This is a genomic window from Actinomadura sp. NPDC048021 (assembly GCF_040653135.1).
Taxonomy (GTDB): domain Bacteria; phylum Actinomycetota; class Actinomycetes; order Streptosporangiales; family Streptosporangiaceae; genus Spirillospora; species Spirillospora verrucosospora.
Genome location: NZ_JBEZJQ010000008.1, coordinates 56,024 through 111,531 on the forward strand (window position 1 = coordinate 56,024; position 55,508 = coordinate 111,531).

The 55,508-nt window shown below is 70.7% G+C and carries 55 protein-coding genes and 1 riboswitch (2 of these 56 running past the window's edge); of the genes, 31 read left to right on the forward strand and 24 right to left on the reverse strand.

Annotated elements, in window-relative coordinates; genetic code table 11:
• Positions 1-333, forward strand: the final stretch of a protein-coding gene (locus tag AB0C87_RS15130) for an MFS transporter (protein WP_360577947.1). The gene continues 1,104 nt to the left of window position 1, outside the view; 333 of the gene's 1,437 nt are visible here — the last part of the coding sequence; the start codon falls outside the window, past its left edge; it ends in the stop codon at positions 331-333.
• Positions 334-503: 170 nt separating this feature from the next.
• Here AB0C87_RS15130 and AB0C87_RS15135 read toward each other — a convergent pair whose 3' ends face one another.
• Positions 504-1,268: an MBL fold metallo-hydrolase gene (locus AB0C87_RS15135; RefSeq protein WP_345173870.1), complete on the reverse strand. Its 765-nt coding sequence runs from the start codon at positions 1,266-1,268 to the stop codon at positions 504-506.
• A gap of 85 nt (positions 1,269-1,353) precedes the next feature.
• Here AB0C87_RS15135 and AB0C87_RS15140 point away from each other — a divergent pair, with 85 nt between their 5' ends.
• The 7 genes from AB0C87_RS15140 to AB0C87_RS15170 all read left to right on the forward strand — a co-directional run bounded on the left by AB0C87_RS15140 (position 1,354) and on the right by AB0C87_RS15170 (position 8,025).
• Positions 1,354-1,959, forward strand: coding sequence for an ABATE domain-containing protein (locus AB0C87_RS15140; protein WP_345173868.1), 606 nt, complete (start codon positions 1,354-1,356; stop codon positions 1,957-1,959).
• A 664-nt stretch (positions 1,960-2,623) separates the two neighbouring features.
• Entirely contained in the window at positions 2,624-4,153 is a 1,530-nt protein-coding gene (locus tag AB0C87_RS15145; RefSeq protein WP_360577950.1) for a pyridoxal-dependent decarboxylase, read from the forward strand.
• Between the two features lie 30 nt (positions 4,154-4,183).
• Positions 4,184-5,740, forward strand: coding sequence for a hypothetical protein (locus tag AB0C87_RS15150; RefSeq protein ID WP_345173864.1), 1,557 nt, complete (start codon positions 4,184-4,186; stop codon positions 5,738-5,740).
• Positions 5,741-5,771: 31 nt separating this feature from the next.
• On the forward strand, positions 5,772-6,206 hold the full coding sequence (locus AB0C87_RS15155) for a hypothetical protein (protein WP_345173862.1): 435 nt from the start codon (positions 5,772-5,774) through the stop codon (positions 6,204-6,206).
• A gap of 28 nt (positions 6,207-6,234) precedes the next feature.
• Positions 6,235-7,014, forward strand: coding sequence for a hypothetical protein (locus tag AB0C87_RS15160; protein ID WP_345173859.1), 780 nt, complete (start codon positions 6,235-6,237; stop codon positions 7,012-7,014).
• Between the two features lie 40 nt (positions 7,015-7,054).
• Positions 7,055-7,501, forward strand: coding sequence for a hypothetical protein (locus AB0C87_RS15165; RefSeq protein ID WP_345173857.1), 447 nt, complete (start codon positions 7,055-7,057; stop codon positions 7,499-7,501).
• The gene (locus AB0C87_RS15170) at positions 7,498-8,025 is read left to right on the forward strand and encodes a hypothetical protein (RefSeq protein WP_345173854.1); all 528 of its coding nucleotides are present in this window, start codon (positions 7,498-7,500) and stop codon (positions 8,023-8,025) included. The genes AB0C87_RS15165 and AB0C87_RS15170 overlap by 4 nt, the downstream gene beginning before the upstream one ends.
• Before the next feature lie 102 nt (positions 8,026-8,127).
• Here the strand turns inward: AB0C87_RS15170 and AB0C87_RS15175 are convergent, their stop codons facing one another.
• Together AB0C87_RS15175 and AB0C87_RS15180 are read right to left on the reverse strand one after the other, a co-directional pair.
• Positions 8,128-9,411: a cation:proton antiporter gene (locus AB0C87_RS15175; RefSeq protein WP_360577952.1), complete on the reverse strand. Its 1,284-nt coding sequence runs from the start codon at positions 9,409-9,411 to the stop codon at positions 8,128-8,130.
• Positions 9,412-9,986: 575 nt separating this feature from the next.
• Positions 9,987-10,394, reverse strand: coding sequence for a nuclear transport factor 2 family protein (locus tag AB0C87_RS15180; RefSeq protein ID WP_345173847.1), 408 nt, complete (start codon positions 10,392-10,394; stop codon positions 9,987-9,989).
• A 270-nt stretch (positions 10,395-10,664) separates the two neighbouring features.
• On the opposite strand from AB0C87_RS15180, the gene AB0C87_RS15185 reads away from it, so the two are divergent.
• Positions 10,665-11,036, forward strand: a complete 372-nt coding sequence (locus AB0C87_RS15185; RefSeq protein ID WP_360577954.1) for a DUF6086 family protein — start codon at positions 10,665-10,667, stop codon at positions 11,034-11,036.
• Between the two features lie 214 nt (positions 11,037-11,250).
• Here AB0C87_RS15185 and AB0C87_RS15190 read toward each other — a convergent pair whose 3' ends face one another.
• The 4 genes from AB0C87_RS15190 to AB0C87_RS15205 all read right to left on the reverse strand — a co-directional run bounded on the left by AB0C87_RS15190 (position 11,251) and on the right by AB0C87_RS15205 (position 16,156).
• Positions 11,251-12,273, reverse strand: a complete 1,023-nt coding sequence (locus AB0C87_RS15190; RefSeq protein ID WP_345174185.1) for an LLM class flavin-dependent oxidoreductase — start codon at positions 12,271-12,273, stop codon at positions 11,251-11,253.
• A gap of 250 nt (positions 12,274-12,523) precedes the next feature.
• Positions 12,524-13,090, reverse strand: a complete 567-nt coding sequence (locus AB0C87_RS15195; protein WP_345173841.1) for a peroxidase-related enzyme — start codon at positions 13,088-13,090, stop codon at positions 12,524-12,526.
• A gap of 726 nt (positions 13,091-13,816) precedes the next feature.
• Positions 13,817-15,223: a tetratricopeptide repeat protein gene (locus AB0C87_RS15200; RefSeq protein WP_353831146.1), complete on the reverse strand. Its 1,407-nt coding sequence runs from the start codon at positions 15,221-15,223 to the stop codon at positions 13,817-13,819.
• 285 nt (positions 15,224-15,508) lie between these two features.
• Entirely contained in the window at positions 15,509-16,156 is a 648-nt protein-coding gene (locus AB0C87_RS15205) for a TetR/AcrR family transcriptional regulator (RefSeq protein WP_360577956.1), read from the reverse strand.
• Positions 16,157-16,201: 45 nt separating this feature from the next.
• On the opposite strand from AB0C87_RS15205, the gene AB0C87_RS15210 reads away from it, so the two are divergent.
• The 5 genes from AB0C87_RS15210 to AB0C87_RS15230 all read left to right on the forward strand — a co-directional run bounded on the left by AB0C87_RS15210 (position 16,202) and on the right by AB0C87_RS15230 (position 21,701).
• Positions 16,202-16,714, forward strand: coding sequence for an HXXEE domain-containing protein (locus AB0C87_RS15210; RefSeq protein ID WP_345173833.1), 513 nt, complete (start codon positions 16,202-16,204; stop codon positions 16,712-16,714).
• A gap of 256 nt (positions 16,715-16,970) precedes the next feature.
• A complete protein-coding gene (locus AB0C87_RS15215; RefSeq protein ID WP_360577958.1) occupies positions 16,971-18,185 on the forward strand; it encodes a sensor histidine kinase in 1,215 nt (404 codons plus the stop codon).
• Positions 18,182-18,856 carry a response regulator transcription factor gene (locus AB0C87_RS15220; RefSeq protein WP_360577960.1) on the forward strand — a complete coding sequence of 225 codons (675 nt, stop codon included), beginning with the start codon at positions 18,182-18,184 and terminating at the stop codon, positions 18,854-18,856. The genes AB0C87_RS15215 and AB0C87_RS15220 overlap by 4 nt, the downstream gene beginning before the upstream one ends.
• Before the next feature lie 233 nt (positions 18,857-19,089).
• On the forward strand, positions 19,090-20,493 hold the full coding sequence (locus AB0C87_RS15225) for an MFS transporter (RefSeq protein WP_360577962.1): 1,404 nt from the start codon (positions 19,090-19,092) through the stop codon (positions 20,491-20,493).
• Positions 20,490-21,701, forward strand: coding sequence for an FAD-dependent monooxygenase (locus tag AB0C87_RS15230; RefSeq protein ID WP_360577964.1), 1,212 nt, complete (start codon positions 20,490-20,492; stop codon positions 21,699-21,701). Before AB0C87_RS15225 ends, AB0C87_RS15230 begins: the two co-directional genes overlap by 4 nt.
• A 119-nt stretch (positions 21,702-21,820) precedes the next feature.
• On the opposite strand, the gene AB0C87_RS15235 is transcribed toward AB0C87_RS15230, so the two are convergent.
• On the reverse strand, positions 21,821-22,762 hold the full coding sequence (locus AB0C87_RS15235) for a LysR family transcriptional regulator (protein ID WP_360577966.1): 942 nt from the start codon (positions 22,760-22,762) through the stop codon (positions 21,821-21,823).
• Between the two features lie 110 nt (positions 22,763-22,872).
• Here AB0C87_RS15235 and AB0C87_RS15240 point away from each other — a divergent pair, with 110 nt between their 5' ends.
• Complete coding sequence (locus AB0C87_RS15240; protein ID WP_360577968.1) at positions 22,873-23,496, forward strand: LysE family translocator; 624 nt, start codon at positions 22,873-22,875, stop codon at positions 23,494-23,496.
• 95 nt (positions 23,497-23,591) lie between these two features.
• Here AB0C87_RS15240 and AB0C87_RS15245 read toward each other — a convergent pair whose 3' ends face one another.
• On the reverse strand, positions 23,592-24,191 hold the full coding sequence (locus AB0C87_RS15245; protein WP_345173827.1) for a TetR/AcrR family transcriptional regulator: 600 nt from the start codon (positions 24,189-24,191) through the stop codon (positions 23,592-23,594).
• 113 nt (positions 24,192-24,304) lie between these two features.
• Between AB0C87_RS15245 and AB0C87_RS15250 the strand changes: the two genes are divergently transcribed.
• From AB0C87_RS15250 to AB0C87_RS15265, 4 genes are all read left to right on the forward strand, one after another.
• Entirely contained in the window at positions 24,305-24,931 is a 627-nt protein-coding gene (locus AB0C87_RS15250; RefSeq protein ID WP_360577969.1) for a DsbA family protein, read from the forward strand.
• A 333-nt stretch (positions 24,932-25,264) separates the two neighbouring features.
• A riboswitch (cyclic di-AMP (ydaO/yuaA leader) is annotated at positions 25,265-25,415 on the forward strand.
• 14 nt (positions 25,416-25,429) lie between these two features.
• Positions 25,430-26,107 (forward strand): CHAP domain-containing protein, encoded by a 678-nt coding sequence (locus AB0C87_RS15255; protein ID WP_345173822.1) that lies wholly within the window; start codon positions 25,430-25,432, stop codon positions 26,105-26,107.
• Positions 26,108-26,299: 192 nt separating this feature from the next.
• Entirely contained in the window at positions 26,300-27,022 is a 723-nt protein-coding gene (locus tag AB0C87_RS15260; RefSeq protein ID WP_360577971.1) for a hypothetical protein, read from the forward strand.
• A gap of 136 nt (positions 27,023-27,158) precedes the next feature.
• On the forward strand, positions 27,159-27,893 hold the full coding sequence (locus tag AB0C87_RS15265) for a haloacid dehalogenase type II (protein WP_360577972.1): 735 nt from the start codon (positions 27,159-27,161) through the stop codon (positions 27,891-27,893).
• Here AB0C87_RS15265 and AB0C87_RS15270 read toward each other — a convergent pair.
• Complete coding sequence (locus tag AB0C87_RS15270; RefSeq protein ID WP_360577974.1) at positions 27,890-28,378, reverse strand: MarR family winged helix-turn-helix transcriptional regulator; 489 nt, start codon at positions 28,376-28,378, stop codon at positions 27,890-27,892. The two genes, AB0C87_RS15265 and AB0C87_RS15270, sit on opposite strands and share 4 nt — an antisense overlap.
• Before the next feature lie 30 nt (positions 28,379-28,408).
• Here AB0C87_RS15270 and AB0C87_RS15275 point away from each other — a divergent pair, with 30 nt between their 5' ends.
• Entirely contained in the window at positions 28,409-29,482 is a 1,074-nt protein-coding gene (locus tag AB0C87_RS15275) for a bifunctional NAD(P)H-dependent oxidoreductase/GNAT family N-acetyltransferase (RefSeq protein ID WP_360577976.1), read from the forward strand.
• 47 nt (positions 29,483-29,529) lie between these two features.
• On the opposite strand, the gene AB0C87_RS15280 is transcribed toward AB0C87_RS15275, so the two are convergent.
• Complete coding sequence (locus tag AB0C87_RS15280; RefSeq protein ID WP_360577978.1) at positions 29,530-30,042, reverse strand: Lrp/AsnC family transcriptional regulator; 513 nt, start codon at positions 30,040-30,042, stop codon at positions 29,530-29,532.
• Between the two features lie 100 nt (positions 30,043-30,142).
• Here AB0C87_RS15280 and AB0C87_RS15285 point away from each other — a divergent pair, with 100 nt between their 5' ends.
• Complete coding sequence (locus tag AB0C87_RS15285; RefSeq protein WP_360577980.1) at positions 30,143-31,141, forward strand: pyridoxal-phosphate dependent enzyme; 999 nt, start codon at positions 30,143-30,145, stop codon at positions 31,139-31,141.
• Positions 31,142-31,346: 205 nt separating this feature from the next.
• On the forward strand, positions 31,347-31,937 hold the full coding sequence (locus AB0C87_RS15290; RefSeq protein ID WP_360577982.1) for a pyrroline-5-carboxylate reductase: 591 nt from the start codon (positions 31,347-31,349) through the stop codon (positions 31,935-31,937).
• A gap of 85 nt (positions 31,938-32,022) precedes the next feature.
• Here AB0C87_RS15290 and AB0C87_RS15295 read toward each other — a convergent pair whose 3' ends face one another.
• Genes AB0C87_RS15295 through AB0C87_RS15305 form a run of 3 tightly spaced genes read right to left on the reverse strand, consistent with a single transcriptional unit; the run spans position 32,023 to position 34,561 of the window.
• Complete coding sequence (locus tag AB0C87_RS15295) at positions 32,023-32,670, reverse strand: 3-oxoacid CoA-transferase subunit B (RefSeq protein ID WP_360577984.1); 648 nt, start codon at positions 32,668-32,670, stop codon at positions 32,023-32,025.
• Between the two features lie 2 nt (positions 32,671-32,672).
• Entirely contained in the window at positions 32,673-33,368 is a 696-nt protein-coding gene (locus AB0C87_RS15300; protein WP_360353402.1) for a 3-oxoacid CoA-transferase subunit A, read from the reverse strand.
• Positions 33,365-34,561, reverse strand: a complete 1,197-nt coding sequence (locus AB0C87_RS15305) for an acetyl-CoA C-acyltransferase (RefSeq protein WP_353831132.1) — start codon at positions 34,559-34,561, stop codon at positions 33,365-33,367. Before AB0C87_RS15305 ends, AB0C87_RS15300 begins: the two co-directional genes overlap by 4 nt.
• Positions 34,562-34,633: 72 nt before the next feature.
• On the opposite strand from AB0C87_RS15305, the gene AB0C87_RS15310 reads away from it, so the two are divergent.
• Positions 34,634-35,515, forward strand: coding sequence for a LysR substrate-binding domain-containing protein (locus AB0C87_RS15310; RefSeq protein WP_360577986.1), 882 nt, complete (start codon positions 34,634-34,636; stop codon positions 35,513-35,515).
• Between the two features lie 105 nt (positions 35,516-35,620).
• Here the strand turns inward: AB0C87_RS15310 and AB0C87_RS15315 are convergent, their stop codons facing one another.
• On the reverse strand, positions 35,621-36,757 hold the full coding sequence (locus AB0C87_RS15315; RefSeq protein WP_360577988.1) for a serine hydrolase domain-containing protein: 1,137 nt from the start codon (positions 36,755-36,757) through the stop codon (positions 35,621-35,623).
• Between the two features lie 159 nt (positions 36,758-36,916).
• On the opposite strand from AB0C87_RS15315, the gene AB0C87_RS15320 reads away from it, so the two are divergent.
• On the forward strand, positions 36,917-37,360 hold the full coding sequence (locus AB0C87_RS15320) for a hypothetical protein (protein ID WP_360577990.1): 444 nt from the start codon (positions 36,917-36,919) through the stop codon (positions 37,358-37,360).
• Between the two features lie 87 nt (positions 37,361-37,447).
• Here AB0C87_RS15320 and AB0C87_RS15325 read toward each other — a convergent pair whose 3' ends face one another.
• The 3 genes from AB0C87_RS15325 to AB0C87_RS15335 form a co-directional block, all read right to left on the reverse strand.
• Entirely contained in the window at positions 37,448-38,416 is a 969-nt protein-coding gene (locus AB0C87_RS15325; protein ID WP_360577992.1) for a patatin-like phospholipase family protein, read from the reverse strand.
• Between the two features lie 114 nt (positions 38,417-38,530).
• On the reverse strand, positions 38,531-39,829 hold the full coding sequence (locus AB0C87_RS15330; protein WP_360577993.1) for an MFS transporter: 1,299 nt from the start codon (positions 39,827-39,829) through the stop codon (positions 38,531-38,533).
• A 230-nt stretch (positions 39,830-40,059) separates the two neighbouring features.
• Positions 40,060-40,578, reverse strand: coding sequence for a CGNR zinc finger domain-containing protein (locus tag AB0C87_RS15335; RefSeq protein WP_360577995.1), 519 nt, complete (start codon positions 40,576-40,578; stop codon positions 40,060-40,062).
• Between the two features lie 111 nt (positions 40,579-40,689).
• Here AB0C87_RS15335 and AB0C87_RS15340 point away from each other — a divergent pair, with 111 nt between their 5' ends.
• Together AB0C87_RS15340 and AB0C87_RS15345 are read left to right on the forward strand one after the other, a co-directional pair.
• Complete coding sequence (locus AB0C87_RS15340) at positions 40,690-41,835, forward strand: MFS transporter (protein WP_360577997.1); 1,146 nt, start codon at positions 40,690-40,692, stop codon at positions 41,833-41,835.
• Positions 41,836-41,858: 23 nt separating this feature from the next.
• Positions 41,859-42,722, forward strand: a complete 864-nt coding sequence (locus tag AB0C87_RS15345) for an alpha/beta hydrolase (protein ID WP_360577999.1) — start codon at positions 41,859-41,861, stop codon at positions 42,720-42,722.
• 104 nt (positions 42,723-42,826) lie between these two features.
• Here AB0C87_RS15345 and AB0C87_RS15350 read toward each other — a convergent pair whose 3' ends face one another.
• The gene (locus AB0C87_RS15350) at positions 42,827-46,381 is read right to left on the reverse strand and encodes a CHAP domain-containing protein (protein WP_360578001.1); all 3,555 of its coding nucleotides are present in this window, start codon (positions 46,379-46,381) and stop codon (positions 42,827-42,829) included.
• A 369-nt stretch (positions 46,382-46,750) separates the two neighbouring features.
• Positions 46,751-47,509, reverse strand: coding sequence for a phytanoyl-CoA dioxygenase family protein (locus AB0C87_RS15355; protein WP_360578002.1), 759 nt, complete (start codon positions 47,507-47,509; stop codon positions 46,751-46,753).
• Positions 47,510-47,694: 185 nt separating this feature from the next.
• Here AB0C87_RS15355 and AB0C87_RS15360 point away from each other — a divergent pair, with 185 nt between their 5' ends.
• From AB0C87_RS15360 to AB0C87_RS15375, 4 genes are all read left to right on the forward strand, one after another.
• Entirely contained in the window at positions 47,695-48,576 is an 882-nt protein-coding gene (locus AB0C87_RS15360; RefSeq protein ID WP_353831120.1) for a helix-turn-helix domain-containing protein, read from the forward strand.
• An 18-nt stretch (positions 48,577-48,594) separates the two neighbouring features.
• The gene (locus AB0C87_RS15365) at positions 48,595-49,404 is read left to right on the forward strand and encodes a TIGR03857 family LLM class F420-dependent oxidoreductase (RefSeq protein WP_360578004.1); all 810 of its coding nucleotides are present in this window, start codon (positions 48,595-48,597) and stop codon (positions 49,402-49,404) included.
• Between the two features lie 173 nt (positions 49,405-49,577).
• Positions 49,578-50,531, forward strand: coding sequence for a cyclase family protein (locus tag AB0C87_RS15370; protein ID WP_360578006.1), 954 nt, complete (start codon positions 49,578-49,580; stop codon positions 50,529-50,531).
• Positions 50,532-50,709: 178 nt separating this feature from the next.
• Positions 50,710-51,630, forward strand: coding sequence for an RIO1 family regulatory kinase/ATPase (locus tag AB0C87_RS15375; protein WP_360578008.1), 921 nt, complete (start codon positions 50,710-50,712; stop codon positions 51,628-51,630).
• A gap of 84 nt (positions 51,631-51,714) precedes the next feature.
• On the opposite strand, the gene AB0C87_RS15380 is transcribed toward AB0C87_RS15375, so the two are convergent.
• From AB0C87_RS15380 to AB0C87_RS15395, 4 genes are all read right to left on the reverse strand, one after another.
• Positions 51,715-52,509, reverse strand: coding sequence for a hypothetical protein (locus AB0C87_RS15380; RefSeq protein WP_345173766.1), 795 nt, complete (start codon positions 52,507-52,509; stop codon positions 51,715-51,717).
• Positions 52,510-52,859: 350 nt separating this feature from the next.
• A complete protein-coding gene (locus AB0C87_RS15385; protein WP_345173763.1) occupies positions 52,860-53,375 on the reverse strand; it encodes a flavin reductase family protein in 516 nt (171 codons plus the stop codon).
• 110 nt (positions 53,376-53,485) lie between these two features.
• Positions 53,486-54,124, reverse strand: a complete 639-nt coding sequence (locus AB0C87_RS15390; RefSeq protein ID WP_360578010.1) for a TetR/AcrR family transcriptional regulator — start codon at positions 54,122-54,124, stop codon at positions 53,486-53,488.
• Complete coding sequence (locus AB0C87_RS15395; RefSeq protein ID WP_345174184.1) at positions 54,121-54,756, reverse strand: helix-turn-helix domain-containing protein; 636 nt, start codon at positions 54,754-54,756, stop codon at positions 54,121-54,123. Before AB0C87_RS15395 ends, AB0C87_RS15390 begins: the two co-directional genes overlap by 4 nt.
• A 194-nt stretch (positions 54,757-54,950) precedes the next feature.
• Between AB0C87_RS15395 and AB0C87_RS15400 the strand changes: the two genes are divergently transcribed.
• A protein-coding gene (locus AB0C87_RS15400) for an ABC transporter substrate-binding protein (RefSeq protein WP_360578012.1) crosses the window boundary here: on the forward strand, positions 54,951-55,508 show its beginning. 762 nt of this gene lie beyond the right edge of the window; the window shows 558 of its 1,320 coding nt (coding positions 1-558); it begins with the start codon at positions 54,951-54,953; its stop codon lies beyond the right edge, outside the window.

Here is a 55,508-nt window from a genome sequence, read left to right on the forward strand (position 1 = left end):
GTCGGTATCGGGTTCGCCCTGACCATGTCCCCGCTGACCGGCGCCGCCATCCAGTCGGTCAGCCCGCAGGAGGGCGGTCTGGCGTCGGGCGTCAGCAGCACCACCCGGCAGATCGGCGCGGTCCTCGGCGTGGCGGTGCTCGGAGCCGTCGTCCGCACCCGGGAATCCGGTGGCGCCTCCTTCGAGGACGGACTCAACAGCGCCTTCGTGGTGGCCGGCGTCGTCACTTTGGCCACAGCCGTGTTCACGGGCCTTTGGCTGACCAGGAGCACGCAGCCGTCACGGCCGACGAGCCCGACCCCGCGCGTTGCTGAAGACACCATGAGCCGCTGACACAGCAGAAGCCGACCGTTGGTGATGTGGGCGCGGAGCGGACCGGCGAAGCGCCGCTCATGCGGCCTGGCGTGCGAATGTCGAGGCCCTTGCCGAGTTCCACGCTGTTGTCGGGCGTATTGGGAACACCGGAAAGCCCACATCTCGGAACGGAGGGCTGTGCCCCCTGCTCAGTCGAGGTAGAGGCGCTCGGCCAGGCCCGCGGCGGCGAATGCGGCCAGGATGTCGTCGGGGCCTTCGGTGAAGTGGGACCAGCTGTCGACGTGCGCTGGGACGATCCGCCGCGCACCGAGCATCGCGGCTGCGGTGGCTGCCTGCTCGCTGTTCAGTGTGAGCAGGGCTTGGTCGAGGAGAGGCGTGCGGACGGCGCCCGCGAAGATCACCGCGGTGTCCACGGGGCCCAGCCGGTCGGCGATCTCCTGGACGAGTTCCAGCGCGGCGTTGTCGCCGCTGACGTAGACGCTGGGAAGATCGGGTGCGGAGAGCACGAAGCCGATCACGTCGCCGGTGACGGGTTCGCAGCCCTCGGGCCCGTGGCGCGCCGGGACGCCGGTGACGGTGAGCCGGCCGCCGTCGGGGCGGGGGAGTTCGTGAGCGTCCCACGGCGCCAGGCCGAGCGCGTTGCCGCCGAGGCGCCGCGCGCCGCTCTCGGTGGTGTAGACCACGGGAACGTTCGGCAGCAGGGCCCGTCCGGCGTGATCGAGGTTGTCGGGGTGCTCGTCGTGCGAGAGCAGTACGGCGTCCAGGTGACCGATCTCGCTCGCCTGGACGGCGGCTGATGCCGTCTTGCTGAGGAACATGCCGGGGCCCACCTCGTAGTCGCCCGGCTCGTCGAACGTGGGATCGGTCAGGATGCGCAGCCCGCCGATCTCGATGAGAGCGGTGGGTCCGCCGAAGACCCGAACGCGGGCGGCGCCGGCGCGAGAATCTGACATGAACACTCCTCACGTTATTTGATGGATTTCTCCGTGAGGACGCTAGCATGACGTCACGGAAGAACCAAGCAGTTAACATGAGAAGATGAGTCCAACGGACGCTGCGGCCTCACGACACCTCCTGCCCCCTGCTCCGGGCGATGACGGACGTCCGGCGCTGGCACTGGCGAATACCTGGCTGGTCACCCCCGCCGGCACGACCGACATGATCGGTGATCGGGAGCTCGCGACGGCCTGGCTCGTCGAGCGTGATCTGATCGATTCCGGGCTGGCGCTCGGTGACCCCTGCACGGCGCGCCTGCGCACGTTGCGGCACAGCATCCGCGAGTTGCTCACTGCTCTGACGCAGAAGGAGCCCGCGCCTCAGCATGCATTGACCGTGGTCAACGACGCTTTGACCGCGGTGCCGCGCGCGCAACTGCTGGCCTGGAGTTCCGAACAGGGCTTGTATCGGCGCCGGCTCCATCCGCTGGACCAGGCCACCGACCACATTCTCGCCGAATTGGCCGCCGACGCCGCCGACCTCCTCACGGGTTCAGATGTGCCCAAACTTGCTGCGTGCGCTGCCGAACCCTGCTCTCGGTTCCTCGTGCGCACCCATGGAGCCCGTCTCTGGTGCTCAGTGCGCTGCGGAGATCGGGTCCGGGCGGCACGGGCCTACGCCCGACGGCGTCGGCCTTCATCTACCTAGCGGCCTGCCCGAAAAAGGTCTCGGAACGATGCCCGGCGTCACGCGAATGCACCTGCCGTCCCGGTGCCGTCGGTAGTGGCGAAGCGCAACTCCGGCAACACCCGCGCTGTCACCCCGGCGGCTCTGCACGCTCAGGCCCCCGCAGCTGATCCAACCCTCGACCACGTCATAGCGCCGCCCGGCCACGGGACTCGAGGGCGGGACGCCTTCGGCACCTTTGATCAGCTTCCTGGCTTGCGTTCTTGGGGCGGGCTCAGTGCTCGCGGCATCCGACAGCAATGCGTGCCTGACACTGTGCACGCGCTTCGTAATGCCTCCACCGATCTGCGGCGGGTCGGTGAACTCAGTGCCGGTCCAGCCCCTGAGAGGCGTGTTTGCGCGCATCCCGGTGGGGGCGACCGTGCAGGTCCGCGCACGTCGGCTGACCCGCCGGCGAGTGGCGCTTTTGTCGGGCCTGGGCGCGTATGCAGTTCGACGATAAGCCAAAAATGGCTTGATACTAGACAAAAGTCGTCAACTGGATTTAATTGTGTTTCTGAGTGGTCATAGCATGCGGTGTCCCGATGGTTAGCAGTGCATACCCTTGTTGGTTTTGTTGGATCCTGCCTAAACTCGCCCGGGTCGGGTGAGTTTTCGGGGCAGTCAGAGAAATGAAAGGCTAGGCGTGGCCGACGTGTCGGAAGAATGCTCGCCGTCTATCTCGCGACGGGCGGCGCCAGGGGACTCGTTATTCGCCGCATTTGATCCGGTCCTCTTTCGGAGAAATTCCGAAGCGGTCGCCGCGCGCCTGGAATCGCATCTGGCGGACCGGTCCGTCCGGGGCCTGGACCTCGCGGATCCGGACGTCCTGGCGCAGGCGGCGCGGGCGTTGATGACCGTCGAGCGCGAGGGCATCGCCGCCTTCGACGAGAAACGGCTGGCGGCGATCGTCGACCTCTATCTCCGCACCGGCATCCAGGTGCACTCGCCCGGATACATGGGACGGCAGTTCTCCGGCACCGTCCCGCTGGCCGGCGTCATCGACTTCGTCGGCTCGGTCGTCAACCAGCCCTCGTCCTACTACGAAGCGGGGCAGCTGCCGATCACGGCCGAACGGATCATGGCCGAGGAGCTCAACCGGTTCATCGGTTGGGACCCGGGCTCCTTCGCGATGGTCACGACGTCCGGGGGGTCGCTGGCCAATCTCACCGCGCTGCTGGCCGCCAGGAACCGCGCCTATCCCGGCATCTGGGCGTCCGGCGAGCATGGCGGTCGCGGCCTGCCCGCCATCGCGGTCAGCGAAGAGGTGCACTACAGCGTGACCCGCGCGGCCGGCGTCCTCGGCATCGGCGAGAAACGGATCGTCCGGCTGCCGGTGGACGCGCGAGGACGCATCGCCGTGCGCCGGGTGCCCGCGGTGCTCGCCGCCGCCGAGCGCCGTGGCCTGGAGGTCTTCTGCCTGGTGGCGTCCGCGGGCACCACCGCGCTCGGCGCCTTCGACCCGATCGACGAACTGGCCGGTATCGCCGCCGAAGGCCGTATCTGGCTGCATGTCGACGGGGCGCACGGCGCGAGCCTGCTCGTGTCGGACGTGCTGCGGCACAAACTGCGCGGTATCGAGAAGGCCGACTCGCTGACCTGGGACGCGCACAAGCTGATGTTCGTCCCCGCGCCCTGCACCATGCTGTTCTACCGCGACGCGGGGGACGCCCCCGAGGCGTTCGGCCGCCGCGCCGCCAGCTACGTCCTCGACGAGGAGCCCGACGCGCACTGCGCGTTCGACAGCGGCGACAAGAATCTCGAGTGCACGAAACGGCCGATGATCATGCCGTTGTGGGCGCTGTGGGCGGTGTACGGGCGCGCCCTCTTCGCCGAGAAGGTCGAGCAGTTGTGCCGGACGGCGTACGAGGCGCACCGCATCCTGCTCGACGAACCCGATTTCGAGGTGCTGCACGAGCCGGAAGCCAACATTCTCTGTTTCCGTTACCGGCCGGAAGGCGTCGCCGCCGACCGTGTCCACCGCCTGCAACTGCGAATCAGGAAACAGGTAAGGCTCGCCGGACGGTTCTTCATCTCCAAGGTGGACGTGCAGGGAACCGCGGCACTGCGCATCGTCTTCATGAACCACGAGATCAGCGCGGAGCATTTCCGAATGCTCCTCGCCGAGATCAGGAGCACCGGTGAGCGGCTGCTCCGTGGTGATCTCCCCGAATGACGAACCCCCCGTGACGAACAGGAGCGCGACATGACCTCGACGATTCTCACGCCGGTCGGCCGGTCGCCCGTGGACGGCCCGGAACTGGCCGCGCGGCTGATCCCCGAGGAGGAGATGCGGCCGTGGTCGGTGGACGCCGTCCCGGCGCTGCCCTCCTTCGCGAGCAAGTTGCGCGAGTGCGAGCGGCTCTGCGGCGTCCCCTACGCCGAGACTCCGCACGATGTCCAGGACGCTCTGGTCCTGCGCCGCCTCGGCCAGATGATCAATACGGCGCTGCTCAACCCGCTGTGGCGGGAGCGGCTGACGGCCTCCGGCATCACCGGTCCGCCCGCCACCTTCGAAGAATGGGAACGGGTGCCGCTGTCCGACAAAACCGTCCAACGCGACATGTTCACGGGCGCCCGCGCCGGAATGGTGGTGCCGCTCGCGCACGGCGGGTTCGAGGTGGTCGCCAGCGGCGGCACCAGTGACGGGCTGCCACTGGAGATCGTCTACTCGCTGCGGGAGCTGCACGACACCTACCGCATCGCCGGCGCCTTCATGGGCACCTACCAGCTCCGCGACCACCTGGCCGGCGGCGACCCCAAATGGCTGTTCACGAACCTCGCCGACTACCAGATGTGGAGCAGCGGGACCATGGTCGGCGGCGTCCTGCAGCAGGTCCCGGGCGTCAACTACATCGGCGCCGGTCCCGTCACGGGTCCCGTGCTGGAGCACATGTTCTCCTACCCCGGGCCCAAGGCCATGATGGGCATCTCGGCGGGCATCGCGATCCTCAGCGACCTCGGCGCCGGACTGAGCCCCCAGGCGCGGGAGAGCTTCCGCGTCGCGCTGTACGGCAGCGGCGTGCTGCCGCACCGCAAGCGCGCCGAGCTGCGCGCGGTCTTCCCGAATGTCGCGATCCTCAGCTACTTCGCCGCCACCCAGGCCGAGACCGTCGGTCTCCAGCTGAGCGACGACTCGCCCTGGCTGGCCGCGGTGCCCGGCCTGCACCTCGTGGAGGTCGTCGACGACCAGGGCCGCGCGGTCGCCGAGGGCGAGGAGGGCGAGCTCGTCGTCACCCGGCTGCACGCGCACGAGGCGCCGCTGCTGCGGCTCAAGCTCGGCGACCGGATGATCCGCCGCCCCGCCCTCGACGGGCCCGGCCTGAAGACCGGCCGGTTCGAGTTCGCCGGCCGCACCGCCGACGTGCTGCACATCAACGACAGCCAGTACTCGGCGGCGATCGCCTACGCCGCGCTCCGCGACCGGCTGCGCGAGACGACCGGCATGGACCTGGACGCCGCCGCGCACGAGATCCAGTTCGTGAACAACCGCGAGCACAGGACCATCACGCTGCTCGCCGCTGTCGACGACGCCGACGGCCACACCTGCGCGCTGTCGGCCGCGCTCGGCCCGGCCGGCGTCCACCAGGTCTTCGTCGGTGCGCTTCTCCGCTCCCTGTCGCTGTTCAACGACCGGGAGGCCACCCCGGAGGCGGTCGAGCGGACCGGCTACCGCTTCCAGCTCGCGTTCGTGCCCCGGTCCTCGCCCGAGATCGAACGGACGGCCGTCGGCAAGGTTCCCCTCGTGCGCGACCGGGGCTGAGGGACGGCGACCGACCAGAACAGGAGTGCCAGTGAAACCCCACGTCAACATCGTCGTGCTCGTGGACGCCGTCGGAGCCCTGTCGGACGGGACGCTGCACAACGGCAACCTCTCCCTGGTGGACGACGGAGACTTCGAAAGCCACGGCCAGGGCACCGTCGACCTGTGCACGATCGTCGTGCCCGGGCAGGTCGTCCAGTGGACCGCGATCGCGATCGACGTCCAGACGACCGCCGAGATCTCCGCCATCACCTTCCTGCCCCCCGGCGGAGCCGCCCCGGAGCGGGCACCGGTCTGGGAGGCGCCGTCCGGCGGCCACGAGAACCTCGACCTGAAGGTGTGGGAGGGCGTCGTCCCGGCCCACCTCACCCGCGGCGTCCCCTACCACTACCGGCTGGAAGTGCAGATGCACGAGGGCCGCCACAGCGTCCTGCATCTCGACTCGCCCGCGCTGATGTGCGCGTGACCCCACCAGCGACCCGAAAGGCGCATCCATGGCGCAGCAGCAAGGGATCATCGTTCTCGTCGACATCGCCAACGCGCTCCAGGCCGGAACGCTCACCGGCAACGTCTACCTCTTCGACAACATGGCCTTCCTCGGCTCGACCGGACAGGGCACACCGGACCTGGTGACCATCTGCCCCGGCACGTACTGGGCGGACGGGTCGCAGGCCACCGAGCAGGTGCTGAACTGGCTGCCCGCCAGTCTCGGCTCCATCCCTCCGACCGTCCCCCGCAGCTACCACGCCGACCGGGCGCAGGCCACCGACCAGGAGGCGCTGGAGGAGATCGCGGGTGTCGCCGACCGGGCCGGGGACCCGTCCGTCGACACGGCTGCCGAACTGGAGGGCCTGCGTCGCCGCGTGGGCGCCCGCGCCCGCAGGCCGCGCGGGGGCCGCGCCCCGGCCGTCGGCAAGGTCCTGGACGTCACCGGGAACGTCGTCACCGGCGAGGGGCAGGCCTACAACCACCCCAACCCCGTGATCACCGACATCACCGGCCAGGCCGTGGACGAGAAGGTCATGTATCCCGCCCAGTACGGCTCGCCGGACATGGTGTCGGACGGCTGGTACTGGGCGGCCTCGGTCGACACGGCCCGTCCCGGGACGTACCGCTACACGATGCACATCCAGTTGCACGAGCTGGTCTGGCGCAACGACGAGCCGTCCTGGGAGCCGGTCGACTTCACCTGCGACTCCGCCATCAAGGTCATCAGCGATCCCAAGCGCAACGCCTTCACCGGGGCGGGCCTCGGCGCGCTGCCGATGCCCTGAGCCCGCGTCCCCCCGAGTCCCGCACCGAACGGAGAAGCCGATGCCCAGCAAGGCCAGACCACCCGAGTCCCGGCCCGTGTCGATCACGGCGGTGATCGACCCGGTCGCGGCCCTCGCCTCCGGAACCCTGGAGGGGAACCTGTACCTGTACGACACCAACAAGGCCGAGGGGTCGACCGGCTTCGGCACGGTGGACCTGCGCACCCGGGTGCGCTCCGGCGACCGGATCATCTGGAACGTCGTCGTCCTGGAGTGCGAGACCTACGCCGCCCTCGACGGCATCGTGATCGACGAGAAGTTCTGCGCGCCCGAGCGGAAGGTCTACCCCAACACCGACATCACCTACTGGACCGCGACGGTGAAGCGGCATGTCGCCGAGCCCGTCTCGTACCGGCTGAAGTTCCGGCTCGGCACCGTCACGGAGCCGTACGCCATATCGACGCCGGCCCTGGTCGGCCAGAGTGCCACCGGAAGGGGGCACCGATGACCACCGAGGCCCGCGGTCAGCTCAACTCCGTCCAGCTCAACGTCGTCACCCTGGTGAACATGGAGCGCGCCGCCCGGACCGGCTCCCTCGACGACGCGCTCTACATGATGGACAACAGCGTCGGCGGGGTCGGGCAGGGCACCGACCACCTCGAGACGATCTGCAAGCAGGGGCAGGTGATCAACTGGATCATCCGCCCGATCGAGATGCACAAGCGCCCCGACGGCACATGGCCGCCGATGCCGAAGATCAACAACCTGGTGTTCCTGGACACCGAGCGGGGCGACGAGGAGGACGTCGCCGAACGTCGCGTCATGACCGAGCTGAAGATCTACGGGATGCCGGACCTGATGCGCTCGCCCTACACACCGATCTACTACTACTGGGCGGGGGCCGTCCTCAGCACCGCCCGGCCGGGGCTGTACCGCTACCGCCTGGTCCTCGAACTGGAGCAGGACGGCACGAAGGAGAAGCTCTACCTGAACACCAGGAACCACCCGTCGATCCGAGTCCTCAAGGTGTGACGGGCGGTCCCGGTGCCGCGCGGACCCGGTCAAGGAGGACCGGGCCCGCGCGGACGGGGCCCAGACCTCGGCGCGCCCGGGAGCGGACGGGCAGCCTCGCGGTCACTGCGGACGGTCCTCGGAACGATCTTCCGATCTCGACGGTGGCGAGGGTTCGTCCGCCTTGCCGGAGACTCCCGGACGCCTGATCCGGGTGCGGGTGCGCTCGAACCAGGCCGGTACTTCGCGTTCGTCGTCGAAGCCGCGGGCGACGACGATGTCGGTTGAGGAGTGCGCGAGGATCGACAGGGTGATGGTGACGCCGACCAGGTGGAAGATCTTCTCACCCGCCGGGATGCCGGACTCCAGGACCAGCAGCCCGTAGACGACCGAGGCGAACCCCTTCGGGCCGAACCACATCACCGCCGCCTGCTCCCGCGCGGTCAGCCCGGAGCGCAGGAACGACACCCAGATCGCCACCGGCCGGGCGACCACCAGGGCGAGGACGGCGAAGGCCCAGCCCGTCCAGCCGACGTCGCCGAGGAACGCGGGGGACAGCAGCGCACCGAACACCAGCAGCGCGGCGAGCTTGAGGAGTTCGGCGATCAGCTCGCCGAACTGCTCGAACGCCTCCCGGTGCCGGTGCCCGACGGTCGCGACGGTGACCCCGGCGGCGAAGGCCGCCAGGAAGAGGTTGCCGTGCGTGGCCTGCGCGGTCGCGAGCACCAGCAGCCCGATCGCGACGGCGTTCAGCGGCTCGTACTTGGGCGAGATCGCGAACCACCGGGTGCGCACCAGCATGATCGCCGCCCAGGGGATCGCCACGCCGATGGCCAGACCGCCGGCCAGTTCGGCGCCGAGTTCGCCCAGGTGCAGGTTCTCCTCGCCCTGGGCGATCGCCAGGAACAGCACCACGAACGGCAGGACGAGCCCGTCGTTGACGCCCGACTCGACGTTGAGCAGGTGCCGCAGCCGGGGCGGGACCTTGTCGTTGCCGACGAGCGCGGCGGCGAACACGGGGTCGGTCGGGGTGAGGACGGCCGCGATCAGCAGTGACTGCACCCATCCCAGGCCGACGACGTAGTGCGCGAGCACGGCGGTGACCAGCAGGGTCAGCGGCAGGCCCCAGCCCAGCGCGCGTCCGGGCAGTCGCCAGGCGCTGCGCAGGTCCTGCCAGCCCGCGTGCATGCCGTCGGTGAACAGGACCGCGAACAGCGCCAGCTCCGCCAGCTCGGACACCAGCGTGTCGCCGGGCCGCAGCGCGATCACCCCGGTGACGCCGTCACCGAGGAGGAACCCTCCGACCAGGAACAGCGCCGCCGTCGACAGCACAGTGCGGTGCGCGAGGCTGGACACCAGGACCGCCAGTAGCAGCAAGGCGGAGAAGGCGAGCAGAAGGTTGGGCATACCGGGGCTCTTTCGGGAATGGCGGACGCAATGCCGACCAGACTTCCCGGCTCACCGGCCACGACCCTAACGCGAATCCAAGCGCGCTTTCCACACGGCCTCCAGGCGAGCACCCTGGCACCCGCGCCGTCGACTACGTCGAGCCGACGAGGTGCGCCAAGGCCGCCGTGAAGAGCGCCGCCGACCGAGGAACCGAGACCTGACGCGCCCGGCCTTCCGCGGGGCGAGGGTCCGGTGGTTGAACCGCCAGGCTCCGGCGATGACGAGGACGGCCGTGGCCGCGCCCAGGACCGCGGTGCCAGCGAACTGGACGCCGTTCTTCAGCGCCACGGGGACGGCAACCACTCGCGGCTCGCCGGCTGCAAGAGCTACGTGACTTCGCGGGTTCCTGTTACGCGAGATGCCGGCCTTGATCGAACGTTGGCGCATCGGACGCGTCGGGGCTGTCGGTGGTGGTCAGGATGCGAAGTGCCTCGGCCGTGGTGAGGGGCGTGAGCCTCGCTGCGTATGCGTACTCGACCTGGTGGTGGGCGACCTGGACGACGGCGTCACGGCCGTACTCGTGATCGGGTGGATTACCGCTGATCGTCGAGTGGCCTGTTGATCTGATCGATCCGCTGGATCCGGCCGTCGGGCGCCAGCCGGCCGAACATGTAGACCTCTGCGGTGAAGGTCTTGCCCTTGCGCATTCTGGTGCGGAGGGTCCAGCGTGCGCTTATCTGGTCACCGCGGACCAGCGCCTGGTGGATCTCCACCCCGGTGTGTTCGTCGGCTGCCATGGCCGCCCTGTCGACATTCTTGCGGACGGGCCGGACGTGGTCGATCATCCGCTGCCGGTCGATCACCAGGCCCTCGTTGCAGTACTCGAAGTCCGGCACGAAGTAGCGGTCGAGGATCGCGCCGGGTTCCTCCTCTGACAGGGCCATGTCCCGGGTGTAGGTGACGAGGAAGTCGACGAGGTCGCGCTCGGTGCTGATGCCCATGATGCCCCTTGTAAGAGTAGGCAATACGCTTACGCTGGACTGTACCGCACCCCCGTAGGGTTTCCCGTTACGCGCGTTTCCCACCCCGGGCCTTCTGGCCGCCTACACCGGTCTGGCACCCCGAACAGCCCTACCGACCCGACCACAGATCCGCAGCCCAAGTCGCAGGACCCGCTGGATCCGGCGCCCGACAGGCCCTTCCTGGCACCCTAGGATCGATGATCACTGATACCTGATCACGCTGCTGCGATGACGGCGGCAAGGAGTGCGATGAGCCAGTTCTTCCAGATCGGCGAACGGGTCCTCTGGAATCCCGCAACAGGAGTCGCTCAGGTCTTCCTGCGAGCGGCAGAGTCGTTCGCCACGCTCACCGACCTCCCCACAGGCCTCGGCCCGATGGAGGCGGACGAGTGCGAGATCGACATCGACGTCTTCAGCGCGTTCGTCGACACCCTCATCGACCGCTACACACGCTCCAACCACGTGATCCTCCGATCCCTGATGCAGGGATTCACCGCGACCGCCATCGTCCTGGTCACCCGCGGCGGAGGTCATCTACCAGCGCTGCAATCCTCGGACAACCCGGACATCGCGTCGCTGAAAGAGCTCAGCCGGCACCACGGCCGCGCGATGGTCACCTGAGCCACCCGCCGACCCAACCCTTGACGAATCCCATAGGGACACCCCCTACGCGCGCGGCGAGATCCTGCGGCTCGCAGTGTCAGCGAGCCGCAGGATCTGGGCTTGTCTGTCGTGGGTTGGTTGATCGAAGACCGCCGCCGAAAGCGGCGGGTGCTCATCGGGGACGTCGACCGAGCGCGGCTCCAGGTCGAGACGGACGCGGCTTGCTGTGCTCTCAGCGCCAGCCGAGTTCGGGTGCCACGTGGGTCAGGATGTTCTCCAGGACGTGGGCGTTGTAGTCCACACCGAGCTGGTTGGGGACCGTGAGCAGGAGCGTGTCCGCGGCCTGGATGGCCTCGTCGTCGGCGAGCTGCTTGACCAGGACGTCCGGTTCGGCCGCGTACGAGCGTCCGAAGATGGCCCTGGTGTTCTCGTCGATCATCCCGATGTGGTCGCCCGAGTCGGCGTTCCGGCCGAAGTAGGCGCGGTCCATATCGGTGGTCAGCGCGAAGATGCTGCGGCTGACCGACACGCGCGGCTCGCGCTGGTGTCCGGCTTCCTTCCACGCCTGCCGGTAGGCCTCGATCTGCTTGCGCTGCTGGACGTGCAGCGGCTCACCGGTCTCGTCGTCCTTGAGCGTGGAGCTCTGCAGGTTCATGCCCAGCTGGGCCGCCCACACGCTGGTGGCGTTCGAGCCCGAGCCCCACCAGATGCGGTCGCGCAGCCCCTCGGAATGCGGCTCGATGCGCAGCAGCCCGGGCGGATTGGGGAACATCGGCCGCGGATTCGGCTCGGCGAACCCTCTACCCCGCAGCACCGTGAGCAGGACTTCGGTGTGCTTGCGTGCCATGTCGGCATCGGTGTCGCCCTCGGGCGGCTCGTATCCGAAGTACCGCCACCCGTCGATGACCTGTTCCGGCGATCCCCGGCTGATGCCGAGCTGCAGCCGTCCACCGGAGATCAGGTCGGCCGCGCCGGCGTCCTCGGCGAAGTACATCGGGTTCTCGTAGCGCATGTCGATCACGCCGGTGCCGATCTCGATGCGCGAGGTCTTCGCACCGATCGCGGACAGCAGCGGGAAGGGAGAGGACAGTTGCCTGGCGAAGTGGTGCACCCGGAAGTAGGCGCCGTCCGCGCCGAGTTCCTCCGCTGCCACCGCGAGATCGATCGACTGCAGCAGTGCGTCCGCAGCCGACCGGGTCCGCGAGCCCGCGCCGTCACTCCAGTGACCGAACGAAAGAAAACCGATCTTCTTCACACCTATACCAACCAGCTCAGCGCCCGCGAGATTCCAGCACGCTGGCACCACGACCACCCCACGGCCCTCGACCGTCACACATCAGGCCCGGCCGGAGCCCTCTGCGATCACCCGGTATCGGCCCGCATGCCCGCCAGGTCGTCCATGATCAGGCCACAGCCGGTGAACCCCGGTGCCCGTCTACCCAGGAGGGGTGACCCGGAGCGGGAGGGCGCGGGCGGCTACTTCCGGGCGGGTGCAACGGCGGACTTCACGTCTCGGCGTGTGCCTCTCGGCGGCCGAGTATGGCCAGGTATCCGCCGTTGACGATCGCGTCGGCGGACGCCGCGTACTCCGCGGGGTCGTCGGGCAGGGTCGTGCCCAGGCCGTCCACGTACCGGTTGAACATGCAGAACGCGGCGGCGATCAGCACCGTGTCGTGCACCTCGACGTCGGTCGCGCCCTCGGCGCGGGCGGCGGCCACGTCCTCGGGCCGCACGGCGCGCCCGCTCCGCTGGACCGCGCCGGCCACCCTCAGCAGGGCCTTCAGCTTCGCCGACACGGGTGCGCTCTCGAGGTCGGCCCGCACCTGGTCGACCAGCGCGATGCCCTCGGGGAGCTGGGCGGCGGCGAACGCCGCGTGCGAGGTGGTGCAGAACTCGCACTCGTTGAGGGCCGAGACGTAGGAGGCGATCAGTTCCCGCTCGCCGCGGCTCAGCGAGCTCGGGCCGCGCAGCAGCACCTCGGCCAGCTCGCTCATCGGGCGAGCGGTCTCGGGCCGGTAGGCGAACAGCGAGATGATTCCGGACGCGTCGTTCCCCAGGGCGATATGCGGCATCGGTTCTCCAAACGTTGTCCACGTCAGGGATTCGCTCTCCGTGCACAAGGAAGTGTCTCGCATCGGGCGGGCCCAGGGCAGGGGGCAAAAGGTGTCAGATCCGGCCATGCTGGCATTCGGCTTCCGCGAAGCGCATTAGGCAGGCGGGTCCCTCCTCACCGCCCATGCGGGGCGACCATGCGGGGCCTGTTCACCGCCACTCCTCTGCGCGGTCACCTCTCTCCGCGGGTGCTTCAGGGCTCGGCGTGCTGGCGCCCGGCCGCGAGGTACTCGTGGTTACCTGGCCCCTTTTCGGCCTGCCGCTCGTCGTGTACTGCTTCAGGTGCTGTACACGCCGTCCAGGGCTTCAAGCTGCGACGATACTTCCCAGTGTTCGGTGACCTCCAGGTCCCGAAGATGCCCCGTATGTTCGATCAGCGACCGAATGAACTCCCCGATGAGGCCGATTAGCTCGTCGGCGTCGGCGTTGGAGGGCGGTTTCCTCCGATGTCAACGAGTCCCCAATGGTGCGGACGCCGCGATATTAGGGAACTGATCGACCGAAATTCGCTCGATCGTCTCGTTTATTGCACCAAGTTGGTTTGGTGTGTTTTCTGGCAGGGCCAGTCGGCCCTTGGGGGACCAGTTGTGACCTGCGCGAGTACGTCTGCGAGCACCTCGGGGACGACTTGGGGGCTGATCGTGGGTCCGAGCCGGTGGCGGGGGAGGCCCGCGTCGGCCGGGAGCTCAGGGCCGGCGCAGCTTCGCCGCGTGCGATCGGGCGGTGGACGCCGTGGCCGCGTCGCCGAGGGCTTCGGCGACGTCGGCGTGCTTGAGCCAGTTGAACGGGCTGGCGGGTCGTATGCTGATCCGCTCGCTGACCAGGACGCGGGCCAGATCGAGGCGGCCGGAGCGGAGGGCGGCCTCCAGCAGGGTCTTCTGCACCGCGTCGCGCTGCGCGTGGCTGCCGCCGAATTCGTTGACCTGGTGCCGGATGGGAGCGAGGAGGTCGACGGCGGCGCTGTGGTCGCCGCGGCCGAAGGCCACCAGAGCGCGGCAGACCGGAAGGCCGACGCGTGCGGTCATCGCCTGGTTGGTGACGTCGGGCAGGGGAGCGGCCAGGTAGGCCTCGCGGTCGGCGATCAGCCGGTCGGCGTCGCCAAAGCGGCCGGCGCCGACGAAGGACATCACCGCGTGCATGTCGTTGAACGCGTAGAACGGCTCCTCGGCCTTGGACGCCCAGGCGTCGGCCAAGGCGTTCCACCTCGCGGTCTGGTCATCGCCTTCGAGAAGCAGGCGCCAGAGCAGTGCGGCGGCGTCCAGCAGCTCCATCGCGGTGCCTGTCGACTCCGGGCCGTGGAGCACGGCGTCGTAGATCTCCAAGGCACGGGCCGTGTCTCCGGCCTCCAGTGCGTAAAGCGCATAATGCCACCACGCGTGCACGTTGAAGAACGTGCCGGTCGACCAGTCGGTCGTCCGTTCGTCCATGTAGGCGATGCCTCGCCGGAACCGGCCCTGCATCTCGTAGGTGTGGACGACCGCGTGGATGCCCCACACGTCCTTCGGGTCGAGCCCGACCGCGCGCAGGCCGACCTCCTCCGATCGGTCGTAGTGCCCTGCCTCCTCCAACCCGAAGGCGTACATGCCGAGCAACTGGCCGAAATGCCGGTCGGACTCGCTCCATGCCGTCAGCGCACCACCGACCCGGTCGCGCAGTGCGCGGGCGTCCCCGGTGAAGTAGTCGACCTGGTGGCCGACGAACAGCGCGAGGACGTCCCGCGGGTACTCCTCGCTGATCTGGCCGAGCAGGCGGCCGCAGCCGAGGAAGTCGCCCTTCACCAGGCGTTCCAGCGCCGCGACGTGGGCCCGCTCGCGGGGAAGGAGCCCGGAGCCGTCCACGCGCGACCGGAAGAGCCGGAACCGCTCCGCCGCGGCCCGCGCGCCTTCGGGCTCGGTGGCCAGAAGCCCGAGGTACGCCGACAGGACGTTGCCCAGCGGGAAGTCGGGATCCGCTTCGAGCGCCCGCTTCGCTTCGGCGTCCACCTCCGGGCGGAAGTGCAGCAGCTCATGGACGGCGTTGTCGTAGTGCTCGACCGCGGTGCGGCTGCCCGCCCCGATGGCCAGCCCGTGCTCGTCCGTCTTCATGGCCGTCATGTCTCCGTCGGACGTTCGACGTGTGCGGTGCCGGGGGCCGGGTCGGCGCCGCGGACCTGCTCGATGCGGCCGTGCCAGGGGGCCGTCCCCCGTGCGTGATCAGTCACTGGTGTCCCTTTGTCGGCCGTTTCAACAGAGAGGGGACCCGGCGTGGCCCGGTTCCTCGTGCCGCGCGGCTTCGTGGTCGTCGCAGGCGGCGCAAGACGATTCAGCCTTGCATGCGTCCTTCCACCCGGGCAACCGCCGACCGGCCGTCCCCACGCCGCCGAGCGCTGTAGATGGTTCCTACGGACGGCCAGGCGTGTCGGTGGAGCCGCCGGCTCGATCTGGCGAGGGGAAGGTGCGGCTGACCGCGGCGCAGGCGGCGTCGGCGATGGTGTTCGCTGTGGCGGTCGAGAGGTGGCCGGTGACGAGCCAGTGGTAGATCAGGGGGCCGAAGACCAGGTCGCGGACCGTGTCGGGGGCGAGCGCGGGGTTGAGGCGGCCCTCGGCCAGGCCGCGTTCGATCAAGGCGCGGATGGTGGCGTTCCTGGGGTTCAGGTAGTGGTGTCGTAGCGCTTCGGCGAGGTCGGGCCGACGGCCCGCTTCAGCGTGCACGGCAAGGACGGTCCGACCGAGCGGGGAGCCGGCCAGCCGGAGCGCGAACCCGGCGGACAGTTCCTTCAGATCGCGCAGCACGTCGCCGGTGTCCGGAACGGCCAGCGGCGGCACCTGTTCGACCAGGGCGTGGACCGCCAGGTCGTCCTTGGTCGGCCAGCGCCGGTACACCGCCGGCCGGCCCACCCCCGCGCGCGCGGCGACCGCCTCGATCGTCAGCTTCGCGTATCCCTGTTCGGCCAGCAGTTCGATCGTCGCCGCGGTGACGGCGCGGTCGACGTCGGCGCTGCGCGGCCGGCCGCGGCGTCCTGGGGCCCCCTTGCGCTGCTCGCTCATTTCAGAAATATTACAGTACGACTCGTAACGTAAAGGGAGGCGGGGATGATCCGTAAGAGCGTGACCTGGGGGCTGCTGCTGGCTTGGGCGGCCAACGACGCCGAAGAGTGGTTCACCATGGCTCCCTGGTCGCGGAAGAACGCGGGCGGCGGCGCTCCGGGACCGGTGTGGCTGCGTCGCGAGGTCTCCACGGCGCACGCCCGCACGGCCATCGCTCTCATGGGTGCCTTCATGCTCGCCGCCACGGTGGACGGCGCGCGGACCGGCGGGAGGTCCCGGCTCTATCAGGCCGCATTGGCCGGGTTCGGCGTGCACGGGCTCGGACACCTGGCTTTGAGCGTCAGGCAACGCGGCTACACCCCGGGTGTCGCCACAGCACCCACGATCGTCGTGCCGTTCTCCCTGTGGGCTTGGCGCGCGCTCGGCCGCGCAGGCGTTCGCCGCGACCCGGCGCGGACACTCCGCGACGCTGCGATCCTGCTCCCCGCGACCCTGATGGCCGTCCACACCGGAGCCGACCTGCTGACCTCGACCCGCGAGAAGAAGCGCTCTGGCTGAGCGGCCCGACACCCCGCTCAGGTCCGCCGGGGAGGTCTTCCGAGCTCCTCCTTGCGGACGACACCGGCTACCGGGGTATCACTCCGACTCGGCTCCCCAGCGTGACGCACCCGCCCCGGCCGCCTTTCTACCCTCCTCCCCGGCCCGCACGGACGAGACTGAGGGAGAAGCACGGATGCGCTCTTGCAGGAGCCCCGATCAGCCACCGCGAGGCAGGCCCCTCCCAACACGCGCGGCCGATCATAGGCTGGCGCTCATGACGTCCGAGGAACCCCCGCGCGCGCTTCTCGCCGGGGCGTCGCGTCGGTCGGTACGGCTGCTCCCGTGGGGGGCGGCGTTGGTGTTGTGCGTCGCCTTGCTGCCCACCACGATCACCGTGCTCAGCGTCGACTACGGTCTGAACGGTGGCTTCGCGGGCGCGCTGGCCGTCGCCCAGGCGGCACCGCTGCTGCTCGCCGTCGTCCGCCCGCTGCGGGCCTGGTACGTGGTCTTCGCCGCGGACGTGGCCGGGGCGCTCGCACTGCTCACCGTCGACTTCGACGAGCGGCTCCTGTGGCCGTTCCCGCCCATGGAAATCGTCGGGTACATCGGTTTCTGCCTCGCCCTCGGCCTGCGGGAGTCGCGCCGGACGCTGCTGCTGGTGTGGCTGGCGACGGCGGGCGCGAGCGTCGGCCTGGGGTTCGTCGCGCCCCACGGCACCGGCGCCAGGGAGTCGCTGCTCACGATTCTCAGCGGCGTCGCGCTCGTGCTCGGCGGTGCGCTGCGCGAGCGGTACGAGGCGCAGCGCAGGCTGGCCGAGCAGGAGACGATCAGCGAGGCCGAGCGCGGCCGGCGAACGCTGCTGGAGGAACGCGCCCGCATCGCGCGCGAGCTGCACGACGTGGTGGCGCACCACATGTCCGTCATCACGGTGCAGGCGGACACGTCGGTGTACCGCCTCCAGGGGCTGCCGCCGGACGTGCAGGAGGAGTTCACCTCCATCGCGGCGACCGCGCGCGAGTCGCTCGGCGAGATGCGACGGCTCCTCGGCGTGCTGCGGAGCGAGGAGGCGCACGGCGAGCTCGCACCCCAGCCGAGCCTGAAGCGGATCGGGCCGATGGTGGAGGCGACGGCCAGGGCGGGCGTCCCGGTGGAGTTCGCCTCCTGCGACGCCGACGTGCCCGAGGCGGTGGGGCTCTCCGCGTACCGCATCGTCCAGGAGGCCCTCGCGAACGTCGTGCGGCACGCGCCGGGCGCCCCGACAAGGGTGTCGGTGGCGGAGGAAGGGGGCTGGCTCACCGTCCTCGTCGTCAACGGGCCCTCGCCCGAGCCGCCCGCCGCGCCGCTGGAGGAGCGCGGCACGGGACACGGACTCGTCGGCATGCACGAACGGGTGCGGCTCGGCGGCGGAACCATCGAGACGGGGCCGCTGCCGGACGGCGGCTTCCGCGTGGCCGCCCGGCTCCCCCTGACGGAAAGGGACCCAACGTGACGACGCGCGTCATCATCGTCGACGACCAGGCCATGGTGCGGGCCGGCTTCGCCGCACTGCTGGCCGCCCAGAGCGACATCGAGGTGGTGGGCGAGGCCGCCGACGGCGCGCAGGGCGTCGAGCTGGGCCGGCGCACCCGTCCCGACGTCGTGCTGATGGACGTCCGCATGCCCGAGATGGACGGTCTGGAGGGCGCGCGCCGCCTCCTCGCGCCGCCGCCGGGCGTGACGCACCGGCCGCGCGTGCTGATGCTCACCACGTTCGACGTCGACGACTACGTCTACGAGGCGCTGCGGGCGGGCGCGAGCGGCTTCCTGCTGAAGGACGCGCCACCGGCCGACCTCATCGCGGCGGTGCGGGTCGTCGCCTCGGGCGACGCGCTGCTCGCCCCCTCGGTCACGCGCCGCCTCATCGCGGACTTCGCCCGGCAGCGTCCCCCCGCCCGGGGCAAGCCCGCGCTGCGGCTCAAGGCCCTGACGGAACGGGAGACCGAGGTCCTCACCCTGGTGGCCCGCGGCATGTCCAACTCGGAGATCGCGGAGACGCTGGTGCTCGCCGAGCAGACGGTGAAGACGCACGTGAGCCGCGTTTTCACCAAGCTCGACCTGCGCGACCGCGCCCAGGCAGTGGTCTTCGCGTACGAATCGGGGCTGGTGACCCCGGGCGAGTAGGACGCCCCTCCTCCACCCCCCACCGCCGTAGCACCTCCACATCGGCTCCCGGGTATGACGCCCGGCCCGCAACCGCGCTCGCACACTCCACCCGTGGCACTGCTCGCGGTCACGCTCCCGGCGCGAGCGGCGCTGCGCCGCTGGCCGTAGCACACGCATGCGGGCGGGAGCCGCGTCACCCGGGTTCTCGCCCCGTACGTCCTTTCCCGACCACGAAGGAGGTATGGACATCCATGCCCGCAACACTGGCTCCCCCCGTTCCCCCGGTCCGTATCCGAAAGGCCCCCGTCTGGGCCCTCGGCATGCTGGCGGCCGCCACCGGCACCCTGGAATCGGTGGTGGCGCCGACGCTCCCGCTGCTCCAGCGCGAACTGTCGATGAGCCCTGCCCAAGGGGCCTTGCTCAGCATCGCGATGCTCATCACCGGCGCTCTCGTCGCGCCCGTCGCGGGCAGTCTCGGTGACCGGCACGGCGGGAAGCGCGTCATGATCCGGCTGATGGCGGTGGTCGCGGCCGGCGGCCTGGTGTCCTCGCTGGCGCCGAACCTGCCGGTGCTGCTGCTCGGGCAGGTACTCCAGGGCGCGATGGTCGGCGCGATGCCGCTCTCGTTCATCCTGGTGCGCAAGCACCTCCCGACGGGCGAGTCGCAGGTGGCCATCGGGGTGGTCAGCGGCCTGTTCGTGGGCGGCGGCATGCTCGGGACGCTGGTCGCCGGGCCCATCGCGGAAGGACTGTCCCGGCACTGGATGTTCGCGATACCGACGTTCGCGATCGTCGTGGCGACCCTGTTCGTCCACCTGCTGATGCCGGACGACCCGCCGGCCCGTCCGGGCGCACGGATCGACTGGCCCGGCCTGGTCCTCCTGAGCGGCGTCCTGCTGACGCTCATGCTCGGGCTCGCGCTGGCGCCCGACGTCGGCTCGCAACCGCTCGCGCTCGGCGCGCTCGTCCTGGTCCTGGCCGCCTTCATCGCCGGATGGACGGCCGTCGAGCGGCGCGCGGCCTCACCGATGGTCGATCTGCGCCTGCTCGCGCGGCCCCCGATATGGAGCTCCTACGTGATCACGTTCGCCGTCTGCGTGGGGACGGCGGTGTCGATGTACCTCGTCCCGCAACTGCTCGCGGTGGCCGGCGACGGGTACGGCTTCGGGGCCGGCTCCACCGACATCGGGCGGTACCTGCTGCCCGGCGCCGTCACGGCCGCGGTCAGCGGGCCGCTCGGCGGGGTCGCGGTGCGGCGCTTCGGCGCGGGTGCGGTGGTCACCGCGGCTATCGGCGGCATGGCGGCCACGCTGGCCGGCCTGGCGCTCCTGCACACCGAGGTCTGGCACCTCGTCGTGGGCAAGGCACTGATCGCCCTGGCCAGCGGCGTCTGCATCACGGCGATGGTCGTCCGGACGGCCACCTCCGTCGAGCACGGCGACACCGGAACGGCCACCAGCCTGGTCCTGGTGACGCGCGTGATCGGCTTCGCCGCGGGCGCCCAGATCAGCGGCGCCTTCCTCACCGCCGGAACCCCCTCCGGCTCGGACGTCCCGGCCGAATCGGCCTTCGTCATCGGCTTCGCCATCGCCGGCGCCGTCACGGCGCTGTCCTTGGTCGCCGTCCGCACCATGAGCAAAGGAGCCAAGGAATGAACCGTCCTGATCTGACGCCGGTCGCCCGTACCGCGCCGAAGCGCGAGGTCCTGGTTTCGGGGGGCGGCATCGCAGGGCCCGCCCTCGCTTTCTGGCTGAACCGCCACGGATACGCCGTCACGGTGGTGGAGAAGGCAGGCGGGCTTCGCAGCGGCGGCTATCCCGTCGACGTGCGCGGCACCGCACTGGAGGTCGTCCGGCGGATGGGGATCCTGCCGCGCCTGCGGGAGGCGCATGTCGACTCGCGGCGCCTGACCTTCCTCGACGGGAACGGCGGCGAGGTGGCCTCGATCGACCCGCACGCCGTCACCGGCGGCGTCGCGGAACGGGACCTGGAGGTTCGGCGCGGTGATCTGACCAACGCTCTGTACACGGCGGTCCGCGACGACGTGGAGTTCGTGTTCGACGACTCCATCGACATCCTCGATCAGTCCGGCCACGGAGTCGACGTCACCTTCCGAGGGGGCGGCACGCGTACGTTCGACGTGGTGTTCGGTGCGGACGGCACGCACTCGCGCACCCGGGAGATGCTGTTCGGCCCCGAAGAACGGTTCCACCGGTACCTCGGCTACTGCTTCGCCGTGTTCACCATGCGCAACACCTTCGGGCTCTCCCACGAGACCGTCATGTGGAACACGCCGGGCAGGGCCGCGGCACTCTACGCCGTGGGGGACGACGACGAAGTGCACGCGTTCCTGAACTTCGCTCAGGAGGAACCGCCGTCCGACGCGTTGACGGGCCCGAAAGCCCAACGGGAACTGGTCGCCGCGGTCTTCGCCGACGCGGGATGGGAGGTCCCGGGCATGCTGGCCGCCATGCGCGACGCGGACGACCTGTTCTTCGACGGAGTCGGCCAGATCCGGATGCCCCGCTGGTCCAGCGGCAGGGTCGCGCTGGTGGGAGACGCCGCGTACGCGCCCTCGTTCCTCACCGGGCAGGGCACCAGCCTCGCGCTCGTCGGCGCGTACATGCTCGCCGGTTCCTTGGCCGGTCGGGAGCACGCCGCGGGCTTCGCCGCCTACGAACACGACACCCGTGAGTTCGTGACCCTGAATCAGGGGCTGGTCGGCGAGGGCGGTGCCGCCCTCTTCCCGACCACCGCCCAGGCTCTGGAGGAGCGGAACGAAAGGCTGCGCGGACTCAGCGCAATGCCCGCCGCGGGCGGACGACCTGCCCATTCGGCTCTCACTTTGCCCGCTCACCAGTGAGCCCGCGTTGAGGCGTGGCGCGTCCCGCCGGAGGGTGGTCGCGTGCCCCCATCACCACGTCAGGCGCGCCCGGGACTTGTTCCAGGAGGGAGTTCGTGAGCGATTCAGAACGGGGCTTTTCAGGCGCCGTGCGGGGTGGCCCAGGTGGCGGTGATGTCGCGGGCGACATCGCGGAGGAGGTCGATGAGCATGTCCGCGAGTGGGGTGAGGCTGGCGTCGGTTCTGGTCACGGCGTAGAGGTGGCGGTAGGGCTTGGGGTGGGTCAGTTCGCGATGGGTGGTGCCGGGGACGTGGGCCAGGGCCAGGCGTGACACCAGGGCCACGGCGATGCCTGTGCCGACCAGGGCTTGGGCGACGTCGTAGGACTCGGTCTCGAACCGCACGGTGGGGGTGAAGCCGGCCTTGCGGGCGGCGTTGTGGAACTGTTCGCGGGCGGCATGGCCGGCCAGGATGGAGACCCATGATTCGTCGCGCAGTTGTTCCAGGTGGAGTTCGGTGTCCGCGGGCTGCCCGGTGGCCAGTGGGTGGTCGTCGGGGAGGACCACGACCATCGGGTCCACCAGGAGCGAGTGCGCCCGTAGGTGCGGGGGCGGCGCGAGCGGCGTGTCCCAGGACGCGACGATGGCCACGTCCAGGTTCCCCGCGCTGATCTCGTCCGCTCCGCGCCCGGACACCACGTCGATGACGGAGACGTCGGCGGCCGGGTGGCGGTGGCGCAGGGCCGTCAGGGCCGGTGGCAGCAGGTGCATTGCGGCCGCCTGGAACGTCCCGATCCGGAGGCGGAGCGAGAGGTGGCCGAGCAGTGCGGCCAGTTCCGCCTCGGCCTGGTCCGATGCCTGCTCCACGGTCCGGCCGTGGGAGGCGAGCAGCGCACCGGCCGCGGTGAGCGTCGCTCCGCGAGGGCCACGGATGACCAGGGGGACCTGCCAGTCGCGCTCGGCCTTGGCCACCTGCTGGGTGACCGCCGCGGGCGTGAGCCGGAGTGCGTGGGCCGCCGCCGTCAGGGAGCCGTGCCGCTCGATCAGGGCGAGAAGCCGCAGTTGCCCCGGATCCACCAGCATTCACCCATGTTAACGCTGCACCCTTCTCTTTTAACTTCCCTTAGGGGCGCGGAGCGAGGAAGCCTGATGGCACACCCGTCGGCCGCAATCCCCGGAAGGGGTTCGTTCCCATGCCCACGCATGTGCCCGTCTTCGTCATCACCACCTTGTTGCTGGCGATGCTGCCCGGCGCGAGTCAAGCGCTGATGATCCGGCAGGTACTGGAAGGTGGCCGGCCTGCGCTCCACGGCACGCTCGCGGGCAATGCCAGTGGCTTCCTGCTGTGGTCGACGGCCGCCGCGGCCGGGCTGTCCGCCGTCCTGCTGGCCAGCCCCACCGCGTACGCGGTGCTCCGGATCGCCGGCGGCATCGTGCTGATGATCCTCGGGGTGAAGACGCTCCGGACCGCGCTCACGGTCGGGTCCCCCCGCCCGCCCGAGCAGGACGGGCGCGGCACCGGCTTCACGGGTGGATACCTCACCGGCCTGGTCACCAACCTCGGCAACCCCAAGGCGGGAGTGTTCGCCATCTCGGTGCTGCCCCAGTTCGTGACCGAGGAAGGCCCGGTGTTCCTGTCGACCGTCGCCTTGGGAGCCCTGTGGGCGCTCGTCAGCGCCTCCTGGTACATGCTGCTCACCTGGGCCGTCAGCCGAGGGCGCGCACTGGTGTCGCAGCCGACCGTCCTGCGGGGGCTCAGCATGACCACCGGTGCCGTCCTGCTGGCGCTGGGCGCCGCGGTGGCAGTAGGTGTCTGAGGGCCGGTCAGATCTGCAGGCCCTGCTCGCCCGCCGTAAACCGTGAGCACCTGCGCGGCGGCATTTGTAGGGGCGCCCAGAAGCGGTGAGGCGTGCTACTGAGTGGAGGTGTCGGCCGGTGGGGCGAGGCCGGTCATTGCGAGGTCGACGATGGCGTTGACGTGCTCGGCGTCGGCCGTGCGCGGGGTGAGCAGGCGGCGGTAGTAGGCGGCGCCGTAGAGCAGTTCGGTGACGAGGACCGGGTCGGCGTCGGCGCGGACCTGGCCCTTGCGCTGCGCTACGCGGATGCGGTCGGCCGCGGCGCCCGCCAGGTGACCGATGAAGTTGTCCCACAAGGCCTGGTGGAGGTCCGGGTCGTGCTGGGCCTCGCCGATCAGTGCGCGGTAGTGCGGGAAGACGTGCGGGTCGCCGAGGATGCGCGAGGCCGCCGCCATCTGCGTCTTGATGTCCGCGACGAAGTCACCGGTGTCGGGGAAGGTCGCGTCCATCTTCCAGGTGGACAGCAGGCCGTCCAGCAGCACGGCCGCCTTGGACGGCCACCAGCGGTAGATCGTGTTCTTGCCGACGCCGGCGCGGGCGGCGATGCCCTCGATGCTGACCTTGCGGTACCCGACCTCCTGGCACAGGTCCATGGCGGCCTTGATGACGGCGTTGGCGGCCTCTTCGCTTCGGCGCTCAGGACGTCTGGGTGACATGGGGACAGCATAGCCCTCAGGCGGCACGGAACGTTCCGTATTGACGCGGCGAGCGGCGGCGGGCATGCTGAGGCGGCACGGAACGATCCGTGCCGCCATCGAAGGACGAACCCATGAAAGTTGAGTTCACCCACGACATCGCCTGCGTCTGGTCGGCGCTCGGCTACGCCCGCTTCCAGCGGGCCGCCGAGGAGCACCGTGCGGGTGGCGGCGAACTGGAGGTCGTCTTCAGGCCGTACCAGACCGCGGGCTCCGCGGCGGAACCGCCGCCGAGCCGTGGCCATTTCCCTCTCGCGCTCACCGCGCGGGTCGAGCAGATCGCACGGGCGGCGGCGGTCGACGGCCTGGTGGTGAACCTCGACCGGATCGTGCCCGCCCGCACGGCCGACGCCCACCGGCTCATCGCGCTGGCGGCCGCGCACGGCACCGCCGAGGACATGACCGCCCGTCTTTACCGCGCCTACTTCAGTGACGGTCTGGACATCGGCGACGTCAACGTGCTGCGGGGCTTGGCGTCCGCGACCGGCGTCAGGTGGGACGGCGAGCGGCCCCACGCGGAACCGGCTCGGTCCGCTCGCGTGTCCGGCCCGCGAGTGCCGGTCTTCCGGTTTCCCGACGGGACGGTCCTGGTCGGAGCCGTGTCACTCGCCGCGCTGAGGGGTGAGTTGATGAGGGCCGACTCACCGCGCCGGCGCTCCAGCAGGACCACGCATCCGCGCCCGGCTCCGGTGCGACTATGACGCGTCCTGGTCGGTCGTGAACTTGGGCACCTTGATGACCAGCCCGCGGGTGGGGGCGCGCTCGGGGGTGATCGTCTCCCGCTGGGGCGAGGTGGCGACCAGAAATCTTGGGCCGACTTGACTGGACCGCAGCCCTTGCGTTGAGGGCGCTTTGGGGAGTCTTTACAGGTCAGCGGCGTCTTTGGGGTGTGCTTGACGAAATATGGGGCCGCTTGAACCTGTTGTGGGTGTGTGACCGACGGGAAAGCCCGTCCGGAGCGCCCGACCAGATCGTGACGGGCGCATCGAGTCCCTGATCATCAGGACGGCCGATCAAGGCACGTCCGCCGCCGAGTCCGCAGAGCGCCGATCACTGGCCGAGCGGAGCCGGGGACCCACCGAAACACCGGGGTGAATCCGCACTCCCGCCTTGCGCGGGGTCGCGGTAGGGCCACTTCCATGCCCGAACCCGACAGCTAACCCGGTAGGCGGACTGGAAGACCTCAGGAGAACCTTCGCATGACCGCTCGTACTTTCGACCTGACCAAGCGCATGGGCACCCGCTTCGCCGCCGGAGCCGTCCTCTCCCTGGCGAGCGCTTTCGGCTTCGCCTCCCTGGCCCCGTCCGCCCATGCGGACACCAAGCCCGCGAACACCGCGCACGTCGCCGCCGCGCCCCAGGCCGGCGCCAACGGCGCGAAGACCGCCACCGCCGGCGCCTCCGCGCAGGACGTCATCAAGCTCGCCCGCACGCAGATCGGCACCCACGAGGACGCCTCGGGCAACAGCAAGTTCAACGACTGGTACGTCGGCTCGCCGCTGGGCGAGCAGAACGCCCACCGCATCGGTTCCAAGAGCGCCTCGGTCTACAAGGGCCAGTCCTGGTGCGACATGTTCGTGTCCTGGCTGGGCCAGCACACCGGCACCAAGGGCATGGGCGCCGACGCCTACACCGTCAGCCACGCCAAGTGGTTCAAGAAGACCGGCCGCTTCGGCCAGACCCCGAAGCCCGGCGCCGTGGTCTTCTTCGCCTGGAACGGCGGGGGCATCAAGGGTGTCGAGCACGTCGGCATCGTCGTCAAGGACAACCACGACGGCACCATCAACACCATCGAGGGCAACACCGGTGACGCGGTGAAGAAGAAGGTCCGCGACACGTCCACCGTCGCCGGCTACGGCTACCCCCAGTACCGGTGAGCCAGGGCCGCTGAGCGGCCCGTTGCCCCGCACCGTCCAGTGGTGCCTCCCCCTTCTCCATCCCTCCGCGATCACACCCACGTCGCGAGCACGCCCACGTGCCGTGCGCCGGATCCGTCATGCCCGAACGGCGAGCCCCCGACTAGCCGAAGCCGTGACCCGGCGCCCCGGACCACCGAGCAAAGGATGAACATGCAGAAGCGAGCCATCGACACCGCCCTGATCGGTACCGCTCTCGCGGGCCTGCTGGCCGCGGGCGTGGCGGCCGGGACCTCCCACGGGGCCCAGGCCGACGAGCCGATGTCGCACAAGGTCATCGGACAGCAGGTGGCCGGGCAGCAGGTCACCGGCCACAAGATGACCGGACAGCTGGTCACCGGACAACAGCTGAGCGGGCACAAGGTGACCGGACAGCCGGTCACCGGAAAGCAGATGACCGGAAAGCAGGTGACCGGGAAGCAGGTGGGGCAGCCCGCCGCGAAGGCCACCCACCACGGCACCGCCAAGGTCGCACCGAAGCGCCACGCCGTCCTGTCGGGCAGCACCAAGGCGTCCTACTTCTGGGACGACGGCTCGGGCGTGAACGGCGACACGGGCGCCCCGGCGGGCGGCAAGCCGATGCAGAAGGGCCTGTTCGCCAGCCCGAGCTGGCCCATGCACACCAAGGTGAAGGTCACCTACAAGGGGCGCAGCGTCACCGGCTTCGTCGGGGACCGCGGGCCGGGCGAGCCGTCGCACCGCGGCGTCATGCTCGACCTCGACACCTACACCTTCCGCCACCTGGTGGACGGCAAGAAGCCGCGGAGCAAGTACGACACGGGCACCTCGGCGGGCCACCTGAAGGGCGTCAAGTACGAGATCCTGTCCTGGGGCCACGGCGCCGGCAAGAAGGGCGCCCCGAAGCCCCTCGGCTGATCAGGCCCGACCGGGTGACCCCTCCTGGCCTCACCACGGACCCCGCTCCCGTCTTCGGACGAGGGCGGGGTCTGTCACGTCCGGGGTAGGACTGGGGTGGGGCGCCAGCCGGGCGCTCCTGGGCGAGGGAGTGCCAGTGGGATTAGACGTCAGAGCGATCCAGGTAGTGACCTGCGACATCTTCGGGACGACCGTCGACTGGCGGACAGGGGTCGCCGGCCAGGTGGCGGCGATCGCTGCGGAGTGCGGTGTCGCGTTGGAGGGCGAGGCCTTCGCCGACGAATGGCGTGAGCGGTACCTCCCGTCCATGCAGCGGGTCAGCAGCGGAGAGCGGGAGTGGGTGTACCTCGACACGCTGCACCGGGAGTCGCTGGACGAGCTGCTGGAGCTGCACGGCGTTGCTGACGCCTTCGACGAGACCGCACGGCGGCGGCTCGTCCGGGCCTGGCATCGCCTGCCCGCGTGGGACGACTCGGTGGACGGCCTGGCACGCCTGAGGGAGAGCCGCGTGGTGGCGGCGCTGTCCAACGGCGGGTTCGCCCTGCTGACGCACCTGGTCAAGGGGGCGGGGCTGCCGTTCGACTGCATCCTGTCGGCGGAGCTCGCCCGCACGTACAAGCCCGAGCCGGAGGCGTACCTGACAGCAGTGCGGCTGCTGGACGTGGAACCGGCGGAGGTGCTGATGGTCGCCGCGCACAAGTGGGACATCGACGGCGCCAGGGGAGCCAGGCTCGCCACCGCGTTCCTGGAGCGTCCGCTGGAGAAGGGGCCCTCTCTCACGGCCGACCGGGCGGACGACGTGGAATGCGACCTCGTCGTGCGCGGGTTCGGTGAGCTCGCCGATCTCCTGGAGGCCGGTCCGCGGACCTAGCGGACGGGGCGGCCGTTCGCCCTGTCCGGGGCTTCCACCTTTCCGGCGATGTGTTCCAGGGCGGTGAGGTCTTCCGGTCCAAGGCGGTCGATGAAGTGGTGGCGCACTGACTCCAGGTGGGCGGGGGCGGCGTCCGTCAAGGTGTCCAGGCCGTGTTCGGTGAGGACCAGGAGGCAGCCCCTTCCGTCGGCCGGGTCGGGTGCGCGGCGGATGAGGCCGCGGGCCTCCATGCGGGTGGCGTGCCGGGAGAGCCGGCTGCGCGACCAGCCCATCTTCGCGGCCTGCTCGTGCAGGGTGCCGGCGTGGCCCGGCCGTTCCGACAGCGTGCTGAGCACCTCGTAGTCGGGCTCGGAGAGGCCGACTTGGGAGAGGTCGCGGGCGGTGCCGGTCTGGACGGCGATCACCATGCGGCGGAAGGCCCGCCACGCCCGTTCCTCGTCCGGGGTCAGCCAGCGCACGGGCTCGTCCGGCGGGTTCTTTGACATGTAAACAACCTATCGCCTAAGTTCATTTACATGTCAACGAAACAGGTGCGCGTCCTCGTGCTGGTGTGCAGCACCCGCCCCGGCGCCCTCGGCCCCGCGGTGGGGGCATGGCTGACCGAGACGATCACGCCCCGCGCCGCCGAGCTCGGCGCCGAACTGGTGCCGCTGGCCCTCGCCGACCTCGACCTCCCGTTCCTCGACGAGGAGGAACATCCGTCGGCGGGCGTGTACCGCAACGAGCACACGCGCAGGTGGAGCGCGATCGTGGACGGCGTGGACGGCCTCATCGTCGTGACGCCGGAGTACAACTACGGGATGCCGGCGTCCCTGAAGAACGCGCTGGACTACCTCTCCCGCGAGTGGGCGTGGAAGCCGGTCGGTTTCGTCAGCTACGGCAACACCTCGGCGGGCACGAGGGCCGTGCAGCACGCCAAGCAGGTGGTGACCACGCTGCGCCTGGTACCGCTGGGGTCCACGGTCGCCCTCCGCATCGCCGACGCCGTGCACGACGGGGAGGTGCGGCCCGCCGCCGCTGCCGGCAAGGCCGCGATCGAGGTCCTGGAGGAGCTGGTCCGGGTCGCGCACGCGCTCCGGCCGATGCGAGAGCGAGCACGGCCCGCATCGGCGGCCGGCCCCGAATCGGGCTCCTACCTGCGGCGGCTGACGCCGGACGATGCCCCCGAGGTGACCGTCCTGCAGCGGTGCTGCTGGGTGGACGAGGCCCTCGCCAACGACCCCGTGACCGTCCCGGCGCTGCACGAGTCCGTGGAGCAGGTCCGTGACTGGCTCGCGTCCTGGGACGCGATCGGGCTGTGGCGGGACGGCCGGCTCCTCGGCATGGTGCGGACCCGCCGCGAGGACGCCGAGTGGCACGTGGGACGGCTCGGCGTCGTCCCCGACCTGCGGGGGCGCGGCCTGGGGCGCTGGCTGCTCCATGAGGCGGAGGCCGCCGCCGACCAGGCCTGCCGCAGCATCGTGCTGTCCACGGGAGCGGGCAGCCGGAACAACATCGCGCTCTACCGGAGCGAGGGATACCGGCCGGCCCCCGTCCCCGGCGACGACGGAACCATCCGCCTGACCAAGATGCGCCTCAGCACTGGTTGATCGGCCCGTGCGCAGGGGGAGTGCGGCGCGGCGGGATGCGGCGGCGTTCACTCATCAGGTGGCCGCCCGTCCTGCGGTCGAGCGGGAAGTGGGAGAGCCAGGCCGGACTTGATGGTGTCGAAGACGACCAGGGTCTCGTAGCGCTGGACGTTGTCGTCCGCCTTCAACAGGCGGTCTCCGAGCCGACCGCAGTCGCGCATGCTCCGCGCGGCCAGGACGATTACGTAGTCCCACGGCCCCGCGACGCGGTAGCACTGCTGGACCTGAGGCTCCGAGCGCATCCGTTCGGTGAAGGCCCGGTGGTGCTCGAACGATTCCCGGACGAGGGTCACCAGGACCGTGGCCAGGACGGTGGGACCGAAGCGGTGCGGATCGAGGACGGCGACCTGCCGGGCGATGAGCCCGTGCCGGCGGTAGCGGGCGATCCGCCGCTGGACGGCGCTCGGGGACAGTCCGACCTGTTCCCCGAGGTCGTGCAGGGTGCGCCCGGCGTCGTGCTGAAGGAGGTCCAGCAGCAGGGCGTCGATCTCGTCCAGGCGGGGCGGCGGCGATTCGGGCACGCAAGATTATTGCGCCTTGGTGCAAGAATTCTCAATCGCGTCGATCGGGAGCTCGGTTAGCGTCGGCCGGGTCGGAAAGCCTCGGCGGAAGGTGGCGCGCATGGACCTGGGCGTGGCGCGGATCGAGCAGGCCCTACGGGTGATCGATCCGGTGTTCCTCAACACCCCGCAGTACCTCGACGAACAGCTGTGCCGGGCGCTGGGCGGCCGCGCGGTGACGGTGAAACTGGAGACGGCCAACCCGGTGCGCAGCTTCAAGGGCCGGGGCGCCGACCTGATGCTCAGCACGCTCGCCCCCGGCACGCCGGTGGTGTGCGCCAGCTCGGGCAACTTCGGGCAGGCCGTCGCCTACGCCGGGCGAGCTCGCGGGATGCCGGTCGAGGTGTTCGTGCCCGAGACCGTCAATCCCGGCAAGCGCGAGCGGATGGAGACGTTCGGCGCCCGCGTCGTCGCGGCGGGACCGGACGGCTCGTCGGCGCGGGAGGCCGCGGCCGCCCACGCCGGGCGCCATCCTGACCGCGTCCATCTGCAGGACGGCGTCCAGGCGGCGATCGCCGAAGGCGCCGGGACGATCGGCGCCGAGCTGACCCGCGGCGCGCCGGCCGGGGCGTGCTTCGACGCCGTCGTGCTCCCGGTCGGGGACGGCGCGCTGATCAACGGCGTGGCGCGCTGGATGAAGGAGCACGCTCCCGGGACCCGGGTCGTGGGGGTCAACGCCGAAGGCGCTCCCTCGATGGCGGAAAGCCTGCGTGCCGGCCGCGCGGTCCGCGCCGGACGTGCTCGCACCTTCGCCGACGGCATCGCGGTGCGTCGCCCGACGGAGGCTTCGGTGCGGCGGGCCCGCGTCCTGGTGGACGAGATGATCCTGGTGACGGACGAGGCCATCGCCGACGCCATGGAGTTGGCGGCGCGCACGCTCGGCATCGTCCTGGAGCCGGCGGGCGCGGCGGGCCTGGCGGCGATCGCCGGGGGCGCGGTCCCCGGCGACCGCCTGGCGACGGTGCTGACCGGCGCCAATCCCCGTCCCGAGCAGGTCCGGGAGCTGGCGGCCCGGCTCACGTGCGCTGTGCCGGCGCCCGCTGGACGCGCGAACTTCTGAACGACCCCACACACCATGGAGGAAAGCGCAGTGAAGCGCATCGGCATCATCGGGGTAGGGGAGATCGGCCGAGCCATCGTGGACGGCCTGTACTGCCGGGACGACGACGCGCCCGAGGTGTTCCTCTCCCCTCGCGGAGCCCGCACGGCGGCGTACCTGTCCGAGCGCTACGAAAGCGTCCGGGTGTCCCGACAACCAGGCGGTCGTGGACCGCTCCGAGATCGTGATCATCGCCGTACGCCGTCAGGACCGCCACGAAGCGCTCGCCGGCCTGACGGTGCCCGACGACAAGATCGTGATCAACGTGATGGCCGGCGTCGGCAACGACGACCTGCGAAGGACGCTGACCACGGACGCCCAACTCGTTCGGGCCATCCCGCTGCCCGCGATACGCGAACGCCGCTCCGTCACGGTGACGTGCCCGTCCCACCCGGTGGCGGACTCTCTCTTCGAGCACCTGGGCGGGGCGCTCCCGGTCGCGGACGAGACGGCCTTCGACGTCTTCTCCGCACTGACGGGAACGCTCACCACCCACTACTCCTACCTCGCCGCGCTCACCTCGTGGGCCGTCGGCCACGGCATCGCCCCCGACGACGCGGACGGCTACGTCCGCAGCCTCTTCCAGGAGGTCGGCCGGGCTCTGGGCGACGACACCCGGACCCTGCGGCAGCTCGCAGCCGATCACGAGACCCCGAAGGGGAACAACGAGCGCATTCGCACCACCTGGTTCACCCCGGCCAACTCCGAAGCCCTCACCCGGGCGCTGGACGACCTCGTCGCCGCCCTCGCGGGATGACGGAACCGCTCCGAGGAGCCGCCGATGTTCACGTCGGCGCCCCCCGCCTCGGCGAAGGCGGGCACGCCCACGGCGACCGGCGGCGTCAGAGGGTCGCGAGGGGGACGGGGAGCCGGTCGCGCAGTTCGTCGACCGTGACACCGAAGGTCTCGCGGACCGCCGCCCCGTCCGGGCCGACGTCGATGACGGCGACGTCGGTGTAGACCCTGCTGACGCAGCCGGTGCCGGTCAGCGGGTAGGTGCGGGCGGGCACCAGCTTGGAGCGGCCCTGCTTGTCGAAGAGGGTCATCATCACGAAGACCTGCTTGGCGCCGATGGCCAGGTCCATCGCGCCGCCGACGGCCGGAATGGCGTCGGCGGCCCCGGTGTGCCAGTTGGCGAGGTCCCCGGTGGCCGAGACCTGGAAGGCGCCGAGCACGCACACGTCCAGGTGGCCGCCGCGCATCATGGCGAAGGAGTCGGCATGGTGGAAGTAGGAAGCTCCGGGCAGTTCGGTCACGGGGACCTTGCCGGCGTTCGTGAGATCGGGGTCGATCTCCTCGCCGACGGCGGCGGGGCCCATGTTGAGCATGCCGTTCTCGGTGTGGAGCACGATGCCCGCGCCGTCGGGGAGATGGTCGGCGACCCTGGTCGGCCGGCCGATGCCGAGGTTGACGTAGGAGCCGGCCGGGATGTCGCGGGCGACGACCTCGGCGAGCTCGTCCGGGGAGAGGGGCCCGGTGGTGGAAGGCATGGTCAGCGTGCTCCTTGGACGGTGTAGCGCCGTTGCTCGACCGGCACGACGCGGTCGACGTAGATGCCGGGCGTGACCACCGTCTCCGGGTCGATGTCGCCGGCGGGGACGACGCCGGACACCTGCGCGATCGTGGTGGTCGCGGCCGTCGCCATGACGGGGCCGAAGTTCCGGGCGGTCTTCCGGTAGACGAGGTTGCCCATCGTGTCGGCGCGGTGGGCGCTGATCAGCGCCACGTCGCCCTTGATCGGGTACTCCAGGACGTGGACGCGCCCGTCGATGGTCCGGGTCTCCTTGCCCTCGGCGAGGGGGGTGCCGGCGCCGGTCGGGCAGTAGAAGGCGCCGATGCCCGCGCCGGCCGCGCGCATCCGTTCGGCGAGGTTGCCCTGCGGCACGACCTCCAGCTCGATCTTCCCGGCCCGGTACAGCCCGTCGAAGACGTGGGAGTCGCTCTGCCGGGGGAAGGAGCAGATCACCTTGCGCACCCGCCCGGCCTTGAGCAGGGCGGCGAGCCCGACGTCGCCGTTGCCGGCGTTGTTGGACACGATGGTGAGGTCCCCCGCGCCCTGCCGGATCAGGCCGTCGACAAGGTCGAAGGGCATTCCCGCGAAGCCGAAGCCGCCGACCAGGACGGTGCTGCCGTCCTCGATCCCGCGGACGGCCTCGTCGACGCTTTCGAGGATCTCCGTCCGGCTCATGCCCCGGCCCCCGCGCCGCGCAGGTCCGTGTTCTCCAGGACGACGGCGAGCCCCTGCCCGACGCCGATGCAGATCGCGGCGACGCCCCAGCGCTCGCGGCGTTCGCGGAGCACCTTCGCGAGCGTGCCGAGGACGCGGGCGCCGCTGGCGCCGAGCGGGTGGCCGATCGCTATCGCGCCGCCCCGGGTGTTGACGATCTCCGGATCGACGCCCCAGGCCTCGACGCAGACGAGGGACTGCACGGCGAAGGCCTCGTTGAGCTCGACCGCGCCGACCCGGTCCCAGCCGATCCCGGCCCGGGCCAGGGCGCGGTCGGCGGCCTCGACCGGGGCGTAGCCGAAGTCCTGCGGGTCGAGCGCGAACGCGCCGCGCCCGGCGATGCGGCAGAGGGGGTCGAGGCCGATCAGGTCGGCGGCGGCGGCCGAGCCGAGCAGCAGGGCGGCGGCGCCGTCGCTCAGCGGCGAGGCGTTGCCGGCGGTGATGGTGCCGTCCGCGCGGAAGCTCGGCCTGAGCCCGGCCAGTTTCTCCAGAGAGGTGTCGGCGCGGACGCCCTCGTCGCGCTCCAGTTCCCCCGCGGGCACGACGAGGTCGTCGTAGAAGCCCTCGTTCCAGGCGGCCGCCGCGAGCCGGTGGGAGCGCAGCGCGAACGCGTCCTGGCGCTCCCGGCTGACGGCGTGCTTCTCCCGGAGCGATTCGTTGGCCTCGCCGAGCGAGACGGTCCACTCCCTCGGCATGCGCGGGTTCACCAGCCGCCAGCCGAGCGTGGTCGACACGGCGGCGAGGTCTCCGGGCGGGAACCCTCGGGCCGGCTTCGGCAGCACCCACGGCGCCCGGGTCATCGACTCGACTCCGCCGGCCACCACCACGTCGGCGTCCCCCACCTCGATCGTTCGGGAGGCGCTCATCGCGGCGTCGAGGCTGGAGCCGCACAGCCGGTTGACGGTGGTGCCCGGCACGCTCGTCGGCAGCCCGGCGAGCAGCGCCGCCATCCTGCCGACGTTGCGGTTCTCCTCGCCCGCACCGTTCGCGTTACCCCAGACGACCTCCCCGACCGCGGCCGCGTCCAGCCGGGGCGCCCTGGCCAGCAGCGCGCTGATCACGTCTGCAGCGAGGTCGTCCGGCCGGACGCCCGCCAGGGCGCCGTTGAACCGTCCGAACGGTGTCCGGACGGCGGAGTACAGATAGGAGCTCATGGCGTCGAGGCTAAGCGGCCTCCCTTGATATAGTGAAGTATCAATATTCGCGCTTATTGAGACGTGAGCGGTATGGATCTCCGTCACCTCCGGTACTTCGTCGCCGTCGCCGAAGAACTCCACTTCGGACGCGCCGCCGAGCGGCTCAACATGGCGCAGCCGCCGCTGTCGCAGGCGATCCGCCGGCTGGAGGGCGACCTCGGCGTGGAACTGCTGCACCGGACCACCCGCCGGGTCGAGCTCACCGACGCGGGCCGCGGCTACCTGGCGCGGGCCCGGAAGATCCTCGGTGAGGTGGCCGAGGCCGCGCACGAGGCCCGCCGGGTCGCGGCCGGCGCGGTCGGCCATCTCGCGATCGGCTGCGTCGGGTCGGCCACCTACAGCCTGCTCCCCGCGCTCTCCCGCGGGCTCTCCCTGGAGTTGCCCGGCGTCGACTTCTCCTTCCGCGGCGAGATGCTGGTCCCCGACCAGGTCACGGCACTGCGGACCGGCGCGATCGACCTGGCGCTGCTGCGGCCGCCGATCGCCGATCTCTCGCTCACGGTCCTGCCGCTGCGCCGGGACCGGCTGGTCGTCGCCGTCCCCGCCGATCACCCCCTGGCGGCCCTTCGGGAGACGGGGGTCGCCGACATGGCGGGCGCCGACCTGATCGTGCACTCCGCGGACCGCCGTTCGGTGATGTACGACGTGGTGCTCGGCCTCTTCCGCGACGCGGGCGTCGAGCCCCGGATCCGCCACGAGGTCGGCGAGACCTCCACTCTGATCACCCTCGTCGCGGGCGGTCTCGGCGTGGCGGTCGTGCCCGAGCCGGTGACGGCCCTGGCCCTCGACGGCGTCGTCTTCCGCCCGCTGGCACGGCCCGCCGTGCACGTCGACCTCGCGCTCGCGCACCGGACCGACCGCACGGAACCCCACCTGGCCCGAGCCGTCTCCGTCATCCGCCGCATCGTCTGACCGACCCCGGGCGACCGCCGCCTGCGGCCGCTTCGGAGCCGGTGGCGCACGTTCTGGACGACTTCCGGGCGCCGGCCGCTCGTGGTCGCGGCCGCAGGCCGGCCTCTAGTCGGTGTCGCGGGCGTGGTCGGCCAAGGCCTGGTTCATGTCGAGTTCGTGTTCCTCAAGGTTCCACCTGTCTGCTTGGGATGCCTGGTTGGTGACCCAATAGATCATGGTGCCGTCGCGCAGGATCCGGCTGTAGCTGGCGAAGGACCAGTCGTTGCCGCCGTTGTGCCAGGCGACCCGGCCGTCCTTGGTGTGCAGGACGCCCCAGCCGTAGCCGTAGGCGGCCTCGGTGCCGGGGATCCGTGCGTGGGGCTCGAACATCTTGGCCTTGGCGGTGGCGCTGAGGATCGTGTCGCCGAGCAGCGCGCGGTGCCACTTGAACATGTCGCGGCCGGTGGACAGCATGCCGCCGTTGCCGCGCAGATACCAGTACGGTCCGTCGGAGGCCCAGGGGTGGTCGGACGGACGGCCCTGGCTCACGCCGTTCTCGTCGTACTCGACGGCCACCTCTGCGCGGGAGAATTTCGGCAGCACATAGCCCGTGTGGGTCATCCCCGCCGGCGCGAACAGGTGCGTTGCCAAGAACCGCTCGTAGCTGGTGCCTGACACCTTCTCGACGATGGCGGCGAGCACGCTGAAGCCCGTGTTCGAGTAGTGGAATTCCGCGCCGGGGCGGGAGACCAGCTTGGACTTCAGTGCCTTGCTCAGCATCTCGTCGCGGGAGACGCGTTCGTAGTCGTCACCAAGCCCCTCGGCCAGCCCGGCCGTGTGCGACAGCAGGTGGTGCAGGGTGATGCCGCGCTTGTCCGCGGGCACCGGGCCGAGGATCGTGCTGATCCGGTCGGTCGTCCGGAGCTTCCCCATCGTCTCCAGCTTCATGATCGCGGCCGCGGTGAACTGCTTGGTGATCGACATGACGTCGTACACGGTGTCGCAGGTGGCCGGGGTCCCGGCCGCGCGGTCCGCCAGGCCGAAGCCCTTGCAGTGCGCGAGCTCCGCGCCGCGGGCGGCGACCACCGTGCCGCCCGGTCCTTCGGGCAGCGTGCGGTCGAGGTAACGGGCGATCGAACGGTCGACGGGTTCGGCCGCGCTCCGGGCGGCCCTCGGCGCGCCCATGGCGTCGCCGCCGCAGCCCGCCACGGCCAGCGTGGTCGTGAGCGCCAGGGCGAAGGGGAGCGTATTGATCCGTTGCATGCGTCCTCCAGGGCGGTGTGGTGCGGGGGATGCGCCAGAGGCTGGCCGCGGCGGGCCGCGGTGATCAAGAGGTCGTGCCGTGCGAGCTTGTGCGAGACGCTGTGCGGCCTGGTCAGGCTGGGGCATAGTGGGGCGATCAACGAGCATCGGGGTGAGATCGTGAGCGCACCGCCACCGTCACCGGACGTGGCCACCGACGAGGCCGAGTTCGTCGCTGCGATGCGCCGGCTCAAGGCCTGGTCGGGCCTCAGCTACCGGCAACTGGAGCGTCGGGCCGCCGAGGCCGGGCGCGTGCTGCCCTACTCGACCGCGTCCACCGCGCTCGGCCGCAAGACCCTGCCCCGCGAGGAGCTGCTGGTCGCCTTCGTCCTGGCGTGCGGGCTGGGCGATGAAGAAGCGGCGTCCTGGGTGGCCGTCAGAAAGCGCATCGCGGTCGGCGAACGGGTCAGTGTGACCGAGCCGAGGGCGGTCCGAAGGCCGCGGTGGCGACCCGCGATCGGCTGGGCCGCTGTGATGCTGAGCCTGGCGCTCGCCGGCGGCACCACGCTCTCCATGAAGGCCAGCGAAGAGGTCGAGGCCGTCCAGGTCACCGTGGGCCGGTGATCCTGGCGGGGCGTCGAGCATGGAACTGGGCGGGCTCTGAGTCGGCTGGACTCTCGGCCCGGGCCTTGCTCTCCGCCGCAGGGGTAGTCAGTGGACGGCGTCGGCGAGACGTGTGGTCGCGGCGGCACGGCCCGCTTCGAAGGCCGCATGCAGCAAGGCGCCGTCGGACTCCAGGCGGCTGATGCGCGGTGAGTCTTCCGGAGGGCGGATCGACAGCACGGCGGGCCCGGCATGGTCCTGGTCGGCGTCGTGCGCGGCGAGCAGCAGGTCGGCCTCGGCGAGTCGGGCGTCCCGGGCGAGGAAGGTGGCCTTCAGCTCGGCCGTGTAGCGGCGCAGCCCGACGTCGGCGACCAGCCGGGAGCCGAATGAGGGGGCCGGGCGTTCCGGTGCCCGGTCGCTCAGTCTGCGCGAGCGAAGGACCAGCACGTGGGTCGCCCCGTCCCGCAGTGCCTGGCGGAAGGGGATCGCCTCGGCGACGCCGGCGTCGTAGTAGAGCCCGGGGCCGACGGAGACCGGCCGTCCGGAGAGCAGGGGCAGTGCCGCGCTGGCTCGCAGCGCCAGCCGTAGCGCGCGCTCGTCGACAAGGGCGCTGTGCAGGTCCACCGGGCCGCCGGTGACGACGTCGGTGGCCAGGGGATGGAACTCGATGGGACTGGCCAGCACCGAGGCGTAGTCGAGCGGGAACCGGCGGATGTAGACCTCTTCGACGAGCTGCTCGACGTCCACGATCGGACGGCCCCGCAGGAGGTTGCGCTTGCGGATCAGGGTCCGGGCGAAGACCGGGTCGGTCCAGCCGCGCACTCCCTCCGGGGTGGAGCTGAGGAGCCAGGCCGCCGAGATCGCGCCCGCTGACGAGCCGTAGACCGCGTCGAACAGCGGCAGAAGCCCGAGCTTGTGGATCGCCAGTGCCATGCCCGCCGAGACAGTGCCGCGCATCCCGCCGCCTTCGATGGCCAGCGCCACGCGGTGCCCGTCGTCGCGGGCACCCGGCCGGCTGCCCGCGATGGCCCGCTCGGCAAGGACCGGCAGAAGCCGGTGCCGGGTCTCCACGCCCACGTCTCCTCCTCCGTGTGGGTGCCCCTGCTCGGGCGTCCCCAACGAAGCCCATTGTGCCGTTCCCGCGCATCGGCTCCCATGCGGGAGGACGCACCCGTCTGGCCAGGACGCGGCCTACCGCTGGGCTGCCTGTTGTCCGGGCCTGGGGTCGGCCGCTGACACGACCCACCACAGTGCGGCCAGCGCCACCGCCTGCACGCTCAGCACGACCGGTACCAGCGCGGCATGCGCGTGCCCGGCGAGGGCGCCGAGCCCTGCTCCGCCGGCGAGCCAGGCGATGCCGTAGACCGCGGCGAAGGCTCCGTAGGCGGTCGGGCGGCGCGCGGCCGGGACGAGATCGGCGACCGCCGCCCGCATCGTCGATTCCTGTACTCCCATCGCCGCGCCCCACAGCACCGCGCCTGCCAGCACCGGAAGCAGCGAACCGGAGAACGCCAGCGCGGTCCCGGCGCCGGCCAGCACCGGCAACGCCACCAGGACGCGCAGGCCCCATCGGTCGAACAACCGGCCCGTCGCCAATGCCGCCACCGCGTCGGTCGCCATCGCCCCGGCGTACACCAACGGCACCGCCTGCGGACTCACCAGGTGCGCCTGCACCAGGTGGAACCCGATGAGCCCGAACGTGGCGAAGCCCGCCATCGTGACCGCAGAGAACACCGCGTAGCGCCAGAAGACCTGGCCCAGTCCCGCCAGCGGCGAGACGCCCCGCAGCGCCACGGAGCCCCTCGCCGGAGCCGGGGCGGGCACGCGTCCCACACCTTCCTCATAGGCCTGCGGGTCGGGGACGCGGCGGGCGAGCCAGACGAGAACGACCAGGACCGCGAGGCCGGGCACCGCCAGGATCCCGAAGCCGAGGGCGTACCCGTGCAGGGCGACGGCCGCGGCGACCAGCAGCGGTCCCGCGAACGCGCCTGCTTGGTCCAGCGCTTCGTGCACCGCGAACGCCGTCCCGCGGCCCATCGGGCTGCCGGCATGGGAGAGCAGTGTGTCCTTGGCCGGGCTGCGCGTCGCCTTGCCCACCCGTTCGGCCACCACGAGCGCGCACGCCCCGGCCAGCCCGACCGGCAGCGCCAGCGCGGGCACCGCCACGACCGTCAGGCCGTACCCGGCGATCGTCCAGGCCCAGTACCGGCCCGACCGTTCCGCCGCCGGGCCGCTCACCAGCCGGAGAACCAGGCCCGCCGCCTCGCCGGCACCCGTCACCACCCCCACCAGGACGGCGCCGGCGCCGAGCGACCCCAGGAACGGACCGGTGATCGATCGAGCTCCCTCGTAGACGACGTCCGCCAGGAGACTGACCACACCGAAGACCACGACGAACCGCCACGGCGACAGCGCCGGAGCCGATCCAGGAGTGGGCGGCTCGGCTCCGGTCCCCGAATCGGGGTGCTCGGAAGCGCTGTCGCCAGCCATGGGCTCTCCCACCGGGCATGCACGAAGGACACCAGGTAGGGACTGTTGGCGGAGCCCCACAGCGGCACCGCGGTTCGGGTACGGCGAGCCCCACCGCCGCAGACGTCCTTCTCCGAAGTGAAGCGGAGTCTTAGGACCGACCGTAACGACACGCGCTCCAGCATGGCAAGGCACCCGCATCGACCCAGGCGTGCAGCGTCGAGCGCGACGCGCGCGGTCCGCTGCGCGGGTCAGGATCGGTGTATCCGCTGGTAGTGGGCCTTGACCTTGGCCCGGTTGCCGCAGCCGCTCATCGAGCACCAGCGGCGTCGGCCGCTGCGTGAGGTGTCGAGGAACCACAACACGCAGCCGGTTCCCTCGCAGTGCCGCAGTCGTCCAGGGGGCGCCGTCCTGAGCAGGTCGAGGTAGGCCCTCGCGGCCAGCCAGGCGGGCCGCCACGCCTCACAGTCCAGTTCCAGGCGCTCGCTCGGAGCCCCGTCTTCGAGGTGAAGCCGCAGCCTGCCGTGCGCGAGGACGGTGTTGACCTGGTCATCGGCTCCTTCGTCCAGAGACAGGCGGATGGCCGCCCGGGCTGCCCGCAGTGGTTCTGCGCAGCGCTGGGGGTCGTCGACCTCCAGGCCGTGTTCCTGGAGCCACTCGGCAAGGCCGATGGGGTCGGCCAGTTCGTCGTGCACCACTCCGTCGGCCGGCCATCGCGTGTTGACCAGGTCCAGGGGCAACGGCTCGCCGGTCAGAGGTCTGCGCGCCATGGCGTCATTCTAACCGTCTATAGCCGGTTGACAAGTTAGAGTCTTCATGACACCTTCCTAACCGCTAAAGGGCATTTAGCCGGTTAGGGGAAGTGGATGCGGCGAGATCACGTGGCACGTGCGGCGCTGACGGCGCAGGCGGTGTCGTTCGGCTTGAACTTCTCGGCGGGTGTCTTCTTCGCGCCGGCGTCCGCCTCCTACGGGCTGTCCGCCGCGACGCCGGCGATCGCGGCCGGGATCGCCATCGCGCTGACCGGCCTGGCGCAGCCCTTGGTGGGCGTGCTGCTGGACCGGGTGGGAGCGAGGCTGGTGCTGCTGACCGGACTGACTCTGATCTCCAGCGGCTACGTGGCCTTGGCGGCCGTCCAGCAGGCCTGGCAGTTCGTCGCCGCCTACGTGGTCCTCGGCGGCCTGGGCTTCGCGGCCTCGTCCAGCCTGGCCGTCACCACGCTGATCGGCCACCGGTACGGTGACCGGGCCGGTCCGGCCCTGGCCCGCGCCTCGGTGGGCGTCAACGTCGGCCAACTGCTCGCCCCCTGGGCGGCGACCCTGCTCCTGGAGCCGGTCGGTGTACGGGGGACGTACCTGGCGCTCGGCCTCACCGGCCTGGTGGTCACCGCCGCGCTGGCGACGATCCTGCCCCGGGATGACCGCGGGGGGAACGCTCCCGCACCGGCCACCGCCGCTCTGCGAGGCAGGGGCCGCGTGCTGACGTCCTTCGCCCTGCACTCGGCGTCGCTGTACATGCTGGTCCTGCTGCTGCCCAAGTACGCCACCGAGCTGGGCTGGTCGGCCGCGCACGCGGGACGGCTGATCACCCTCAGCGCTCTCACCGCGGGGCTCACCTCACTGGCCACCGCCCGGCTGCTGCACCGGTTCGGCCCCGAGCCGCTGCTGCGCACGCTGCACCTGGTCCGCGCCGTGGCGCTGGTGCTGGCGGCCACCGCCACCGAGCCGGCCGCCCTCGTCGCTGTGGCGGTGCTCTTCGGCACGGCCTCCTTCACCGTGATCCCGCTGACGATGACGCTGCTGACCCGCGGCCTCGACCGGGCCCGGCTCGGCCGGGCGCTGGCCCCGGCATGGCTGATCCACCAACTCTCGGCCGGTGCCGCGCTGGCCTTGGCCGCCGCCGTCCACGCCCTGTCCGGCAGCTACCGGGCCGCCTTCGCCCTCGGCGTCCTGCTCAGCCTCACCGCCGCGGCGCTGGTCGCGCCCGCGGCCCGCGAACCAGTGGCGACCGCCACGCGATCCCGATGAACACCGCGAAAGGACACAACGCGATGACCACCCGGCACCACACCGTCAAGATCCAGGGCCTGGACGTCTTCTACCGGGAGGCAGGCGACCCGGCCGACCCCACGCTGGTGCTGCTGCACGGCTTTCCCACCAGCTCGGCGATGTTCCGCGACCTTCTCCGCGACCTCGCCGGCGACTACCACCTGATCGCACCCGACCACATCGGCTTCGGCCAGTCGGCGATGCCCGCGGTCGACGAGTTCGACTACGGCTTCGAGAAGCTCACCGAGATCACTCTGGGGCTGCTGGACAAGCTGGGCCTGGACCGCTTCGCCCTCTACATCCAGGACTACGGCGCACCGATCGGCCTGCGCATCGCCAGCCGGAACCCGGAACGCGTCACCGCGATCATCAGCCAGAGCGGCAACGCCTACATGGAGGGCTTCACCCCCTTCTGGGACGTCCTGTTCGCGCACGCCAAGGACCGCTCGCCCAACGAACCCGCCGTCCGTGGACTGCTGGAGCCGGACGCCACCAAGTGGCAGTACACGCACGGCGTGCCCGCCGACCGGGCGGACCGGCTGTCCCCCGACACCTGGACCCTCGACCAGGCCTACCTCGACCGTCCCGGCAACAAGGAGATCCAACTCCAGCTGTTCTGGGACTACCAGTTCAACCTCGACGGCTACCCGGCCTTCCAGGAGTACTTCCGCACCCACCGCCCGCCGGTCCTGGTCACCTGGGGCGGCAACGATGAGATCTTCGGCCCCGACGGCGCCCGCGCCTTCGCCCGGGACCTGCCGGACGCCGAGATCCACATCCTCGATGCCGGACATTTCGCGCTGGAGACCCACGGGCCCGAGATCGCCGCCCACATCCGCGACTTCCTCAGCCGCACCCTGCGCTGATGCGGGCGCCGACGATCCGAGCCACCTGATCCGCCGGTGCTGGCGGGGGCCGCCCCTGGGAGGGGAGGGGCGGCCCCCGTTCAGGCCCGTTCCGTTCGCCGGCCTTAGGAGATGTTGAAGTTGGGACGCAGCACCGCTGTGGCGGTCGTGCGGACTCCCGACTCCACGAGGGGGCCCTGGTTTCCCCCGATCGTGCTCAGCCTGCCCTGGCCGAGGTTGCGGACCACGATGTTGATGTGAGCGTTGTCGCCGTAGATGGCCAGGTCCCCTGGTCGTGCCTCACTGACGGGGAGGGCTCGTCCTGCGGCCCGCCATTGCCAGACGCCCGCCCACCGGTGGGCCGGTGTCCCCGTCGGGCTGTTCCAGTACGCCTTCGTGGCACCGGCTTTGTCGATCACCCAGCTCACGAAGTCGGCGCACCAGGGCTCACCGTTGTACTGGTTGTACTGGTTGAGGTTGTTGTCGCGGCCGCCTCTGTCTCCCGTCCCGATCAGTGACGTGGCCACGCTGATGACCCGGGCGGCGGATCCGTCACCCCCCTGGTACACCGGTGTCGACGGGGAGAGCGGGGTGCCGGACAGGCTCTTGCCGGCACTGTCGAACGGCGGGATGACGCCGCCGAAGAACCAGGCGTAGTCGACGGCGACCTTCTGCAGGGGCAGGGCCACGCTCTCGGATGTGCCCAGCCGCGACCAGGCGTCACTGTCCTGCGAGCCGACCGGCACGCTGATCTCCTTCAGCGGGCGTGGCGCCAGCCGCGGGATCACCAGGCCGTCCCGGCCGGACACCGGATCGGCCCGCCGGTTGGCCTCCTCCCTGGCCTGGTAGAAATTGGCCAGGCCCTTGAGATTGGCGGCGTCCACGCCGCCGGACAGGTCCGTGGCGATCCGGGAGAGCGTGGCGCTGTACCCCGCCGACCAGGAGCCGACCACGCAGGCCTTGTCGTCGATCGGATCAGGGATCCCGTATGTCGTCTCAAGAGCCTGCAGTTTCGGCTCCCAAGTCGTGTGCAGCGATGGGGCGTCCGGCGGGTCCTGCAGCGTGGCGAAGGCCGCCGAGCGCGGAGCCATCGCCGTGAGGAACCGTCTCATCACCGTGGTGCACGCCTCCGACGCGGTGTAGTCCTCCTGCGCGGGCCCGACCCTGGAGAAGAGCCCGAGGTCGTTGCTCATCGCGATGCTGATCTTCTGCCAGCCGCCGACCATCGGCTGGAAGACGCCGAGGTCGTGCGGGCGCTCCTTGGGCGGGACCTTCTCGACGGACAGCACCAGATCGGCGGCGCCGGCGATGTCGCCGTCCACGTCGCACCGGTTCTCGATGTGGGCCTCCTCCGCCTCCTTCTTGGTCATCGGGAAGACGCCCTGGCGATCGTCCTTGGAGTTGTCGCACTCGTCGGTCTTCCAGTGCCCGGCCCCGTAGCTGACCGACAGGGCCTCGTTGACGAGGATCCCCGTGGCGGTGGCCCGGTCGGTCTCGACGGTGTAGCCGAAGACGCCCTTCTGGTCGTAGGAGCCGCCGCTGACCAGATAGAGGTCCTGGAGGCGCGTGGCCTCGCAGCGCCAGATCGAAATGATCTTGAAGCTGACCGGCCACGGCCTGCTCGGGTCGTCCGGCGGGGGGACCGCGCACGGAGCGCCGGGGTCGGGGCTGCGGTCCATGAAGATCCCGGAGGTCTCGATGACCTTGCTCCAGTACCTGCGGGCGCCGGCCTGGTCCTTCCCGTCGCCGTCGGCCTTCCAGCGGGGGCTCTTCGGGTCGCGGTGCACCTTCTCCGCCGCCTTGACCAGCTCGAAGGCGACGAAGTACGAGGACTGGCACGGGTTCTGCGGATCGAGACCGTGCATCCGCATCTGGCCCGACGCCGCGGGGGTCAGCAGGTACGGACCGGAGCCCTGATCGTCCTTGCCGCCGATGTCGGGGTCCGGATCGGCGACGTCGCAGCCGCCCGCGTGCAGGCCCGTTGCCGCGGTCTCCGACGACCCGGCGCCCGCCCGGAACGCGGCGTCCTGGACCCCGGGCCCGCCGGGCGCGACGAGGAACGAGGCGGGCTGGACTCCGCCCGGGCCGGCTCCGGCCGGGTGGTCCCGTGCCGCGGCCCGCATCTTCGACATCACGCCGTCCGCGTACTTCCAGGCCGTCGGGTTGAAATCACACGCCCCCGGACACTGGTGCCATTTCTCCGGGGAGTCCCCCCAGCTGCCGGTGAAGTGCTCGACCGCGACCTGCTGCCACTTGTGGAACCTGTTCCAATTGGTGAGGACGTCCCTTTTGGCCCGGCGGTCCTGCACGCTCGGCGGTGCTTGGCACGCCCTCCGGTAGCCCGCGTAGTTGTTCCAGGTGCTGGTGATGTACTGGTAGGCGCCGCAGGCGCTGCTCTTCTTCGTCCCGGCGTTCTTGGTGTAGTCGCCGCCCGATTCCTGCATGCGCAGCGCCCAGAGGAACCAGCCGAGCTGGTGGCTGAGATCCCCGTCCGGCGGCGCGACGTGATCGTCGTCGGTGCCCGGCACGGTGGCGGCCGAGCCGGCCCCGGTGACCCCCTGGACGGGACCCGGCCCGGCGCCGACGGTGTTGCTGACGTTCGTGTTCGTGCCCCCGTCGGCGGAGCCGTCCCCGCCGGGGACCTCCTTCGCCTCGCGCCCCGGATCGCGATCGATGTTGTCGTACGGGCTGTAGCGGGCGAAGTCGGTCTGCGCCTTGGCCAGACCCGCCAGAATGGTCCAGGGCACTTCGGAGTAGTCCTGCGCGCTGCCCGACGTCTGCTCTGACGCCTGCTTCAGGATCTGCTGCCAGCCTCCGGGAAAGTACGCGGCGACCTTTTCGTCCGAGGCCGCCTCCGGCTGCGACTCCGGGTCGTCGTCGACGTCGACGCCCAGAATCATTGCGGCGATCAGCACGATGCACAGGAACGGGACGAGGACCGGCAGCCCGACGCCCAGCAGCACCTTGAGCTTCCCGTGCTGATTCTCCTTATCCGACCCCGTACCGCTGGCCTTCTCCTTCTTGTTGTCGCCCTTGGTGTACTTGGCCTGGAAACCCTTCCAGAACGACTCCGGCACGAACCGCCCGGCGACAGACCCCTTGAGCCTCCGCATCACCAACCAGCGGCCGAGCCTGTTGCTCATGAGCCTGTCGAAGACCCCGGGCGCGTACCGGTCGAGGTAGCGGCCGAGAGCGAAGTTGGCGCCCTGGCCCGCGCCATGGGCGATCTTCTCGCCCGTGGAATCGCCTTCCGGCATCGACAGGCCGTACCTGCCCGCGACCTCCTCGGCGGCGTTCTTCGCGGCGTTCCTGGCGGCGCTCTTGGCGGCGCTCTTGGCGGCGTCTGCCACCGCCTTCTTGACCCCGCCCGGGGACGTGTCGTCGTTTCCGGGCGCATGATCTGAAGCATGGGGGCCCGCGGCCGGGCTGCCCGCACGCTGCCCGGTGAGCGGGTTGGCCGTAGACGGGACCTTGACCGGCCCCCCGAGCAACCCGGCGTCGCCGTAGGGGGCTCGGCCCCGCCCGTCCGCACCCCGATCGCTTCGCGACTGCTCGGCGAGGATGTCCTGGACGTTCTCCGGCCTCAGGGCCGCCGCGGCGATGCGGGGGTCCGACTCCAGCGCGGATGCTTCCTCCGGCGTGAGCTCGGCCAGATCGTCCAGAGGCGCGCCCTCTGCCACCGGCCGCAATTCCTCCGCCGCCCCGGGCCGAGGTAAGTCCGACGAAGGCTCACCGTCGTCCGGGGGCTGAGGTACTGATTCCCAGTTAGACCACAGGTTGGCCTTGTCATCCATCCAGGGCATTCCCCGTTACCTCGGTCCCGCTGCCTTGCTCAGCTCTAAAGTGGTCCCCGGCACAAAAGCTGCTCGGATACCACCGTCCGTCAGGTCGCGGCGGGCGCAAGCCGGATATCGGACTGCGGGCCTGCAAGCCGCGACCATTCCCGGACCCTGTCAGGGCAGCATCATCCATGACGCTGCTGATCAGCGCGACGGAATTTGAATTGGCCTTCTCGCCGCCGGGTCGCCGACCTCCCGCGGTCCGACCATTCAGGTCGTCGGAGTGGTTCCCGGCTGCGGCCCTTCGATGAGCTCGGCGAAGCGCGGGAAATGCTCGTCCGGAAGGGGGCCGCCCACGGTCAGGCCGAGCTGGTCGGTGACGGGGTGCGCCGGTTCGGCCGCCAAGGTCAGGTCAGCGTCCACGTAGATGATGACGTGGGCGATTCGAGGGTCGCCGGTGAAGTTGGGTGTGGCGCTGTGGGCGAGGCGAGAGTTGTGGAATGTGCAGTCGCCCGCGCGCAGGGGAACCGTGACGCGCCGTTCCCACAGCAGTTCGGGAGCCACGGCGAACATGTCGGCATGGTCGGACAGATCCTGTGGTCGCAGGCCGTCCAGGTGCTGGGAGCCCGGGATGAACGTCATGCAGCCGCGGTCGACCGGCACGTCCACCAGCGCCACCCAGGCCGAGAGCGCATGCCGTGAACCGGCGTGCGGCCAGTACGGCTGGTCCTGGTGGAACTCTGTCGCGGCCCCGTTCCTGGGCTCTTTGATCAGCAGCTGGTCGTGCCACAGCCGCAGCGGGATCCCCGCCAGCCGGGCGGCGATGGCCGCCAGGTCGGGGTTGAGGGTGAGCTCGCGCAGCGTCTCGTCGTGACGCCACAGCTGGAGCAGTTGCGTGAAGATCGTCCCGTTGTGGTGGTCCCGGACGGTGGTGCGGGCCGCCATCGCGGCTTCGGCGAACCTGCCCGCGTCGGCCCGGGAGATCACTCCGGGCAGGTGGACGAAACCGTCACGGCGATACGCTGACACGGTGTCCTCGGAGAGGTCGTCCGGAGTGGTGCGGGTTTCGGCACCGGCTGCTGCCATGGCTGTCATCTCTGCCTTATGGGGGTTGGCGTCTCGACAACTGTCGCCGCCGCCTCCGCCGGGCGGCTAGCACGAGAGCCCGACAGGCGTAGCACGATCTTGACAAGCGTCCATCGAGGGGAGGTCCGGTGCATCGCGTACGGCATGCCGAGGTGTTTCCGCCGGGTCGGCCGCCCATCGCCGCCGAGCGGTTCGAGCTGCGGAGCGACACCGCCTCTCACAGCCATGACTTCATCGAGCTCGCCGTCGTCACCGGTGGCACCGCCACGCACGTCTCGGCCGCGGGCGAGCAGCCTCTCGTCCGCGGCGCGGTGACGATGCTCCGTCCGGGCGACTGGCACGGCTACCGCGACTGCGACCGCCTGACCGTCTACAACCTGTATGTCAGCCCGGAGGCCTTTCGACACGAGCTGGCCTGGATGCGCGCCGCCCCGCACATCGGCCGCTCATTGCACGTCGCCGGCCGATCCGGCCGCCCTACCGGCCACCCGTTGCGGCTGGACCCCACGGCGCTGCGAGTGGTCGAAACCGGCCTGGCGGAAACCGCGGGCGAGCCCGGTTCCGATCCGGCCCTTCGTCCCGGCCCGGTCTACGCGGTGTGGGTCGGGATCCTGCTCTGCCTTCTGGGCGGGGTAGAGGCACATGGCTCCACGGACGCCACCGGCGAACGAACCGACCACGTCCACCCCGCTGTACTGGCCGCAGTGCAGTCCTTGGAGAGCGATATCGAGCGGGCGTGGAACCTGGACGAGCTCGCCTCCACGGTGAACTTGTCGCCTCCCTACCTGACTCGTATGTTCACAGCGCATCTCGGAGTTCCGCCCATGACCTATCTGGGCAGGCTGCGAGCGGAGCGCGCGGCGGCGCTCCTCATCGAGACCGACCTGTCCGTGGCAGCGATCGGAAGGCTCGTCGGCTGGCACGATCCGAACTACGCGAGCCGCCGGTTCCGGCACTTCTTCGCCCTCAGCCCGGCCGCGTACCGCAGCCGGTTCCGTCCCGGTGGGTAACAGACGATGTTCTGAACGTTGCGCCACCCCCTGGTCACCGCGATGCTCGCCACGACGATGCACCGGATGTCCGGCGGCCGGTTCGCGCTCGGCCTGGAGCGGGGCTTCGACATGCTCTTCGACGTGATGGGCCTGAGCCGCGTCACAGAGGCCCAGCTCGACGACTTCATCGGCATCATGCGCCGGTTGTGGCGGGGAGAGGCGGTCGTCGGGCACGACGGTCCCGCCGGAAGCCATCCGTACCTCAGCCAGGACCCCGCGTTCCGCGAAGACATCCCGATCATGCTCGTGGCGATGGGCGAGCGCACGCTGGAGTTCGCCGGCAGGGTCGCCGACGGGGTCGTCCTGCACACCTTCTTCACCGACCGGACCCTGGCCCGTGCGGTCTCCTCGATCCGCCGGGGCGCCGCGGCGGCGGGCCGCGACCCCGCTTCGGTGCGGGTGTGGTCGGTCCTGGCCACGGTGGGCGACCATCTGGACGAGGAGGCCCGCCTGCGCAAGCTGGTCGGCCGCCTGGCCACCTACCTGCAGGGTTACGGGGACCTGCTGGTCCGGGTCAACGAGTGGGATCCGGCCGACCTGGTCCGTTTCCGCGCCGACGACCTGGTCGACGGCTACCCCGGGGCCTTCGACGCCCTCGCCACGCCGGACGAACTCCGCCACCTCGCCGGGCTGCTCCCCGAGCACTGGCTGGAGGCGGCGGCGACCGGCTCTCCCGAACGGTGCGCGCGACGCGTCCTCGCCCAGTTCGACGCCGGCGCCGACAGCGTGGTCCTGCACGGCGCCCCCCCGCCGCCTGCCACCGCGCTCTGGCCGGCCACGGCGTGACCGGTTACTCCCTTGAGCAGTGCCGGGACGACTACGTCTTCGCCTTTACCGCTGCCACAGCACGGTCTGGGTGCCGTACGGTACCTCCGACTGGCTGACTGCCGGCCCGCTGAACGAGGTCATGCCGTTCAGCGGGCGTCTCGAACCGCGCGACCGGAGGAGCCGATGCTGGGATGACGGCAGAGCGACCGATGCCCACACAGGACGACGTGCTCGGCTACTTCGACACGCTGTCGAACTGGGGACGGTGGGGCGACGACGACGAGCTCGGCACTCTGAACCACATCACCGACGACGTCCGGCTGGCGGCGGCGCGGGCCGTGCGCCACGGCAGGAGCGTGTCGTGCGCATGGGAGGTCGCCGTACCGGAGGACATGGAGCGGGCGACGACGACGTGCCCGTGCGCCGCCGACATGCCCGGTGCCGAGAACATGCCGGCGCCCTTCCACAAGGACCGGCGCTGGGGCTTCTCGTCCGAGCGGCTCGGCATCACCTTCCACGGCAACACCCTCACCCACGTCGACTCGCCGTGCCACATCTTCTGGAACGGCACGATGTACAACGGGCGGTCACACTCGCTGGTCGACGCCGCGACGGGATCGGGGTGGGCGGCCGTCACGGCGGCGGCGAACGGGATCATCACGCGTGGCGTCCTGCTGGACATCGCGGGGGTCCGCGGCGTGCCGTGGCTGGAACCGGGGGACGGGGTGTTTCCCGAGGACCTGGAGGAGGCCGAGCGGCGCCAGGGGGTGCGGGTGCGATCCGGCGATGCGGTTCTCCTGCGCACCGGCTACGGCCGCGTCCGGCACGAGGCCGGTCAGGCCGGTGGATTCAAGCAGGCCGGCTGGCACGCGTCCTGCCTGCCCTGGCTGCATGAACGGGAGGTCGCGCTGATCGGCGCCGACACCCCTCAGGACGTCCAGCCGTCGGGGTACGAGGACGTGCTGATGCCCGTTCACGCGGTGAGTCTCGTCGCGATGGGTCTGTGGCTGGTCGACAACTGCGATCTGGAGGCGTGCGCGGCGACGGCTGCCGAGCTCGGCCAGTGGGACTTCCAACTGGCCGTCGCGCCGGTCCGCTTCGCCGGGACGTCCGGCAGCCCGGTCAACCCGATCGCCACGTTCTGACCTCGGGACTCGCAGGCGATCCCCACCCGGTAAATGCGTTGCGGCGTCCGGAACGGGCGTGCATGCTGGGGCGATCGAGCGGCGACGAACGCTGCCTGGACTAAGGAGGGCTGACGAATGGCCGTCACTGTGCTGCGGCATGTCCGCATCAGTCCCTTCTTGTTCAGGAGCGCATCCGTTGTCTTCCGAGTACGAAACCTCTGATACCTACTCCGACCTTCACTCCCGCTCGTCCGGTCTCGCCGGTGACGAGCCCCCGCCCGGTCCGGCCGGCGCCTTCGAGTTCGAGTTCCACTCGGTCGACGAGGAGCTGGGCCCGGATCAGCGGTGGTCCACCTGGCTGGACGTCGAGCGCGGCTCACGCGGCCCGGAACCGCGCCCCTCGTGGGTCGTCACGGAACAGGCTGCGATCGATACGGAGCTCGGCATCCTCAAAACCGGCAAGGAAGCCGACGTCTTCCTGCTCGAGCGGGCTGTCGAAGCCATCGGCGACAACCCGGCGAAGTCCTCGCTGCTGGCCGCGAAACGGTACCGCACCGAGGAACACCGGTCCTTCCACCGCAGCACGTCGTACGTCGAAGGCCGTCGTACCCGCAACAGCCGCGACAGGCGGGCGATGGCGAAGAAGACCTCGCACGGGCGCAGTGTCGCGGCCGGCCAGTGGGCGCACGCCGAATGGGGCGCCCTCAACCGGCTGTGGGAGGCCGGCGTCCCGGTGCCTTATCCCGTGCAGGTGGACGGCACCGAACTGCTGATGGAGTTCATCGACGACGGTGAGGGCGGCGCCGCGCCCCGGCTCGCCCAGGTCCGCCCCTCGAAAGAGCTGCTCGGCGTGTACTTCGAGCAGCTCCGCGACGGAATGCGTGAACTGGCCCGCGCCGGGCTCGCGCACGGCGACCTCTCGCCTTACAACGTCCTCGCCCAGGCCGAGCGGATCGTGATGATCGACCTGCCCCAGGTCGTCGACATCGTCGGCAACCCGAAAGGCATGGACTTCCTGATGCGCGACTGCCACAACATGGCCACGTGGTTCACGAACCGCGGGCTCGAGATCGACGAACAGGAACTGTTCGCCGACCTGCTCGCGATGGTGTTCTGATCGCCTTCAGCCGGCCTCCCGGCCCGAGGTGCCACCCCGGGCCGGGAGCCGGCCGGACGGATGATCCGCCGGGTGCGGTGTGGATCAGCTGGACGCGGGAGCCACGTACTTGTAGCAGGTGAGCCACGTGGTGTCGATGTCCACCGAGGCTCCGGCCGCTGCGTAGGCGCCGGCGAGCGCGCTCTCGTTCTGGAGGATCCAGTCGGCCGACTCGGGGAAGTCGGCGTTGACGGTCTTGACCAGCTTGCCGTCGAGGTAGAACCGCAGCGAGCCCGGCACGATCTCCGTCGAGTAGGTGTGCCACGAGGTCCACGCGGTGCCGGGCGCCACGTCGGCGCTGGACTCCTTGAAGCCGTGCGTGAAGACGCTCACGGGGTCGCTGGAGAAGTTCCCGCCCGCCTCCGGATAGTCCACCTCGTTCGGCGTGTAGCGCAGGTGGGCCATCTTGAAGCCGGGGGTGCGGGTGCGGACGACGAACCGTTCGGTGAACTTCCCGTACCGCAGGTTCATGCACTTCCGGGGAACCACGGCGGCCACGGAGTTGACGGAACCGTTGGAGGTCATGTGGACCCGCATCTGGCCGTCACCGTTGGACGCCGTGTAGACGCTCACGGCCTTCTCCGGCCGGTAGTACCCGCCGAACGTCCGGCCGCCGTTCCCGTCCGCCCCGCTCGTGGCGGTGTCCGGCCAGCCCGAAGGGTAGGCGCCCAGCGTGTCGTAGTAATGCGGATAGTTCGTCTTCAGCCCGGCGCAGCGGAAGTCTCCGTCACCGGCGCACGAGTTGAACGCGCCCGCGGGCACGTCACCGCCGTTGAAGTTCTCCGCGTAGAGCTGGACGAAAGGACCGCAGTCGCCGGAGGGTGTGTTGTTGTTCGTCACCGCACAGGCGTCCTGGGAAGGGAATGTGTCGGCGGCCGAGGAGACTCCGGGAGCGAGTGGCACACATACGAAAGCCGTCGCCAGTACGGCGACGGCCCTTCGCGCCATCAGAGTGGGGGTCATCCGGCACACTATATAAGTCGGATGATCAAGCGTCTCGGGTCTTTCCCGAGAAGTACCCGCCAATTAAGGCCCGCGACGGCATCGCGCGAATCGATCGAGCCGCCGGAGCCTGTTGCCGGCGTCTCCATTGCCAGCTCAGAACCTTTCGGGAGGCCATCACCGGACCGAATGCGTGACGGGACGAAGCTCTGGGCGGCGCGCGGCCTGGCGTGGTGGGCGCGGGTCGGTCAGTGCGGGTTGAAGCTGCCGTAGGCGCCGCGGTGGAACAGCAGCGGCGTCTCCTCGTCGCCCGCCTGCAGGTGCGTGACCCGGCCGACGACGATGTGGTGGTCCCCGGCGTCGTGCAGTTGCTCGGTGACGCAGTCGATCCAGGCGACCGCGCCGTCGATGATCGGGTTTCCGGCGGGGGACGGGCGCCAGCCGATGTCGTGGAACTTGTCCGTCTTGCGGACGGCCACGGCGCGGCAGACGTCCTCCTGGCCGGCGGCCAGCACGTTCACGCAGAACCGCTCGCCCGACGCGCGCAGCGCGCGCCATGAGCTGGAGCCCTTGTCGGGGAGGAAGGCCACCAGCGGCGGGTCGAGCGAGACGGAGGTGAACGAGCCGACCGTCATGCCGATGGGGGCGCCGGCCGGGTCGAGGGCGGTCACCACGACGACGCCGGTCGGGTAGTGGCCGAGCACGTGGCGGAAGCGGTCGGGTTCGATGACCGGGGCGCCGGTGCCGTGGGCGGTGAGGGCCATGGCGGGAACTCCTCCCTGTAGCGATCGCTACAGAGACTGCCATGCGAACCCCCGGTGTGACAACCGCCCGTTTCCGCCGGGTCGCTCCGCCGGGGGGTCCGCCGCCCCGGTCAGCCCGCGTCCGCGACCGCCTGCTCGACGATCGCCACGATGATCGCGATGAAGTCGTCCGGATCCCCGGCCGCGTCGATCTGGTGGGCGAGGAAGAGGCCGTCGGTCGAGGCCACCACGATGCGGGCCAGGTCCATCGCCAGCTCGGGGCGGCGCGCCCGCAGCTCGGTGCTGAACTGGGAGGTGAACCAGGCCGCGATGCTGCTCGCGACCGCGTCGCGCGTGGCCAGGAAGTACCGGCGCGCCTCGGGCTCGACCTCGCGGGACTCCAGCAGGAGCATGTGGCCGATGCGCAGGAAGTCGGGGGCGCCGGGCAGGCCGCGCGTCGAGCGCGCCAGGATGTCGCGCAGCCCGTCGCCCAGCGACCGCTCGTCGCGCGGATCGCGCTCCCAGCGCGGCTCGGCGGCGATCCACTGCTCGAAGCTGTGCCGCACGACCTCCGCGAGCAGGTGGTCCTTGTCCCGGAAGAACCAGTACACCGAGCTGGCCGGCAGGCCGGAGCGCTTGGTGACCTTGGAGATCGTGGTGCCCTCGTAGCCGCACTCCGCGGCGATCTCGGCGGCGGCCGTGAGGATGCGGACGCGGGACATCTCCCGGTCGTCGGCGGGGCCGGGGGAGGCGGGGGGAACGGTGCTCACGCCGCCTCGCCCAGCCACGCGACGGCCTGCGCGTAGGCGCCGGCGGCGATCAGGTCGACCATGCGCTCCAGGTTCCAGCCCCGCTCCGAGCGGACGCCGACGTACAGCCCGTCCATGACCGCGAGGTGGAAGCGGGCCATCCGGTCGGCGACGTCCCGCCCGCGCTCCGGGTCTCCGGCGGGCAGCACCTGCTCCCACCAGCTCCGGATGGCGGCGCGGGTCTCGTCGCGGACCTCGATGTAGCGGCGCCGCGCGGCCGGCTCCTTCGGGCGGTTCGCCAGGCCCAGCATGAGGCCGAGCCGCCAGAACTCCGGCCGGTCGGCGATGGCGCGCGAGGCCCGCTGGAGCCGGTCGCGGACCTCCTCCGCGGGGTCGCCGATCCGGACGCGCTCCTGCCAGGTGGGGGCGGTCTCCCGCCAGCGCCGGTAGCTGAACTCCAGGGTCTCGGCGAGCAGCTGGTCCTTGTTGCGGAAGTGCCAGTAGACGGAGCTCGGCGGCAGCCCGGTGGCCTCCGTCACCAGGCCGATCGAGGTGCCGTCGTAGCCGCGCTCGGCGGCGATGGCGAGGGTCGCCTCCAGGATCCGCAGCCTCGACTCCTCACCTTGCTGGTGGCGTCGTGCCGTCTTGCGCATCTGCACCTTGCTCCTCTGACCTTCGGAAACTGCGCCCCGGCAGGGGGTTGTGTCGACCATCACATCATGGGTACGGTCGCCACGCGTCCCTGTAGTGATCGCTCCAGTCCGTGTAGCGATCAGTACGGATCCATTGTGGCGCGTACGCCTGCGTGGCGACGCATCGGCGTCGGCCGGCGGAACGGAGAGACACCATGCCCACCCCTCGCAGCGATCTCGGCCGCCGACGGCTGATCGCCCCCGTCCTGGCGGCCCTGACGGCGGCCGCGACCCTCGCCGCCTGCGGGTCCGGCGACACCGGCGTCAGCGCCGCCGACGCCAGGACCCAGGCCGCCGACCTCGTCAAGGTCCTCAAGCTCCAGGACGGCGCCGCGCTCGGCGGCGACGTCACCTTCAAGCTCGGCGCGACGCTCACCCTGTCCGGTCCGTCCGCCGCCAACGGCGAGTCCATGCGCAACGCCATCGAACTGGCCGCCAAGCAGATCAAGGCGGCCGGCGGGCCCACGATCGAGCCGAGTGTCAAGGACATCAAGGGCCCCGACCCCGTCGCCGCCAAGCAGGCCGCGTCCGAGCTGGCGGGCGAGCGCGTCCCGGCGAAGATCAGCTCGATGGGGGACGGCCTCGGCGCGATGCTCGCCGACACCGACAAGAACAAGATCCTCACCCTCGACGGCGTCGGCGGCGCCCAGGTCTTCACCCGGGGCACGAAGTACTTCTACGGCACCCGCGAGGTCGCGCCGTCCGACGCGGTC

What these genes read in the sequence shown, in the direction of transcription:
- AB0C87_RS15305 (WP_353831132.1), bottom strand. Translation starts at nt 34,561, where the DNA reads ATGAGCTCCTATCTGTACTCCGCCGTCCGGACACCGTTCGGACGGTTC.
- AB0C87_RS15175 (WP_360577952.1), bottom strand. Translation starts at nt 9,411, where the DNA reads ATGCCCAACCTTCTGCTCGCCTTCTCCGCCTTGCTGCTACTGGCGGTC.
- AB0C87_RS15240 (WP_360577968.1), top strand. Translation starts at nt 22,873, where the DNA reads ATGCCCACGCATGTGCCCGTCTTCGTCATCACCACCTTGTTGCTGGCG.
- AB0C87_RS15215 (WP_360577958.1), top strand. Translation starts at nt 16,971, where the DNA reads ATGACGTCCGAGGAACCCCCGCGCGCGCTTCTCGCCGGGGCGTCGCGT.
- AB0C87_RS15180 (WP_345173847.1), bottom strand. Translation starts at nt 10,394, where the DNA reads ATGGGCATCAGCACCGAGCGCGACCTCGTCGACTTCCTCGTCACCTAC.
- AB0C87_RS15255 (WP_345173822.1), top strand. Translation starts at nt 25,430, where the DNA reads ATGACCGCTCGTACTTTCGACCTGACCAAGCGCATGGGCACCCGCTTC.
- AB0C87_RS15170 (WP_345173854.1), top strand. Translation starts at nt 7,498, where the DNA reads ATGACCACCGAGGCCCGCGGTCAGCTCAACTCCGTCCAGCTCAACGTC.
- AB0C87_RS15245 (WP_345173827.1), bottom strand. Translation starts at nt 24,191, where the DNA reads ATGTCACCCAGACGTCCTGAGCGCCGAAGCGAAGAGGCCGCCAACGCC.
- AB0C87_RS15250 (WP_360577969.1), top strand. Translation starts at nt 24,305, where the DNA reads ATGAAAGTTGAGTTCACCCACGACATCGCCTGCGTCTGGTCGGCGCTC.
- AB0C87_RS15370 (WP_360578006.1), top strand. Translation starts at nt 49,578, where the DNA reads ATGACGGCAGAGCGACCGATGCCCACACAGGACGACGTGCTCGGCTAC.
- AB0C87_RS15165 (WP_345173857.1), top strand. Translation starts at nt 7,055, where the DNA reads ATGCCCAGCAAGGCCAGACCACCCGAGTCCCGGCCCGTGTCGATCACG.
- AB0C87_RS15275 (WP_360577976.1), top strand. Translation starts at nt 28,409, where the DNA reads ATGTCAACGAAACAGGTGCGCGTCCTCGTGCTGGTGTGCAGCACCCGC.
- AB0C87_RS15195 (WP_345173841.1), bottom strand. Translation starts at nt 13,090, where the DNA reads ATGCCGCATATCGCCCTGGGGAACGACGCGTCCGGAATCATCTCGCTG.
- AB0C87_RS15385 (WP_345173763.1), bottom strand. Translation starts at nt 53,375, where the DNA reads ATGGCCCTCACCGCCCACGGCACCGGCGCCCCGGTCATCGAACCCGAC.
- AB0C87_RS15185 (WP_360577954.1), top strand. Translation starts at nt 10,665, where the DNA reads ATGAGCCAGTTCTTCCAGATCGGCGAACGGGTCCTCTGGAATCCCGCA.
- AB0C87_RS15230 (WP_360577964.1), top strand. Translation starts at nt 20,490, where the DNA reads ATGAACCGTCCTGATCTGACGCCGGTCGCCCGTACCGCGCCGAAGCGC.
- AB0C87_RS15330 (WP_360577993.1), bottom strand. Translation starts at nt 39,829, where the DNA reads ATGGCTGGCGACAGCGCTTCCGAGCACCCCGATTCGGGGACCGGAGCC.
- AB0C87_RS15200 (WP_353831146.1), bottom strand. Translation starts at nt 15,223, where the DNA reads ATGACGGCCATGAAGACGGACGAGCACGGGCTGGCCATCGGGGCGGGC.
- AB0C87_RS15225 (WP_360577962.1), top strand. Translation starts at nt 19,090, where the DNA reads ATGCCCGCAACACTGGCTCCCCCCGTTCCCCCGGTCCGTATCCGAAAG.
- AB0C87_RS15260 (WP_360577971.1), top strand. Translation starts at nt 26,300, where the DNA reads ATGCAGAAGCGAGCCATCGACACCGCCCTGATCGGTACCGCTCTCGCG.
- AB0C87_RS15235 (WP_360577966.1), bottom strand. Translation starts at nt 22,762, where the DNA reads ATGCTGGTGGATCCGGGGCAACTGCGGCTTCTCGCCCTGATCGAGCGG.
- AB0C87_RS15270 (WP_360577974.1), bottom strand. Translation starts at nt 28,378, where the DNA reads ATGTCAAAGAACCCGCCGGACGAGCCCGTGCGCTGGCTGACCCCGGAC.
- AB0C87_RS15150 (WP_345173864.1), top strand. Translation starts at nt 4,184, where the DNA reads ATGACCTCGACGATTCTCACGCCGGTCGGCCGGTCGCCCGTGGACGGC.
- AB0C87_RS15345 (WP_360577999.1), top strand. Translation starts at nt 41,859, where the DNA reads ATGACCACCCGGCACCACACCGTCAAGATCCAGGGCCTGGACGTCTTC.
- AB0C87_RS15335 (WP_360577995.1), bottom strand. Translation starts at nt 40,578, where the DNA reads ATGGCGCGCAGACCTCTGACCGGCGAGCCGTTGCCCCTGGACCTGGTC.
- AB0C87_RS15140 (WP_345173868.1), top strand. Translation starts at nt 1,354, where the DNA reads ATGAGTCCAACGGACGCTGCGGCCTCACGACACCTCCTGCCCCCTGCT.
- AB0C87_RS15395 (WP_345174184.1), bottom strand. Translation starts at nt 54,756, where the DNA reads ATGCGCAAGACGGCACGACGCCACCAGCAAGGTGAGGAGTCGAGGCTG.
- AB0C87_RS15205 (WP_360577956.1), bottom strand. Translation starts at nt 16,156, where the DNA reads ATGAGCGAGCAGCGCAAGGGGGCCCCAGGACGCCGCGGCCGGCCGCGC.
- AB0C87_RS15160 (WP_345173859.1), top strand. Translation starts at nt 6,235, where the DNA reads ATGGCGCAGCAGCAAGGGATCATCGTTCTCGTCGACATCGCCAACGCG.
- AB0C87_RS15135 (WP_345173870.1), bottom strand. Translation starts at nt 1,268, where the DNA reads ATGTCAGATTCTCGCGCCGGCGCCGCCCGCGTTCGGGTCTTCGGCGGA.
- AB0C87_RS15295 (WP_360577984.1), bottom strand. Translation starts at nt 32,670, where the DNA reads ATGCCTTCCACCACCGGGCCCCTCTCCCCGGACGAGCTCGCCGAGGTC.
- AB0C87_RS15285 (WP_360577980.1), top strand. Translation starts at nt 30,143, where the DNA reads ATGGACCTGGGCGTGGCGCGGATCGAGCAGGCCCTACGGGTGATCGAT.
- AB0C87_RS15310 (WP_360577986.1), top strand. Translation starts at nt 34,634, where the DNA reads ATGGATCTCCGTCACCTCCGGTACTTCGTCGCCGTCGCCGAAGAACTC.
- AB0C87_RS15315 (WP_360577988.1), bottom strand. Translation starts at nt 36,757, where the DNA reads ATGCAACGGATCAATACGCTCCCCTTCGCCCTGGCGCTCACGACCACG.
- AB0C87_RS15210 (WP_345173833.1), top strand. Translation starts at nt 16,202, where the DNA reads ATGATCCGTAAGAGCGTGACCTGGGGGCTGCTGCTGGCTTGGGCGGCC.
- AB0C87_RS15300 (WP_360353402.1), bottom strand. Translation starts at nt 33,368, where the DNA reads ATGAGCCGGACGGAGATCCTCGAAAGCGTCGACGAGGCCGTCCGCGGG.